Here is a 46,982-nt window from a genome sequence, read left to right as displayed (position 1 = left end):
TTCCAAGAAATCTCGCTTTGATCGTCTCCGTGGTGACCAGAAGACCATCTTTTAAAAGGCTATCATAGGTTTTATAAAGTTGTGCTTTGGTTTCATCAATTTTTTTATTGATCTGCCGGCTTTCAGCACTACTACCGGTAAGTTTACTTGCAGATTGGTTCCACTTGTCCACCGGAATAGTTCGTTTTAAACTAATTTCCAGGGATTTGCCGTTAACGGTAATTCGGGCATAGAGGAGGGCTAATTCTGGTTGTTTTTTCTTTTTGCGAATGAAAAAAGAAATGGAAAAGGTTTGACTGGTACGCATAGTTTTGTTGTTTAAATGAAACAATTAATTAAGGCGAAAGTCAAACTACCAATACATAATTATGGAGTACCGGTAAGCTAAAAATACAAAAAAATAACTCACGATAAACTCACAAATTCACCGTGAACTCACGATAAACTCACATAAAATTTAACACTATTTGTTAAATTTTGAGCACAAAAAGAAAGGGTAACTATATGAAAACCATATAATTACCCTTTTTTTATGTTAAAATATAACTTGTAAAAGTCGGGGTGGCAGGATTCGAACCTGCGGCCTCCTGCTCCCAAAGCAGGCGCGATAACCGGGCTACGCTACACCCCGAGGTGTATTTTAAGATCTTTCGATCTTTCTATTTCAATAATTCAAGAACTTAAGCCTTTAGTTCTAAGGTCGACCAACATAATACCTAGAACGTTTATCGCTAAAAAGAATGTAAACAACCATTCTCTAAATTTAGCACATTTTTTCGAAGCTGCGAGCCTTCCCACCATAGCGGGACGCGATAACCGGGCGGAATTTATGCCATCCTTGCACCAGGATTAAATCTCGTTGCAACTAAACTCAAAATCTTATAAAAGAACTTCCGCATTTAAGCGGCTGCAAATATAATAATTCCTTTGGGATAGCAACAAGAACTTTATATTTTTTATATCTTAGTTAATTCAATTTGCCGGAAAAAAGCAAATTGTCTAATCACCAAAACTATTGATATGAAACGAGTATTATTATCCCTAAGTATGATCCTTGCCCTCTCGGCTTGCGGCGAGAATCAAAAATCTTCGGAAGAGGCTAAAACCACAGAAACTGAAGACCAAGAAATCTCAACCCGGGAAGGTCTTGAGGAACAACCGGAAGCCGAGGCCCCTGAAACAGATTACGAGCACGAAGTAGTGGTTTCCGGACTAAATATTCCCTGGAGTTTTACCTTCCTGCCTGATAAAAGTATGCTGATTACCGAAAAAAGCGGAGAGCTTTTTCATTTTAAAGATGGTAAGAAGCAATCTATTTCAGGTGTTCCTGCTGTTTATAGCCGGGGGCAAGGCGGATTGCTGGATGTAGCTCTTCATCCCGAATATAAATCAACCGGCTGGATCTACCTTACTTTTTCTTCCGAAGAAGGAGAAGGCGATGGTGGAAATACCAAATTGGTTAGAGCTAAACTCAATAACAATCAGCTCACTGATATAGAAGATCTTTATAAGGCCGAACCTAATACCACTAAAGGACAGCATTTTGGTTCAAGAATTGTATTTGACGAGGCCGGTCACCTGTACTTCACTATTGGGGATCGTGGAAACCGCGATGAAAATCCGCAGGATATTACCCGCGATGGCGGGAAAGTTTACCGCTTAAATCTTGATGGTAGTATTCCTGAAGACAATCCTTTTGTTGGAGAAGAAAACGCCAAGGAAGCGATCTACTCCTACGGACACCGGAATGCACAAGGAATGATCTATCACCCTGAAACCGGGGAAGTTTGGCTGCACGAGCACGGTCCACAAGGTGGCGATGAGATCAATATTGTCAAAAAAGGCCTGAACTACGGTTGGCCAGAGGTAACCTACGGTATTAACTATGACGATTCAATTATCACAGAACAAACCGGCGGACCTGAATTTGAAGATCCTATGTTCTACTGGATTCCATCTATCGCTCCAAGCGGGTTCGTTTATGTAACCTCAGATAAATATCCTGATTTAAAAGGTGATTTATTGGTTGGTTCCTTAAAATTTCAGTACCTCGAACACCTTGAGTTAGATGGAACAGAAATAGGCAAAAGAACCAAGTTGTTAGATGGAGTAGGAAGACTTCGTGATGTGCGCGAGGGACCAGATGGCTTTATCTATGCTGCTATAGAAGGCACCGGTATCGTTAAATTACTACCGCAGGAAGAAGAAGCTTCAAATTAGAAAATGAAACAGCTTTTTTTAAGCTTAAAATGCTTGTAATATTTTCCTTCTGGAAATCTCTGATAAGGAAAAGGAACGGCAAAGACTATAATTATCTAATAACGCCAATTGACCTAAATAATAAAAATAGAAAAGATAGTTATAAATAGACATTTAAAGAATTTCAGGGTTTGGGGCAAATAGTTAAATTTGCCCCAAATTATTTTAGATGCTAATCATAGGAATCGCCGGAGGTACAGGAAGTGGTAAAACCACCGTAGTAAACCAGATCACAGAAGAATTAAAAAATGAAGAAGTAGATGTGATCTCCCAGGACCATTACTACCAGGACCTTAGCCACCTTAGCATGGAAGAAAGGGTGAAGACCAATTTTGATCACCCTAAGTCCATAGATTTTGATTTACTTGTAAAACATCTCCAGGAACTAAAAGAAGGTAAAACAATTCATCAGCCGGTTTATTCTTTTAAAGAACATAACCGCACCAGCGAAACGGTAAAAACAGAGCCCCGGAAGGTGGTTATTGTTGAAGGGATCTTAATTCTTACCAACCCAGAGATCAGGAAAATGTTTGATATAAAGATCTATGTACATGCCGACAGTGATGAGCGCCTTATCCGTAGGTTGAAACGCGACATCAACGAGCGCAACAGGGATCTGGATGAAGTCCTTTGGCGTTACCAGACTACCCTGAAGCCTATGCACCAGCAATTTATTGAACCAACCAAGGAATTCGCAGATATCATCATCCCCACCAACCGTTACAATACCGTAGCTGTTGATATTGTGCAAACCATAATCAAGGACCGCTTGGCCTAATTTTGTATCTTTATCCTGTATGAAATTAAAAGAATTGCGAAAAAAACCATGGTTTAGATTTCTAGGCAATAAATATGTGCTGTTGAGCCTTATTTTTGCCGGTTGGATGATCTTTCTGGATAGCAATTCCTGGTTTATTCATAATGAACTAAATCAGGAGCTTAATGAATTGGAAGATAATAAAAACTACTACCGTAACGAGATCGACAAGGATAAAGCCGTGATCGAAAAACTTCAGGACTCGGTAGAACTCGAAAAATTCGCACGCCAAAAATACTTTATGAAACGTGCCGATGAGGATATTTATATCATCGAATACGACACGATAGATTAAGGCGACCGCAACCAAAAATCTTTAAAATGAAAGAATCATTATTTCAGGAATTCGAAGAGGTTTCTGCAAAGCAATGGAAACAAAAAATACAATTCGACCTAAAAGGAGCCGATTATAACGAAAAACTCATCTACAATTCCCTGGATGGGATAGCGATAAAGCCTTTTTATACTGCTGAAGACATAGGTGAGCCTGTGCATCTGGAATCTCCTATCCATTGGAATATTTGTGAAAAAATCTATGTAATATCTTCGGAAGTTGCTAACGAAAAAGCCCTGAATGCTTTAAAAAAAGGTGCTGAAAGCCTCTGGTTTGAATTACCAACAGAAGAAATTTCCATTGAAGAGTTACTGGAAGAAATTGACCTGAAATCAACTCCTGTTTACCTAAAACCTGAATTCTTATCTGAAGATTTTTTCAATCGTTTGCGAAAATTTCTGAAGGGCAAAAAAAACCAGGTTTACCTGCAAACAGATATTATCGGGAAACTGGCCCGCTCTGGAAACTGGTTCTTCAATCTGAAAGAAGATCATAGAATTTTAGGTGAAATCCTTTCTAAATCTGAAGATTTTTCTTCGGTTATAAGCATAAACACCGACTTGTATCAAAATGCCGGAGCCAATATTCCACAGCAACTGGCCTATTCCCTGGCCCACGCCAACGAATACCTAAACCATATAGATCAGTCTTCAGCATTAAAAAATATTAAACCGCAGTTTCTGCCTCAGTTCGTGGTGGCTTCAGGTCCAAATTATTTCTTTGAAATTGCCAAAATAAGAGCGCTTCGCTGGTTATATTCAAGTCTGGCAAAAGAATATGGTTTTCCTGAAGATGGTCACATCATCGCTCAACCCACCAAACGAAACAAGACACTTTACGATTATAACGTGAACTTGTTGCGCACCACTACCGAAAGTATGAGTGCTGTGCTTGGCGGGGCCAACACTGTATACAATTCACCATACGACACTATTTATCACAAAAACAACGATTTTGGCGACCGAATTGCCCGCAACCAGTTATTGATAATGAAGCACGAAGCTTATTTGGATAAGGTGAGCAATGCAGCCGAAGGCACTTATTATATTGAAAGTCTAACCCGGCAATTTGCTGATAAGGCCCTTGAAATCTTCAAAGAGATCGAAATGGGCGGCGGATTTCTTAAACAATTGAAAGCCGGCATCATTCAGAAGAAAATAAAGGAAAGTGCTAAAAAAGAGCAGCAGCGATTTGATGAGGGGGAGTTGATACTTATCGGGACTAATAAATTCGAAAATCTTCAGGACAGAATGAAAGAGGAACTGGAATTATTTCCATTTCTGAAGAAAAACAAACGTAAAACCCTCCTGGAACCCATTTTAGAGCGCCGACTGAGTGAAAAATCTGAGCAGGAAAGACTGGAAAAGGAATCTGCAGAAAATTAAAACCCACCGGAAATGTCAAGAAAAGAGCTTCAACATATAAAATTAACAGCGCCAAAAAAGGAAGAAATTCAGGAAACAAAAGCCTTTAAAACTCCGGAAGGCATAAAGCTGAAACCCACCTATTCCAAAGAGGATCTGGAAAAAGCAGAACATCTCAATTTTGCCGCCGGAATTCCGCCATATTTGCGGGGACCTTACAGCACGATGTATGTCTCCCGCCCCTGGACCATCAGGCAGTACGCCGGTTTTTCTACTGCGGAAGAGAGTAATGCCTTTTACCGCAGAAATCTTGCCGCCGGACAAAAAGGCTTATCTGTAGCATTTGATCTTCCCACCCATCGCGGTTACGACAGCGATCACGAGCGGGTATTAGGAGATGTGGGAAAAGCCGGAGTCGCCATCGATTCGGTAGAGGATATGAAAATTCTTTTCGATCAGATCCCGCTGGATAAGATGTCGGTTTCTATGACGATGAACGGGGCTGTTTTACCCATTATGGCTTTTTATATTGTTGCGGCGGAAGAACAGGGAGTAAAACCCGAACAGCTTTCAGGAACCATTCAGAACGACATTCTAAAGGAGTTCATGGTGCGTAACACCTACATCTACCCTCCTGCTCCGTCGATGAAGATCATTTCTGATATTTTTGAATATTCTTCGAAGAATATGCCCAGGTTCAACAGCATCAGCATCTCCGGATATCATATGCAGGAAGCCGGAGCAACCAATGATATTGAGTTAGCATATACCCTGGCAGACGGACTGGAATACATCAGGGAAGGATTAAAAGCCGGGATGGAAATAGACACTTTTGCCCCACGCCTATCTTTTTTCTGGGCGGTTGGGATGAACCATTTTATGGAAATCGCAAAGATGCGGGCAGGAAGAATGCTTTGGGCAAAACTGGTTAAGCAATTCAATCCAAAAGATCCAAAATCACTTTCATTAAGAACTCATAGTCAAACCAGTGGTTGGAGTCTAACAGAACAAGATCCGTTCAATAATGTAGCGCGCACCTGTATTGAAGCAGCTGCCGCAGCCTTTGGAGGAACCCAGAGCTTGCATACCAATGCCCTGGACGAGGCAATAGCATTACCTACAGATTTTTCTGCCAGAATAGCGAGAAATACCCAATTACATCTTCAGGAAGAAACCGGGATTACTAAAACCGTAGATCCTTGGGCAGGTAGTTTTTATGTGGAAAAGCTTACGGAAGAGATCGCGCAAAAAGCCTGGAAACTCATCGAAGAGGTTGAAGAGCTTGGCGGAATGACCAAAGCCATTGAAGCCGGGATTCCCAAAATGAGAATTGAGCAAGCAGCAGCCAAAAAACAAGCCAGGATAGACAGTGGCACCGACATAATTGTAGGTGTAAACAAATACCGAAGAGAGAAAGAAGATGAGTTGGTTACTCTTGAAGTTGATAACCAAACGGTAAGAAAACAGCAAATCGAAAGGCTGGAAAGAATAAAAGCTGAACGAAACACCGAAAAAGTGAAGACTTCTCTCCAAGAACTTACTAAATCGGCCAAAGATGAAAGCGGAAATTTATTAGCTTTAGCCGTAGAAGCGGCCAGAAACCGGGCTACCCTGGGCGAAATAAGCGACGCACTGGAAGAAGTTTACGGTCGCTACAAAGCAAAAATTCAATCCTTTAGCGGGGTTTATTCCAAAGAAATGAAAGACGACGCTTCCTTTAAAAAAGCCAGGGAAATGGCCGATAAATTCGCAGAACAGGATGGGCGCCGTCCACGAATTATGATCGCAAAGATGGGGCAGGATGGGCACGACCGTGGTGCAAAGGTTGTAGCTACCGGCTACGCCGATCTTGGTTTTGATGTAGATATAGGCCCCTTATTTCAAACGCCCCGGGAAGCGGCAAAGCAAGCTGTAGAGAACGATGTTCACATTCTGGGAATATCCTCCCAGGCAGCAGGACACAAAACCCTGGTTCCACAGGTGATCGAAGAACTTAAAGACCTTGGCCGCGATGATATTATGGTGATCGTTGGCGGGGTAATTCCGTCGCAGGATTATCAGTTCCTATTTGACGCCGGCGCCGTAGCGGTTTTTGGTCCAGGCACCAAAATTAGCGAGGCGGCTATTAAGCTGTTGGAGATTTTGATTGACTAGTAAACAAGAGGCAAGAATCAGGAGGCAAGAGACAAGAGAAAAGAGAGAACATAAAATATTCGTGGCTAAGCACCACAGAAGCGGAAAATATAAAACCGAGAACCAACTAAAGACTAAAAAATGGACTATACACAAAAAATGCTTCGCGATGATGCCTTGAAAGGAAAAAGCATTGTGGTCACAGGCGGCGGTAGCGGCCTGGGAAAAGCGATGACCAGATATTTTATGGAACTAGGAGCAAAAGTAGCAATCACTTCCCGAAACTTGGAGAAGCTTCAGAATACGGCGAAAGAACTGGAAGAAGAAACCGGTGGAAAATGTATTGCCGTGCAATGCGATGTAAGAAATTATGATGAAGTTGAAGCAATGCGAGATGCTGTAATTGACCAGTTTGGAAGCGTTGATGTTTTATTAAATAATGCGGCCGGGAACTTCATCTCTCCTACCGAGCGACTTAGTGCCAATGCCTTCGATACCATAATTGATATCGTATTAAAGGGAAGTAAAAACTGCACCCTTGCTTTCGGAAAGCACTGGATAGACAAAAAAGAAAAAGACAAAACCGTTTTAAATATCGTAACCACCTATGCCTGGACGGGTTCGGCATATGTAGTACCCAGCGCCACCGCAAAAGCAGGAGTTTTAGCAATGACACGTTCCCTGGCTGTAGAATGGGCTAAATACGGGATTAGATCCAACGCCATAGCCCCGGGACCTTTTCCTACAAAAGGTGCCTGGGATCGTTTATTACCGGGAGATCTAAAGGACAAGTTTGACCTCTCTAAAAAGGTTCCTCTAAAAAGAGTTGGGGAGCACCAGGAACTTGCAAACCTTGCCGCATATCTGGTTTCCGATTTTTCAGCCTATGTTAACGGGGAAGTGATAACCATAGACGGCGGCGAATGGCTTAAAGGCGCGGGACAATTCAACCTTTTGGAAGCAATTCCTGAAGAATTATGGGACCAATTGGAAGCGATGATCAAAGCGAAGAAAGGCAGCTAAGCTAAAATCTCATAATATTCTAAAATGTTTGAAAACCGAGGGAAATCTTTTGGTTTTTTTATTTATCCAGATCTTAACATTTTAGATGATTCCCTGCGGAAAAATTCAGCAAAAAGCCTTGAACCTTCAGTCTTTATTATATGTACAAGCTGTTAACAAAATGATTTCATAAACCTATAATAAATTGTATTTTTACTTTTTAAAAATTGAACGTAATTAATGGGTAAGATCATTGCTATTGCCAATCAGAAAGGCGGCGTGGGTAAAACCACAACTTCGGTGAACCTTGCGGCCTCACTTGGAGTACTTGAAAAGAAAGTTTTACTGATAGACGCCGATCCGCAGGCGAATGCTACCTCGGGACTCGGAATTGATGTGGAAGAAGTGGAATTTGGCACCTACCAATTGTTGGAGCATTCTATTTCTCCGGAAGAGGCCATTCTGCAAACCAGCTCTCCAAACCTGGATATTATTCCTGCCCATATAGACCTGGTAGCGATAGAAATTGAGCTGGTAGACCAGGAAAACAGGGAGTCTATGCTTAAAAAAGCTATAACTCCGCTAAAGGAAAAATACGATTATATCCTGATCGATTGTGCCCCTTCCCTTGGTTTATTAACCCTGAACGCCTTAACCGCGGCCGATTCTGTAGTGATCCCGATCCAGTGTGAATATTTTGCCCTGGAAGGTCTCGGAAAACTGCTAAATACCATAAAAAGCGTTCAAAAGATCCACAACAATAAACTGGATATTGAAGGCCTTTTGCTTACGATGTACGATTCCAGATTGAGGTTATCAAACCAGGTGGTAGAAGAGGTTCAGAAGCATTTTGGGGAAATGGTTTTCGATACAATCATTCAAAGAAATGTTCGTTTAAGTGAAGCCCCCAGTTACGGAGAAAGCATTATTAATTATGATGCAGGCAGTAAAGGAGCCAGCAATTATTTGAGCCTGGCACATGAAATTATAAAGAAAAACTCATAGAAGATGGCGAAGGCTACCAAGAAACAAGCTTTAGGAAGAGGACTTTCAGCTTTGCTAAAAGATCCGCAAAACGATATTCAATCTGCAGAAGACAAGAACGCTGATAAACTGGTAGGCCATATTGTTGAACTTGAACTGGAGGCCATTGAGGTGAATCCTTTTCAGCCCCGTACCAGTTTCAATGAAGATGCTTTAAAGGAACTCGCCTCCTCCATCAATGAATTAGGGGTGATCCAGCCAATCACAGTTAGAAAGCTGGATTTCAATAAATATCAGCTTGTTTCCGGAGAACGCCGATTCAGAGCCTCAAAAATTGTTGGATTAAAAACCATCCCGGCATATATCAGGATCGCCAACGACCAGGAATCCCTGGAAATGGCTTTGGTTGAAAATATTCAGCGACAGGATCTGGACCCTATCGAGATCTCGCTTTCCTATCAGCGACTTATCGATGAGATCAATCTTACCCAGGAACAACTTAGTGAGAGAGTTGGGAAAAAACGCTCTACTATTGCGAACTACCTGCGATTATTGAAACTTGATCCCATCATACAAACAGGAATTCGGGACGGCTTCTTAAGTATGGGCCACGGTCGTGCGCTCATCAATATTGAAGATCCTCAGCAGCAGCTGGATATTTATGAAAAGATACTTCAGAAATCGCTCTCGGTAAGAGAAACAGAACAGTTGGTACGCGAGATCAACACCGGAAGTCAAGAGAAAAAAGGCAATAAGGCATCTACTACAGTGCCTAAAACCTATAAAAAAGGAATTAAAGAATTTTCAGAATACCTGGGAACAAAAGTAGATGTGAAACTAACCAAAAAAGGAAGCGGGAAACTAAGCATACCTTTTAAATCGGAAGAAGACTTCAATAGAATCAAAAAACTGATCCAGGGTGAAGAGTAAATATCTTTTCACAGCAGTAATGCTGGTTTTTTTTTCTTTCCAGGGGTTTTCCCAGGATAGTCTGTTGGTAGATACCCCTACTGCCGGGGAACTGCCGGTGGCCGAAAAAGAAAAAGAGCAGGACTACAAACCCTACGATGCCCTTGCTCCTTCCCGGGCTGCTTTTTATTCGGCTATTTTACCGGGGCTTGGACAGGCTTTCAACGGCAGCTATTGGAAAATTCCCATCGCTTATGGAGGGCTTGGGATTGGGGTTTATTTTTATATAAACAACGATAATGAATTCAATCGTTACCGGGATGCCTATAAAGACAGGCTGGCGGGAAGAATTGATGAGTTTACTGTGAATGGCCAGGAAAGAGTTACAGATGACGGTTTAATAAGAGCCCAACGTTTTTACCGCCGAAATAAAGAAATTTCGATTCTGGTAATTGCCGGGATTTATGCACTGAATATTATTGACGCCAATGTAGAGGCCCACCTGCAACAATTTAATGTTAGCGAGGATCTTACGCTTCGGCCAAATATGAATTTTGATGAATTTTCTGGAAAGACACGCTACGGACTTTCCTTAAATTATAATTTTTGATTATGAAAATAGCGCTGTTAGGCTACGGAAAAATGGGCAAAACAATTGAAGAAATTGCCCTGGATCGAGGCCACAAGATCACTTTAAAGGTAGATGAAGATATAGAAAGCTACGATCTCACCAATCTTGATGCTGATGTAGCCATAGATTTTAGCGTCCCCAAAGCCGCTTTTAAAAATATCACCACCTGTTTCGAACTGGGTATTCCAGTTGTGAGTGGGACTACAGGTTGGCTAGACCATTATGACAAGGCCGTGGAAGTTTGTGAAAAACACGACACAGCTTTTCTGTATGCTTCCAATTTCAGCATAGGGGTTAATTTGTTTTTCGAACTCAATGAAAAACTGGCTGAGATGATGAAAAACCTCGAAGAATATTCCGTAGAGGTTGAAGAAATACATCACGTACAGAAGCTTGATTCTCCAAGTGGTACTGCTATTAGCCTGGCTCAGCAAATTATTGCTAACAATCCTAACAAGATCGCATGGCAACTTGACCACGCTGAAAATGATGAAATTCCAATCTACGCCAGGCGTGAGGCCGAAGTACCCGGAACCCATACCGTTTCTTATAAATCTGAAATAGATTCAATTGAGATAAAGCACACCGCTCATTCCAGGCAGGGTTTTGCAAAAGGTGCGGTAATTGCCGCAGAATGGATAAAAGGTAAAGAAGGCATCTACAGAATGCAGGATGTTCTAGCCGAAATTTTAAAATAATGTAACACTTTAGGCCCAGGAGGCTCTAATAATGTAAAATACTTCCTTATGACATTTACGCAATGGTTTTTGTTTTTCCTGCTCGTCCAGGTAATCCATTTTTTAGGAACCTGGAAATTATATAAAAAAGCAGGAAGGCAACCATGGGAAGCTGCAATTCCAGTTTATAATGCAGTTATCCTAATGAAAATCATCAACCGGCCCTGGTGGTGGGTTATTCTGCTTTTTATTCCTATTGTTAACCTTATAATGTTCCCGGTAATCTGGGTAGAAACCATAAGAAGCTTTGGACGCCATAGCACCACAGATACGTTCCTGGTGATCCTAACACTGGGATTTTACATTTACTACATCAATTATGCTACTGATGTAAAATACATTGAGGACCGTAGCCTGAAACCTAGAACTGGTATAGGCGAATGGGTGAGTTCCATTTTGTTCGCGGTAATTGCCGCTACCATCGTGCACGCTTATATAATGCAGCCTTTTACAATCCCTACCTCTTCCCTTGAAAAAACTTTGCTGGTGGGCGATTTTCTTTTTGTAAGTAAATTTCATTACGGGGCACGCTTACCACAAACGGCGATAGCCTTCCCTATGGTGCATGATACCATCCCGATACTTGGAACAAAATCATATCTCAATAAACCACAAATTCCTTATACCCGTTTGCCCGGTTTTCAGGAGATAGAGCGAAATGATATTGTGGTCTTCAACTGGCCGGTAGATACGGTCAAACAATTTTTTGACCGTTCAGGAGAACGTTATGACAAGCCGATAGATAAAAAATCAAACTATGTAAAACGAGCAGTTGGAATTCCCGGGGATTCCCTTAGAATAGAGAATGGGGAACTTATCGTGAACAATGAAATCCTGGAATTACCGGTTCGTGCCAGAACCCAGTTTTCTTATTCAGGGAAAACCAAAGGCCAGGGTTTTGATCCCCGATTCTTATATGAAGAATATGATGTTACCGACGGCTTTTATTACAATCCCAATAACAACGAATTTTTCTTCAGGGCGCTGACTGAGAAAACCTATAACCGCCTGCGGAATCATCCTAATGTAGATTTTATCCAACGCTATATTGATACCTCCAGCACAGCATCAAAAGGGATCTTTCCGAACAACGGAAAATTACCGTGGAACAATGACAATTTTGGACCGATCTATATTCCGAAAAAAGGTGATAAGGTAGAATTAACCGCCCAGTCTATGCCCTTTTACAAGCAAATAATTGAGACCTACGAAGGTTTGGAAATGGGCGAGCCAAAAAGTTTAAGCCTCAACGGAACCCAAGTCTTAATTAACGGTTCTCCGGTGGATTCCTACACCTTTAAACAGGATTATTACTGGATGATGGGAGACAATCGCCATAACAGTGAAGATAGCCGTTCCTGGGGTTATGTGCCGGAAAATCATGTAGTGGGCAAGCCGGTATTCATCTGGATGAGTTGGGATGCCAATGCAAATGGAATAATGAATAAAATACGCTGGGACCGGGTTTTTACTACCGTTAAAGGTGATGGTACTCCGATTTCCTACCTGCCTTATTTTCTGATCCTGTTGGTAATAATCTTCGCTTTTAATTACTTTAAAAAACGAAGAGAAAATTCTTAAAATGAAGGATGTATTATTGCACCCTGCCTATTTCGGGCCAGTTTCACAGTTTGTCGCATTAGCGAAAGCTGAAAAGGTGATTTTTGAGAACGAGGACAATTACCAGAAGCAAACTTTCAGGAACCGGATGTATATCTACGATTCCAACGGTAAATTGCTGCTGAATATTCCCATAAAACATCGGTCAGCTCTTACGGGAGAACCGAAAATGGCCGGAAAACATCAGCTTTACAAAGAAGTACGTATAGAGAATGAATTTGAGTGGCAGAAACAACACTGGCGGGCCCTAAAATCTTCCTATCAAACCTCGCCTTTCTTTGAGTTTTACGAAGATGAATTACACCCACTCTATCACAAGCACTTCAAATTCCTGATCGATTTCAATTACGCCTGCCTGGAGTTTATTACCGAATCTATTCAGCTGGAACTTGATATCAGCAAAACTTCAGAATATATCAAAAGACCCAATAATATTACCGATCTCCGTCCCATGATAAATGCTAAGCAGAAAGTTGAATTTCAGCATATTGCATATACCCAGGTATTTGAAAATAAACACGGTTTCATCCCAAATCTAAGCATACTTGACCTGTTGTTTAATGAAGGCCCTAACAGTCTCCAGTATCTGGAGAATCAGGATTTTAAAGCCGAAGCCTGGTCATAATCGGGTAATGATCTGAATACTTTACCTTAAATCGCTCGTAAGACTGAACCTCCATAGAATCCTCGATGAGTAAAAAGTCTATTCTAAGCGGGAAGTAACTCAATTTAAAAGTTTCGCCAAAGCCCGAACCGGCTTCAAGAAAAGCGTCCTGAAATCGTTTCTCAGGGTTTATTTTCTCGTAGATATAAGAAAAAATTGTATTGTTAAAATCCCCTATGATAAGCGTTTTATAGGGTGAGTTATTTACTTCTGCCATCACCATTTCGGCCTGGTCCTGCTGCATAGCAAATCCGGCACCAATTCTGCCAAAGAGTTTTCTGGAATCTTCTTTTTGAAGTTCATCTATTTCAGGTTTAATGTTCAACGATTGGAAGTGAACGTTAAAAACCCGAAGTGTATCTTCCTCTACAACAATATCCACATAAGTGGCATTGTTGTTTCCCTGCTGCGGAAAATCGAGGGAATACTTATTAACGATGGGGTATTTCGAAAAAATTGCAGAACCAAACTCATCGTTTTTATTTTTAAGCTTGATATAATGATAGGGATAATCGCGGCGTATCCCAGATGCACCAATATAATATTCCTGCATTGCCAGGATATCGGGCGATTGATCATTTACAAAACCCGTGATCTTACCGGGAATATCATCGGCATCTACCCAGTTGTAGGCATTGAACATGCGCACATTATAACTCATCACCGATAGCTGGTTATCATCCCGCTGATTGTCCTTTGCTGAAAACTGATATAATCCGGTTACATAATGGAACCCAAGAAGCAGAACAATTAAGGAAAGCAAAAACTGTCTTTTAAATTTAATAATCCAGTAAACAAGAAATATAAGATTGAGAATAATTAACACCGGCACTCCAAGGCTAAGCACCGACAGCAGCGGAAAAGACTTTGGCGGGATAAAGGCAAGCAAATACGACAACAACAAAGCTGTGGCCGCCAGGGAATTCAGAAGAAAGACAATTTTATCTAAAAAACCGAGTTTTTTCATCAATCTTCTTTTCCGGCTTTAAACAAAAAGTCTTTCTCTTCTTTGCTAAGGCTGTCATAGCCACTTTTACTTATCTTATCGAGTATGTTATCAATACGTTTTTGTTTCTCGTTCTTGTTCATCCTCGCAGACGCAGTGGTGCGTTTGTTGCTAGCTGAAGTATCTTTTCCTTTCCGGTAAACGGTTTTCATTTTTGCTTTTTTGGGAGTAGAAGTAAACATGGAAGCAAAACCATCCATAATCTTTTCAAACCAGGCACCAATATCATTTCCTTTCTGAAGTTGAGTAGTATAGAAATATCCCAGTAAGGCGCCGCCCAGATGCGCCAGGTGACCTCCAGCATTTCCCATTGGAATTTGAATAACATCCAGCAAAACAAGGAATCCTGCGATATACCAAAATTTTATACTTCCCAATAACACCAATCTTACACGCATATTAGGAATATAGGTTGCAATCCCTACCAAAACAGCCATAACGCCTGCAGAAGCACCCAGAAGATAAGACCTTCCCGTAGCCGCGAATGCAGGAAAGAGGTTATAGCTAAGCATATACACCAAAGCGCCCACAATTACACCCAAAAAGAAATAATTGAGAAGACGTTTAGGAGAAAAGTAATTCAGGAAATAAATTCCGGAGAAATAAAGTATAAGCATGTTTGAGAGGATATGCCAAATCCCACTGTGCAAAAACGCATAGGTAACAATACTCCAGGGTTTAAAAATAAACTCCCCGGGTTCTTTTGGAAAGACAAACCACTCCATAAAAAAGTTGGAAGGGAACTGGAACAAGAAAGCTATGGTCTTAAAAAGGTACAGCAATACAAACACCAGTATATTTATAGCGATAAGCTTTTCAACAACCGTGGCGGTTTGCAGTTTATATTTTAATTTATCTGAAGCTTTCATTAATCCCAGCGATTTTGATTAAACCGGTTTTTCTTCCAGTACCACATCATTATAAATCCGAAAAGGGCACCACCTACGTGTGCAAAATGCGCAATTCCCCCACCAAATATGGAATATCCGGTAAATCCAGAGAAAAGATCAATCCCAATTAATGCCGGAATAAAATATTTAGCTTTAATCGGCACGGGGACAAAGAGCAGGAATAATTGCACATTAGGGAACATCATTCCAAAAGCAACGAGAATTCCATAGATAGCTCCGGAGGCTCCCACCGCCGGTGTATTAAAGCTCATATAAAGATCCTGAAGCGTTTCTTTGGAAACCGATTCCAGGATCGCGGTAGAATATTCTCCGGTTTGCAACATCCTTTCTACCTCTCCCATCGTCATTCCGGCGTCAAGAAGGGCATTATATCCCGTCTGGTATTCAAAGTAATTCACTAAGGTATGCAATAAAGCGGCTCCCAGCCCAGCTGAAAAGTAAAAGAAAAGAAATTTTTTCTGTCCCAGCATTTGCTCTATAGGACCTCCAAAAGCCCAGAGCGCATACATATTAAATAGAATATGGGTAAGCCCCCCGTGCATAAACATATGAGACAAAATCTGCCAGACCCTGAAGTTTTCATTTTCAACAAACCATAAGGAGAAAAGCTGATAGGCGAAATTTCCCAAAAACTGACTTCCAACAAAAAATATAATATTGATAATTAAAAGTACCTTAACCGTATCTGTAATTCTTCCCATTTACATAAATTTTTTGTCCAGTTCATCCACCGTAAGAGTCACAAAAACCGACCTGTTAGATGGGCTCAGGCTTGGTTCCTTGCAGGCAAACAAACGGTTAACGATGTGTTGTTGCTCCGTATTGTTCAACAGCATCCCCGATTTTACCGCCATTCCTTTCGCCAGCGATCTTGCCAGTAAATCGGTTTGAGAAAAGCCATTATTGGGTACTTCGTTTTCCAAATCTGAAAGCAGTTGTTCCAGCAACATCTCTACTTCACTCTCAGAGATCAAAGTAGGTATCCCCGATATTTCTACGGAATCTCTTTCCAGAGACGAAAATACAAATCCGGTTTGTTCCAGCGATTCCTTTATTTCCCCGAGCATTTCCATCTCGTGGGAAGAAAACTGAAGTTTCAGCGGAAATAATAATTGCTGGCTCACCGCGGCTGAAACCGTAATGTTTTTCAGCAATTCCTCATACAGGATTCTGGTATGTGCCCGATGCTGATCAATAACCAAAATACCGCTTTTTAAAGTGCTTACAATATATTTTTTCTGAAGCTGAAAGGTTGATTTTTCAGCTTCTGATTCCGAAGAATTAAACAAACTTCCTGTAACCTCTTCGCTTTCAAATTCGATATGCCTTACTTCTTCCTTATCCAGGGTCTCATCTTGTATTCCTGAATACAGACTTTCCCACCCTGCAGCTGGCTCTTTTCTGAAACTGCCGGAATTACTTCTTCCCGGATTACTTTCCTGCTGGAAAGGATTAAAATCCCTGTCTACTTCCACCCCGGGAACGTTGGCTTCCCTGTTTTTATATTCGTAGGGTGTGTCTAAGTTTGCATCTCTTTCAAAATCAAGTACCGGTGCTACATTGAACTGGCCGAGGCTGTGTTTAATAGCACTTCTCAAAATGGCATAAAGTGCATGCTCATCATCAAACTTGATCTCGGTTTTGGTAGGATGGATATTGATATCGATACTTCGGGGATCAACCTTGAGGTATAAAAAATAACTGGGATAAGACTTCTCCTTGAGCAAACCATCAAAAGCAGCGGTTACCGCATGATTGAGGTAAGGACTTTTGATAAAACGGTTATTTACAAAGAAGAATTGCTCGCCCCGACTTTTCTTGGCAAATTCCGGTTTACCAACAAAACCCGAAATCTCCACGAGTTCAGTTTCCTCGGTTACCGGAACAAGTTTTTCGTTGGTTTTGCCCCCGAAAATATTGGTGATTCGTTGTCTGAAATTGGTTTCGGGCAACTGAAATAACTCATTGCCATTATGAAAAAGATCGAAAGCTATTTGTGGATGAGCCAAGGCTACCCGCTGAAATTCATCAATGATATGCCGGGTTTCCACCGCATCAGATTTCAGGAAATTACGCCTGGCCGGAATATTATAAAACAGGTTTTTTACGCTAATGGAAGTCCCCTGAAGAGTCACACAGGCTTCCTGAGATGTAACTTCACTACCTTCAATTTTAATAATGGTTCCTACTTCGCTTTCGTCATCTTTGGTCTTTAACTCTACCTGGGCTATAGCAGCAATAGAAGCGAGGGCCTCACCTCTGAAACCCTTTGTAGTAAGACTAAAAAGATCTTCTGCCGATTTAATTTTAGAGGTCGCGTGGCGTTCAAAGCTCATTCTCGCGTCGGTAAGGCTCATCCCCATTCCGTTATCTACAATCTGAATCTGGGTTTTACCAGCATCCTTAATTACCACCTGAATTCTCGTGGCTTGCGCATCAATGGCATTTTCCAGCAGTTCTTTGATTACAGAAGCCGGCCTTTGCACTACCTCCCCGGCCGCGATCTGGTTAGCTACATGGTCTGGTAAAAGTTGAATTACATCACTCATTTAGGGAGCATTCGAAAAGATGGACAAATCAAAATCTATTATCCACAGGAAGATAAGCAGCAGGATTGCTATGATGATCAATACCCGGGTGTTGATTTCACGATTTCCGCGGTTACGGCTGGATTTACGCGCATCGGCCCAGTGGGAACCAAAATCTATGGCGTTGGTGGTATCTTTATATTTATGAAACTTAGAATCAAATTTATAAATATTACCGGTATCCTTGCCTTTATAATAACGGGGAGTGTAATTATAACGGGTATTCTTTTTTATTTTATTTAATCCAATCTTCAAAACAGGCTGCTTTATAATATAAAAATCAAATTTACTCAAAAAGCTCCGAAATTCCGAAGCCCTGCGTCTTAAAGATTATCACAATAATGGTGCCGACCAAAAAATTGTCCCGGCAAAATAAAGAGAATTCTAGAACCTGGAGTCTTTGCGAAGTTGTGCCATCTTGATGGCAGCTACGGCAGCTTCTGTACCTTTATTCCCGTGTTTACCACCGCTACGGTCTATAGATTGCTGCATATTGTCATCGGTGAGCACACAGAAAATTATTGGAGTATCATTTTGCACATTCAGGTCTTTTATGCCTTGCGTGACACCCTGGCATACAAAATCGAAATGTTTTGTTTCCCCTTGAATTACACTACCTATAGCGATAATTGCATCCAACATATCGAAGCTTTCCTGCATTTTTTTACAGCCGTACACAAGTTCAAAACTACCGGGTACATTCCAACGTGCGATCTTTTTAGGATCTACGCCATTCTCAATTAGCGCTTGGTATGCTCCATCATAAAGAGCTTCGGTGATATTATCATTCCATTCTGAAACAACAATCCCAAACCGGAAGTCTTCCGCGTTTGGGATTGTATTTTTATCGTAAGTTGAAAGATTCTTTCCTTCAGTTGCCATATAATTAGTTATTAGCCTGAGCCTGTCCTAAATAGACCGGTACCTGTTCGGCCTCCGGGCTTTCTGGATATTCATCTCTTAATTTAGTAAGATAATCTTCTGCTTCATTATTTTCCCCCACCTCAAGCGCGGTTATGGAAGCTTTCAGTAAAAATTTAGGAGTAGTAAATTCATTAGAACGCATAGAAGCTGCTTTATCATAATAATCTAAAGCCTCTTCGGGTTGCTCGAGTTGCATAAAAGCATCGCCAATCCCTCCTACAGCCAAAGCTGCAAGAATCTCGTCATCGCTTTTAAAATCTTCAAGGTGATTAATAGCTTCCTGGTAATTTCCAGTGTGTAAATATGCAAATCCCGCATTGTATCTTGCAAGATTAGCAGCATCTGTACCGCCGTAGTTTTCTATAATATCAAGAAACCCATATTTTCCTTCACCTCCGTTAAGAGACATGGTGTATAGTGAATCGCGCTCTGCTCCTGCGCTGTTCATAGCATTTGCAAAATAATTCTGAGCCTGAGCCATTTCGTTTGCTGCTTCAGTCTCTTTTGGTTCCTGGATGAAACGTTGCCACCCCAGATAACCTAAAACAGCCACAATAGCTACACCTACAATAATATAGATATACTTTTGATTATCGGCCACCCAGGTCTCAGCCTTCGAGGCACCTTCATCAAGGGTATTAAATACTTCTGCGGTTGTAGATTCCTCTTCAACCTTTTTCTTTCGTTCTTCCTTAGTAGATGGTTTATTTCCCCTTTTCTTGTAAGTTGCCATAAAATCTGTTTAATGCGTCGCAAAAATAGGATTTTTATTGAAAATTAAAAGGGAAAATATTTGTATTTTTTTAATATTTTCGGGTCTTTCGCTTAGTTTTGTAAAGAAAACTTTAACAAAAATTACCTGTCTGAACCTCAGAGTTTTATGCATCTAAAACATCTTAATCTACTTCATTATAAGAACTTCGATTCAGCTACATTTGAGTTCGATCAAAAAATTAATTGCCTTGTTGGCCATAATGGGGTTGGAAAAACCAACGTTTTAGACAGTATTTACCATCTTGCCTTCGGAAAAAGCTATTTCAACCCAATTACCAGCCAGAACATTAATCACGATGCCGACTTTTTTGTAATAGAGGGAGAATTTGAAAAGAAACACAAAACCGAACAGATAGTCGTAAGTGCCAAGCGCGGCCAAAAAAAGTTGATTAAAAGGAACAATAAACCTTACGAGAAATTTAGTGACCACATAGGTTTTATTCCTGCTGTGATCATTTCCCCTGCCGACCGTGATCTTATAATTGAAGGAAGTGAAACGCGTAGGAAATTTATAGACGGGGTGATTTCCCAAAGCGACCAGCTTTACCTCAACAAGTTAATTCAGTATGGAAAAATTCTTGCCCAACGTAATTCCCTGCTGAAGTATTTTGGAGCAAATCATAGTTTTGATCGGGACACCCTGGAAGTTTATAATCTACAATTAAGTGAGCTCGGGCAATATCTATTCGAAAAACGACAAAAATTCCTGGAAGAGTTTATTCCTATTTTCAATAAACGATATAATGACATTACCGCAAATAAGGAGAAAGTAGATATTAGTTATAGGAGTCAGCTTTTTGAAAAGCCTTTATCCAGCCTTCTGGAAGAAAACCTTCAGAAGGATATGGCGCTGCAATACACCAGCGTAGGCACTCACAAAGACGATCTCAATTTTGAAATAGAAGGCCATCCCATCAAGAAATTTGGCTCTCAGGGCCAACAAAAATCATTTCTGGTTGCTCTAAAACTGGCGCAATTTGATTTCATAAAATCTTTAAGCAAAGTGAATCCCATTTTACTGCTGGATGATATTTTTGACAAACTGGATGAACAACGCGTTGCACATATTGTGGCACTGGTGGCAACCAACGAATTAGGTCAGATCTTTATTAGCGACACCCACGCCGACCGTACCGAGAAAGTAGTACAGAACAGTAACCAAACCTATAAAATCTTCAAATTGTGAATAAATTAATTCTTTATTCTCTTATCGGAATCGTACTTTTAAGCTGTAGTAAGCAGGATCCCAAAGAGCAGATAAAATACATAGATGGCTACTGGGAAATCGATAAAGTTGAACTCCCGGGCGATTCGGTAATGGAATATTCTATAAATGAAAATATTGACTATTTCGAAATTAAGGATAGCATCGGATTTAGAAAAAAATTACAGCCTCAGTTTGACGGAAGCTATAAGACCAATGATGACGCCGAAGAGCTTAGAATAAAAATTGAAAACGATAGCCTGCGCCTTTATTACAAGACCCCTTTCGACGAATGGAAAGAAACGCTGCTACAGGCAGACGAAGAAAAGATGAGCATCCTGAATAAGGATGGGATCATTTACCATTATAAAAAATTCACCCCATTATTTGCTGAAGAAAATGAAAAAGAATAACCGAAGAAATAATGAGAATTTGAGTATAGGCGATGTGCTAAAAGACTTTGTAGACAAGAATAAACTACAGTCAGGACTCGATAAGGTTAACGTAAGAGATGTCTGGAACCGGGAAATGGGTCCGGCGATCGAGAAATATACCACTAACATAAAACTGCAAAACGAAACTTTATACGTGCAGTTAAGTTCTTCAGTTTTGCGGGAAGAGTTAAGCTACGGAAAAGCGAGGATCATCAAAATGCTTAATGAAGAGCTTGGCCGGGAGCTGGTTAAAAAACTTGTTCTACGCTAAACTTCACCGCTTTGCACAGTTACTTTAAGATTTACAAACCATACGGATACCTCAGCCAGTTCATCACCAACGAACGGCCAAGAAAAAAGAAAAAGCTCTTAGGCGATCTGCATGATTTCCCTGAAGGCACTATGTCTGTGGGTCGTTTGGACCAGGATTCAGAGGGACTTTTACTTCTCACAACCTGCGGAAAAACCAGTGCCTCGATTAGAAGTAAGAAAGTTGAAAAAGAATATTATGTGCAGGTTGATGGTGAAATCACCGAAGTAGCTATAGAACAGTTGAGTGAGGGGGTAGAGATAAGTATTAATGGCAGGAATTATCAAAGTCTGCCCTGTAAAGCTTTCAAATTAGAGCAAAAACCTGTTTTCCCTCCACGTGCTAAAAAGATCAGGGATGAGCGCCACGGCGCCACCAGCTGGGTTTCTATAAGCCTTACGGAAGGGAAATTCCGGCAGGTAAAAAAAATGACAGCGGCTGTAGGCTTCCCCACTTTAAGGCTTGTTAGGGTACGTGTGGGGAACGAACATCTTTCAGATATGGAGGCCGGGCAGGTGATAGAACTAAATCAATTCGATTATTAAGGTCTCCTGAGAACCTTTCCATTTCTTCCTTCTGAAAATTCAGACTCTTTCTTTGCAATTTCTCCATTTACATAAACATATTTGAAACCCTCTGCAAGTTTATGCGGTTCCTCATAGGTTGCCATTTCCTTTATTTCTGAAGGATCAAAAAGCAGGAGGTCGGCTTTATATCCAACTTTTATGAGTCCGCGATCCTCTATTCCTAAAATTTCTGCGGACACTCCGGTCATTTTATGAATGGCTTCTTCCAGGGAGAACTTCCCCTCACCTATCACAAAAGTTTCGATCATTTTAGCAAAACTGCCATATCCCCTAGGATGTCTCATTGTTGGACTCCCATCGCTACAAATATTCACGAGCTGGTGTTGCATCAGCTTTTCCTGTAATTCATCATCCATAATAAAATAGGCTCCTCCGGCGCCATAAGGCCCAATATCTTCGATAAGCACATCCTCAAAAGGCTTGTTAAGCTCCAGCGAGATCTTTTCAAGCGTTTTCCCTTTAAATTTACCTGAACCAATCAATGTCGATTCCGGCCCGTTGCGTTCTGCAATTTTATTCCGAAGAAATTCCTGTAGTTCAGCTTTACGGGTTTTTAGAACGATTTCATAATCATTCGGTTTTTTGGCCCAATCAGGGAATACAATGGCAATTCCGGTGTAACTCGCAGAATACGGGTAAAGATCGGCTGTTACCTTAATCCCTTCAGCCCTGGCATTTTCGAGCAGGCTGAGTATTTCTTTGGCGCGCTGATCTCCTTTTCCATAAACCGATTTAATATGGGAGATATGAACAGGGCAATATTTCCCCTGAGCCAGCAACTCTTTTATGGAGTTTTCAAGCTCACTATCGTCTTCATTCCGCATATGACTCATAATTATGCCTCCGTTTTTTCCAACTATCTTTGCTAACCTTTGGAGCTCTATGGCCCTGGAGAAATTTCCGGGATTATATTCCAGGCCGGTGGTCATTCCAAAAGCTCCGGCATCCATCGCTTTTTGAAGAAGTTTTTCCATATCCACGAGTCCCTTTTCCCCGGGCAAAGTATCGTAATTAACCCCTGATAATTGCCTTAGGGTATTATGCCCAACGAACATGGCGATATTCGTTGCAGGTTGGATCTTTTGTACCTTATCCATCCAATGGCTAAGTTCTTCCTCATTCGGGCTGTAACCATCCTGGCCAAGCGTGATGGTGGTCACTCCCATGGCAAGAAAATTTTCAAAGCCCGGGGTTTCCAGGGGATCCCCGTGAGAATGAGTGTCTATAAAACCCGGACTTAAAACGAGTCCATCAGCATCAATTATTTTTTCTGCTTTAAATTCCAGGCTGGTATCCCTTTCAATCTGAACGATTTCGTTATTGCTTACAAGAACATGAGCTGTAAATTTATCCTTTCCTGAACCATCTATTATGGTTGCGTTACGGATCAATAAATCGTAGAATATTGTATTGTTTTGGCTTAGGAGAATACCCGGCGCAAAGAGCAACAGAAGAACAAGATGTTTCATCAGGGATTAATTTGGCTTAAATATAATAAAAATGGCGGCCCATTGTGAACCGCCTTATAAGTCTGATAAATCGAAAAAAATTAAGCGTTCAATTTCCCGGCTATTTCTACCATTCTCTTTACCTGGTGAGAAACAGCATTTTTAATTTTATCATCAAGTTTATCCTTTCCGGCAGTTACGCTAAGTCCATAAGGGTTTCCACCAGATTCAAATAAGCTTGGATCGGTATAACCGGGAGCAACTATTATGGCTCCCCAGTGAATCATTGTTTTATATAAAGACATTAAGGTTGTTTCCTGACCTCCGTGCGGATTACTTGCGCTGGTCATTCCGCAAGCGATTTTATTGGCCAGCTTTCCTTTTGACCAAAGTCCACCGGTGGTATCGATGAACTGTTGCACCTGCGAAGGCAAATTCCCATAACGGGTGGGAATGCTGAAGATAATGGCATCTGCCCACTCCAAATCGTCTAAGCTAACTTCGGTTACATCCTTTGCTGCCTCAACATGTTTCTCCCAGTCTTTATTCTGGGCGATTGCTTCTTTAGGAGCGGTCTCCTTAATCTTACGAAATCTTACTTCTCCGGCACCGGAGTTTTTTCCGGCTTCCTCCGCCCATTTGGCGAGTTGGTGGTTTGTTCCTGTCGCACTGTAATATATCACAGCTAAATTCACTTTACTCATAGCTTTATCTTTTTTGGTTAATTCTTCCCATCAAGATAAAACATTCAAGCACCAATTATTTTAATATTATTATAAATTTCAGGAGGGTGATCAAACCAAAAAGCCACGTATTACTTCGTGGCCTTTAAGTCTTTCTCTTTTTGAAAAGTTTAGTGTCCCACAGCCCTGGAATCATAACTGCGGGAATCGGCTGCACCGTAGATTACGCCTTCTTCCTCATCTATATAAATCCCCATAGCCTGTCCCTGGTTGGTTCTATACCTAACTTTATGTCCCATTTCCTCATAAAGCTTTTTGGTATCAGGCGAGATGCCGTAGCGCTCAAAAGAGGTGGTATTCGGAAGCCATTGGTGATGGATCCTGGGTGCTTCAATGGCCCGGGCAATATTCATTTCATGGTCTATCACATTCACAATAACTTGAAATACTGTATTAATAATGGTACGACCACCGGGGCTCCCAATAACCAAAAGAGGTTTTCCATCTTTTGCCACAATAGTTGGAGTCATACTGGAAAGCATCCTTTTTTCGGGTGCAGCGAGATTGGGGTTGGTCCCTATTAATCCTTTAGTATCGGTGTACCCGGGAATGGGATTAAAATCCCCCATTTCATTATTCAATAAAAAACCAGCACCTTCCACGGTAATCCTGGAGCCATAGCTATGTTCCAAAGTATAGGTTAAGGAAACTGCATTCCCTTCTTTATCTACTATGGAAATATGAGTGGTTTGCGGACTTTCATATTTTAAATGCGCAGCTGAAAAATTAGCAGAATCACTCACCGAAGCTCTATCGGGCTCGATAGTTTCCCGCAATCTGGCAGCATAGTCCTTTGATGTAATCTCGTCCACAGGCATTCCGGGATTAAAATTTGGGTCCCCAAGGTGCAAGGCCCTGTCAGAAAATGCCCGTCTCATTGCTTCGGTTAGCACGTGAAGGGAAGCTGCCGAATTATGCCCCATTTCTTTAATATCAAAACCTTCAACTATATTGAGCATTTCTACAAGAGCAACTCCACCCGAACTTGGTGGTGGCATAGCTACAATTTCATGGTCGCGGTAAGTGCCTGTTACCGGCTCCAGTTCTTCGGCTTCATAACGGGCGAGATCTTTTTGGGTGATCAGTCCGCCGTGTTTTTTCATATAGTTTTCAATAAGCCTGGCGGTTTTTCCTTTATAAAACCCATCGGCACCATTCTTTTGGATTCGTTTTAGGGTTTCAGCTAAATCGGGTTGTTTCCAGATTTCTCCCGGCTCATAAATTTCTTCCCCGTTCTTTAAAAAAGACTTAGCCGTGGCTTTATAAATCTCTTCATCTTTATGCTCCTTCGCCCAGTTAAGGAACCAGTTCATATTATAGGTGGAGGAAAAACCTTCCTCAGCAAGCTTTACCGCAGGAGCTACAAGGTCTTCCCAGGGAAGACTGCCCATTTTTTGATGTGCTTTGTATAATCCGGCTACTGTACCCGGCACACCGACAGAAAGCATCCCTTCGTGGTTGGAATTATCTTTCACCTTACCATCTACACCCAGAAACATCTCTGCTGATGCTGCCAAAGGCGCCTTTTCCCTGAAATTAAAAGTAGTTTTATGTCCGTCATTCCCGTAGTAAACCAGAAAGCCGCCGCCTCCAATATTTCCGGCTGAGGGTAAAGTAACCGCCAGGGCAAAAGCTGTAGCTACACTTGCGTCAATCGCGTTTCCACCCTGTTCGAGAATATCATTCCCTACCTGTGAAGCGAGGTGATGGCTGGTAACCACCATACCATTTTCGGCACGTACAGGAATGCGGCCACTTTGGGCGAAAAAACTGAAGTTAATACCAAAGGCCAGGAATAAACAAACCAATCCCTGAAGATTTTTTGTGATCATAATGGGCATTTATAATTTTAAGAATGGTAAACCTAAGTAAAACGCCTAAATGAAACAAGGCAGGAAAGTTACTTTGGGAATTTTAAACTTCTTTCAATTCCAATTTAAATACCTCTGCAAAAAACTTAAAAGTCTCCTGTGCTTTTTGCGCCGTAATGTGCTTTTCTTCTTCTGAAAATTCTGAATTACGGAGACCTTTTAGAAAAATGTTCCAGCCTTCCATTGATTTTCTTTCAGGAGTGAAAAAATGAGGTTTTTCTATCTCTGACAGGTTTTGACAATAAGGTAGTTCCTTTGAAATCTGCATCCCACCAAGAGCCGAGCCTTCTACCACATAGGTCGCGCCTATAGCTTCCGTTTTATTTTTTATGCTAAACCGGTTTTTAAAATCTCCTAAAACCGAGGTATCAACATTCAGGGAATCGAGATCTTTTTTCAACCGAAGGGATTTATCAGATTTCCAGTTATCCAGGTGATTACTGATCTGTTCTTCGGTAATTTTGTAGGCAATATAATTCTGAAGTAAAAGAAGTTTATATTCCTCAAGACTTATCTCGTGAGACATGATCTTAGCGGCAAGATTATCCTGTTCTATTTCCTCATGTAATTGTTTTGTGGCTTCTCTAAGAGTTGTTAGCATCGTCTTTCCCTGATTTTTAGTTTTCTATATTCTTCCTGATCTTGTTTATGTTTCCATGTTGTTCCTCATTATCATTACGAAGGTTGTCAAGGTAATTATAAATCTGGTTTACAACGATCTTATTTTTCCTTATTCGCTCCCATAGATCATCATGAGCCACTATATTGTAAACAATTGCTTTTCAATTATTCGTTTAACCACGGCCAAACCAATTCCGCTACCGGAATAATCTTCTCCGGCCACACGCTTAAAGGCTTTGAAGACTTGCTCTTCATCCTTGAAATCAATACCTATCCCATTATCTCTAACGAAATATCAATTCAAAAAATAATCAATTATTTCTTTTATAAGCAGGTTATCCGATCAATATTTCGCATTTATCTCAATTTCTTCATAGAATTTTAAGATGGGATTATATCATGTTTGCCTGAAATGGATCTGTGGATTATCTGTACTTGAAATAATCTCTTTTAGAACCGCAAAATCTAAACTGACCAAAATCATAAAAAATTTCGCCTTTCTATTGTAACTTTAAAGTGCAAAGTATTTATATGGACGGCAATTATAGTTTTAGAAAAAACCTTTCCGCTTTCTTTATAGAGATTGGAGAACTAACTGGTTTCGCCGGAAGATTTTTCCAGGAGTTATTCTCACGGCCATTTGAATTCAGGGAGTTTCTGCGCCAGAGTTACAATATGGGCAACAAGTCTATGCTTCTGGTTGGTGTTACCGGTTTCATATTGGGCCTGGTTTTTACACTTCAGTCCAGGCCTACTTTAATGGAATTTGGGGCGGTTTCCTGGATGCCATCTATGATAAGTATATCTATTGTAAGGGAGATCGGCCCGGTAGTAATTGCTCTAATACTTGCAGGACGTATTGGCTCCGGAATAGGTGCCGAATTAGGGTCTATGAAAGTAACAGAGCAAATAGACGCGATGGAAGTTTCAGGGACCAATCCCTTTAAATTTCTGGTAGTAACCCGTATTCTTGCCACTACCCTTATGATCCCGATTTTAGTGATTTTGGGAGATTTTATAGCCCTCCTTGGTTCTGCACTGGTTGAAAATTTAAAAGGCAATGTTTCTTTTACCCTTTATTTTAACCAGGTTTTTAATACCCTGGAGTTTAGTGATCTTTTTCCGGCTACTATAAAAACCTTCTTTTTTGGTTTTGCCATTGGCCTGGTTGGATGTTTTAAGGGTTACAATAGTAAGAAAGGAACCGCCGGGGTAGGAAAAGCCTCAAATTCGGCGGTTGTTTTCACTTCTATGCTCTTGTTTATTATAGATTTTATAGCCGTTTTTATAACCGATATTTTTTACCCCTAATTGTCGTGAAGGAAGAAACTAAAAATACGGTGATTAACATTCAGGATCTCCACAAAGGCTTTGGAGAGAACAAAGTCCTTAACGGCTTTAACCTGCAGCTATTAGAAGGGGAAAACCTGGTGCTTATGGGAAAATCGGGCTCTGGAAAATCGGTTATGATCAAATGTCTGGTAGGTCTTATGGAACCCGATAGCGGAAAAGTGGAAGTGTTGGGGAGAGAAATCTCAACAATGAAACGACAGGAACTGGATGAACTAAGGGCCGATATTGGTTTCCTTTTTCAGGGAAGCGCCCTGTATGATTCAATGACGGTTAGAGAGAACCTGGAGTTTCCTCTGCGAAGACACACCCATAAATTCGACCTTGAGAATACCGATGAACTGGTTCTAGAAGCCCTGAATAACGTAGGACTTCCTCATACCATAAATATGATGCCTGCCGAGCTTTCCGGTGGAATGCAACGCCGTGTTGCCCTGGCACGTGCCCTCATTCTTAAACCCAAAATCATTTTTTATGATGAACCAACCACCGGTTTGGATCCTATTACCGCAAAGGAAATTATTTTGCTTATGCTGGATATACAGAAGAAATATAAGACCTCATCCCTGATAATTACGCACGATGTAGATTGTGCAAGGGTAATTTCAAACCGGATGATCCTGTTACTCGATGGAATTAATTATGCAGAAGGTAGCTTTGAAGAATTATCGGCCTCGAAAGATCCAAAAGTTATGGCCTTTTTTAAATAGAAAAATTATGAAAATACAATCATCAAAATATCTGCGCCTTGGGCTTTTCGTAATTAGCGGATTAATCATTTTCACCCTGGCGATTTTCTTTATAGGTAACCGCCAACATCTTTTTGGGGAAAGCCTTAAGGTTACTTCGGTATTTAAAAATGTAAATGGTTTGCAGGTGGGAAATAACGTAAGATTTGCCGGGCTGGATGTGGGAACAGTAAAAGAGATTGTTATGGTAAACGACACCAGTATCGCTGTAAATATGTTTCTGGATATAGAAACTGCAAATCAAATGAAAAAAAATGCCATGGCAACCATCAATTCAGATGGATTGGTAGGAAGTATGGTAGTAAATATAATACCAGGAGAAGGCCCAAGATCCAGTGCACTACAGCAGGGAGACACGTTGGAATCCATTAGCCAGGTAGCTACTGCCGATATGCTTTCTACCTTAAACCGAACCAATGAAAATGCGGCAATGCTTACCTCCGATTTACTAAAAATCACCAATTCTATTAACAGTGGAGAAGGCGTTGCCGGAGCTTTGCTTAAAGATAATGAGATGGCTGAAGACCTCAAACACAGCATCAGCAATTTAAGACAAAGTACAAGATCGGCAATTACCAGTGTCAACCGGTTTAATAACTTATTGTCCCAGGTGAACTTTGACGAAAGCCTCGCCGGACTTATGCTGAATGATAGTCTTTCTGCTCAGAAATTCGCGGCGACCCTTTCCAACCTGGATTCCTCGGCAGTTGAGATCAACAAGATCACCAATGACATCAGTGCCTTTTCTTCTGAAATTAAAACCGGAAAAGGGGTGATAAACTTTATGCTTACAGATACTTCTTTCGTGAACCACCTGGACAGTAGTCTTCAGAATATAGAGGAAGCCACTCATAAATTCGATCAAAATATGGAAGCTCTCAAGCATAACTTCTTTTTCCGTGGATACTTCCGAAGACTGGAAAGGCAAAAAGCAAGAGAGGCCGAAGCAAACGAACCTTAATTAAGCTGAGGAATATCATTATTTATGTAAATATCTGGTCTTAAATTTATTGTAAACTTATTATGAGATGAAAAAGATTGTTTACACCACAGACTTTTCTGAAAATTCGGTAGCTGCACTGAAATATGCCATGGCTTTAGGTGAAGTCTTCAATACCGATGTGATCGCCTTACACGTTGCCACACCTTCAGAACTGAAAGTGACCAAAAAAAATAACGAAAAAGAAGCCCGGGTTGCACTAAAGGCTAAACTGAAAGAATTTTGTAGCGAACATTTAGAAGAGGACCTTTCAGATTTAAACCTTACGGTAGCTGTCACGGTAGCTTCTTCAGTGACAAAAGGTATCATGGATTTCACCCGGGATATGCAAATAAGAATACTTATAATGGGAGCTTGTGGCTCGGGCAACTTCAAAGATTTTTTTCTGGGAAGTTCTACAAAAGATATGCTGGAATTCTCCCCCCACCCATTACTGGCTGTGCCACCAAATTATGTGTTCACCGAACTTAAAAACGTGGTTTACACCACAGATTTTGAGCAAAAAGATATAATTAATATAAAAGAGTTACTCGGCCTTCTGGATCCCGTACAACCAAAGTTAATCATTTTGCATGTGAGCGATCAGGATGAAACAATGACAAAGAATTTACTGGAATGGTTCAAAAAGAATCTGGCTGAAAAAGTTGAGTACTCAGATATCGAGTTTAAAATAATTTTCTCAGATAATATCCTGAAGTCTCTGAAAGAAAATATTGAAAATCTGGATACTGATATGGTAGTTATGCTGGAACGAAAACCCGATACCAAAAAAAGCAGTTTGCTTCACAGAGACTTGGTTAAACGTATGCAATCCTGTATTGAAGTACCATTATTAAGCTTCAATGAGAAATTTTAAAATGTTCTGAAATGAAAATTGAACATCTTGAGGAACGCATAAACGAATATAAGACCTCCATCCACACCCTTTTAAACAAACGCATACTATGGGAAACTGAAGTAAAAGACCTTATCAATAAAGTTTTAAGCGAAGCAGAGGAAAAATATGAAATCGGGTGGAAAGTGCAGCGATTAAGTTGGATACATACAAACGAAGCCATTAACATAAGCTTCGATTCCTTTCCGCAGGAATTAATGGTGAAAACAAATCAAATTCCCACATACCGGTTTCTGCAGGGAGGAGCTTTAGTGTTTTCCCAAATGTATAATGGAGATATAGAGATTTTCACCGTCTTTCCTCTTCCGGAAAACTGGATGCCTGTAGAAAATGATATGGTGGAGATGGGTATTTATCCCCCCTCAGCTATTACAGAGAAACTGGTGGTAGAAAAAATAGATGAATTTTTAAAAGAAATGATAAAATGGGAAGTTCCAATCGCGAAAAGCAAGGTGGGGTTTAAGAATATTAATCCTTAAATATTCTCCATTCGCCAACGCTTAAGCTCAGGTAGTTTCCTAATGATTTGCTGTGCTTCCTCCAGGGAAATCCCGTTATGTACTTCAGCCATCTCCAGGAGTTGAATTTCCAACTGATGTAGCGTTAAATGAGGATTTGTAAATTCACCATCCTTAAAACATTTAATGCAATAATCATTATTGAAAGATTTATCCCTATTGGTACCACGCATTTCTTTGGTAAAGGGCATTCCACAACTTTGGCAGGTATAAGGAACCATCGGTTTAATGTTTTAGGAGTGATTTTAGTTTGGAGAGCAGGATTAGCTCAGATTTATTTTTTCCTGCATAAGAAGCAGCAATGGCATCGGCTGTTTTCCAAACCATTTGTTTCACTTTTGGCGTAAATAAACGCTGATGTTCTTTATAATAATCTTCGAAATCTGAATAAGCCTCTCCCGGCTCCGGATCATTTTCATCCAACCAGTCAAAAAATATCTCAATCTGGTATGCGGCATCGGTCCCAAATTCATCCTCGAATTCATCGTATTTAAGCCATTGTTTTTCTACGATCTCCTTGAGAGTCTTTACTTCCTGTTCCCTTACCACCTTATCGGCCGCGGCAATGGCATAGAACAATTTTCCCAAATGAATATAAAAAGAATCGGCGGTATAGCTATGGATATCTCTTCCCATGTTTTACGGTGTTTGTACCTATTAAATTTACGAAAAGCTTTTGATTCAGGAAGGCAGCTTAATTAAAATAATTCTATATTAGTTAGCCTTAAAATCTATAAAAATACTGCGCTAGGTTTATCTAAAAAATGATAAAAATCAGGACTGGCCTGAGTTTCCAAAGCATTTAAAATTGAATTTCCGTTAAACCCAACAATAGCTTAAGTTCAACTGATGGAATCGCTCAACAGAAATTTTTAATTTCTACGAAATTTTATAACATTTTCTGTGTATATTTATGTGCAGGTTATACTCTGAGGCTCAGAACATTTAGTATAACCTGGTTTTTCGCCCCCCCTACCGGATTTCACCCCCGGACTTATGTTTAGGCATGCACCTAATAATATTTTTTGTGATGAAACAAATTCTAATAATAGAAGACGACAAGATTCTGCGGGAAAACATCCGGGAACTCCTGGAAATGGAAAACTACCGTGTTTTCACTGCCGAAAATGGGAAAGAAGGGATGGAAGCAGCGATACGCCTTAAACCCGATCTCATAATCAGTGATATATTGATGCCGGTTATGGATGGTTATCAACTTCTAAAAAGTTTATACCAGAATGGAGAAACCCGGGAGATACCTTTCATTTTTTTATCGGCTAAATCTGAAGCAGAAGATATAAGAATAGGGATGAATATGGGAGCCGATGATTATCTCACCAAGCCTTTCCTCGAAAAGGACCTATTGCGCGCAATAAAGACCCGCTTATCAAAACATGAAAAATCACAAAAAAAGAAAACCGAAACTCCGCAAAATCATCAGATTAATACTTTAGATGAATTAAAGACCTATTTTGAACATGCGGGAGAGAGTCTGGAAATTGAGAAGAATGGGGAAGTTTACCGGGAAGCTAAAAATGCAAATTATATATACCTTATTAAATATGGTTTAATAAAAACTCACCGAATGGATGAGTATGGCAAGGAGCTTATTACCGGGCTTTATAAAAATTCAGATGTTTTTGGAGTTTATTATTTCATGGATACTTCTTTTTATCCGGAGACGGCCACAGCACTGGAAAACAGTTATTTTTACAGACTATCGAGCCTTAAATTTCAGGAAATCCTGAATTCCAGTCAGCATTTAACCATGGAGGTTGCCCAGTTGTTATCTGATAATATTTCCATTTTAAAAAGTCATCTTCTTGAAATGGCCTATGCTTCGGTCTTAAGAAAAACTACCAGCACTATAAGACAGTTTGCCGAACTTATGCCCGAGAGCGCCCGGGAAGGCATCAGAATTTCCAGAACCGATCTTGCCAGTGTAGCAGGTATTTCTACAGAAAGTTTTATTCGTAGTTTATCAAGTCTTCGGAAAAGCGGGATAATAGATATTGAAGGGAGAAACATTAAGATCCTGAATATGCAGAAACTGAACAGTATTAAGTAGAACAACCAGATTATTAATTATTTGTTAAACAATCTTAAGATGACAATTGTCATTTTTCCCGGCTCAGAGATTTGGTAATTTAGACCTTATAAAGCAGTAATTAACTGTCGTTCATAATGAAATATAAGCATTTGGTTTTTAAGTACTTTATTGGAGTTAAAAATCAAATTGAGAAGGTATCAAAGGATATTTTCAACTAGATACATAAATTTTACTTCGTGTAAGATCACTGGTATCGATCAAAAAGTTAGAAGATACATTTAATACCTTCTTAGGAAACAGGAGACTTTGTTCTCCTGTTTCTATTTAAACGAATTACCCCGGGATTAATATGTGCTTGCTAATAGTTTGTTAAAAATCAAGTACCTGACAAATGTCATTTTTTACGCATCCCAAAATTGGTAATTTAGACCTTAGAAAGCAGCAATTAACTGCCGATCTAAATAATAAATATGAAATTTGATTTTTAAGTACTTGATTGATGTTAAAAATCAAAATGAGAAGGTATCAGGAATATTATCTAATCGATACACAAATTTTACTTCGCGTAAGATCACTGGTATCACACATGAATTAGAAATAATTTTAATACCTTCTTAAAGAAACAGGAGACTTTGGTCTCCTGTTTCTGTTTTTACTAGATTATCATCTTTCCAGCTAATCTACAAGGAATCATCACTTCAAATGATTAACTTTAGTACAATAGCTTTTAAAAAGTGAAAAAAGCTTAGCGATGTACGAAAATTTTTCTCCGATAATTATATTAGGGGTTCTGCTTAGTGTTGGATCTCTCGCCGGACTTCTTGCTGAAAAAGTGAATCTCCCAAGAGTAGTAGCTTACATTCTTATTGGGGCCATTTTTTCTCCAAGCATTCTGGGAGACATACTCCATTTTTCCACTGCGAGTTGGTCGCCTTTTCTCACAAATATTGCATTGGCGATCATTGCCTATATTATTGGATCTGAGGTTGATATTCAAAGCCTGAAAAAACAAAAGAATACAATAATGGCAGCTGTCCTGGGACAGTCCTTAGGAGCCATCATCTTTGTTGCTCTGGGACTTTGGATTCTTGGTTCGGCCTTTGGTTTTCTCAAGGAGATCGATTTTACCCTGGCATTGATAATTGGTACAATAGCCACCGCAACAGCCCCTGCCGCCAGTCTTGGCATTATAGAAGAATATGGAGCTAAAGGTAAAATGACCAATACTTTGCTGGGTGTAATAGCTATTGATGATGCTATTGGAGTAATTCTTTTTACCCTTGTTTTAGGAACGGTGACCGAAGGAGGTTTTTCCAGTAGCCTCATGGAAGGGCTAAAAGAAATAGGTGGCGCACTCTTATTGGGAAGTATCTTTGGTGTTTTACTGGGGTACCTGGGAAATAGATTAAAGAAAGAAGAGCTTCGATTGGTAACTATTTTAGGATTTATACTCTTGGTATTGGGTTTATCTGAATTGTTTGCATTTTCTATGCTCCTAAGCTGTATGAGCCTTGGTTTTGTTTCCGTCATGTTTTATCCAAAAAAACATGCAGAATGGATACTCCCTCTTAAACATATTGAAGAATTGGTCTTTATTTTTTTCTTCACACTTGCCGGAACCCACTTTGAGCTGCAAATAATGTTTTCATCGGCTCTTTTAGTCTTTACCTACGTCATCTTAAGAATTGCCGGAAAGTATACGGGCAGTTATATAGGAATGCTGGTTGGTGGGGCAGCAGAACAGCCGCGGAGGCTATTAGGTCTTTGTTTGTTTCCGCAGGCTGGCGTAGCTATTGGCCTTGCCATCAGGGCTTCAGATCAACCAGGGATGCAGGAAATAGCACCGCTCCTGCTCAATATCATCCTGGGTTCCACCATTATTTTTGAACTTACCGCACCTTTTTTCACCAGGTTCGCGCTTAAGAAGGCGGGCGAAATAGAGGGAAATAAATAGATGAGTGCCGTTTTTAACGGTTTAAACTTAATTGTTGTGGACCAAGCAAAAAATTGAGACCCGGAATTTAGAAAAAATGTTAAATTTAATTAGATGAGAAATATCATTTATTTTTAATTACAAGTCTGTTATCTTAGTACTAATCAAAATATAAGTTTGGTTTTGAGTATTTGTAGGGCAAAAAAAAAGATCAAATTTCTGGAGTTGATATTTCACAGTTTAATCGCGGATTTAACGATTTATAGAGGATTAAATTATCCTTAATGATTACGTAAGTGGACAAAGTACTCCAATAAAAAGCAGGAAATTTTTAGTTTTCTGCTTTTTATTTTTTCACCCATGGAGGAGTATTATCCATTTTAATATAAATCTCAATATTTTTTTAAAATTGATATTTATCATTCCCCAACAAGTTGTTCTTAAATACCTTAGGAAGGTAATTTATTAACTCTAAAATTTTAATATTATGTCATTAATTAAATCCAACAAACGCCGAAGCCCAATGTGGGGCACCTCCTTATTTACCGATGATCCGTTTTTTTCTGAATTGATGGACACCAGGAAACTGAATAATTTAAACCGCATTTTTAATGGGGAAGATTTCGATTTCAGCCCTGCTGTGAATATCAAGGATAACGAAAAAGATTATGAAATCGAATTGGCCGCCCCCGGCCTTGAAAAAGATGATTTCAAAATAACAATGGAAAATGGAATCCTGTCAATCTCTGCAGAGAGAGAAGAGAAATCTGAAGAAGAGAAAGAAGGATTTGTACGAAAAGAATTTAATTATAACAGCTTTTCCCGTTCTATGAGTCTACCAGATAGTATTGATGAGGAAAAAGATGTGAAGGCCAGTTACAAAGACGGAATTCTTAAAATGAACCTTCAGAAAAAAGAAGAAACCGAAACTTCTAAAAAACAAAAGACCATTAAGGTTTCTTAGACCAAAATGGACAGAAAAAAGGGGTGAAAATTTTCGCCCCTTTTTTTTTAATGTGTAAATAATTCCCAGCTTTTATCAGGTCCCCGAACACTTATTAGGTTGTCTGTGAGGATCCTGGCCGTAATTGGAGGCGCTTCCCGGAGGTTCCTCTTAGAAACCGAAACGGGAAATGGTCCCGATAAATATTGTAAAACTTCTCCATCCTTATCAATAAATACTACGTCGTATTTATAAGAAATCATTCTTTTTCCCAGTACTGGATTTTTCCCCAATTCTTCTTCTGCAAGTTTCAGGGCCAGGGCCTTCCCATCATTGAATAAAGACACATTTAGAAATTCAGGTTCTATTACCACCTTTCCGGTTTCATCTATAAACCCATAGTAATTTACCCCATCGATATTTTTTTTAATTATGGCTCTGTTCTCCTGCATTACCGGCACTTTTTGAGTAGCAACCCCCAGATCACGGGCCGTCGAGACTTTTTCGTTTTCAATAAGATCATTTCTGAAGTCAACCACTAATTCTCCTGAGGCATCAATAAAACCCCACTGGTTATTCTTTTTTACCGGAGCATATCCCTCATGGAGAGATCCAACATAACTAAGGTCTTTTAATTCCTGGGCTTCCATAAAAAATGGCACCAGCAGGATAAGAAATAGGCGAATAGGTTTCATCGTTTCAGTTTTATGAATTAATAATTAAAGATACCTAACAGCCTGAAATAAAAAAATGATAAACATCATCTAAATACCGCTATCCTTTTCATAATGATTTTATAAACAGGGGGTTTTACTGATTTTCGTCATAGTTTCCAAGGCTTAATTCTGTTAAATTTGAGTATATACAAATTAAGGAAAAGATGAGAAAAATAGTATTTCCAACCGATTTTTCAGAAAATGCTTTCAATGCGCTTAAATACGCAGTAGAGTTGCTGAAATATGAAACCTGTGAATTTTTTCTCCTTCACGCCTATGCCGATGAGGTTTATAACGATGAAACTATTTTAAGCCGAAGCCTTATGGATGAGCTTAAAGAAAAAGTTTTAAACCACGCCGAAGTAAAACTAGAAGAAACCCTTGAAAAAATTAGGGAAATAGCTCCTAATCCTCATCATACTTTTCATAAAGTTGCTTCATTTGGTGCCCTGGTAGACGAGGTGAATGATCTTGTAGATTCAGAAAACGCTGATTTGTGTATAATGGGTACCCGGGGAAAATCAGACGACCGAAATATAAGTTTTGGCACCAATACCCTACTGGTGATGAAGTACGTACAGTGCCCGGTTCTTAGTATTCCTGCGGGTTATCAATACAATACTCCAGAGAATATCCTCTTCCTCACCAATTTCCTGGTTCCTTACCAAAAAAGGGAACTAAAACTCGTGAGCGAAATTGCCCGGGTATTCGGTTCTGAAATTCACTCCTTATATATCTCTAAATATCCGGTAGAATCCTTCAGGCAGAAAGATAATCTTAACTTCCTGAAAGAGCAGTTTGTTAATATAAAATTCCAAACACACCAGGTAGACGGTATAGATAAAGTGCCTACTATCATGGATTTTATTGAAAAGCACAAAATAGATATCCTGGTGATGGTTAACTCCAGGCATAGCGAACTGGAAAATATACTGTTTGAAGGAACATTAGACAAGATAAGTTTGAATCCTAAAATTCCTTTACTGGTTCTGCAGAATTTTAACCGGGAATGTGTTTAACTCCTAAAACCTAATGCGATGAAAAAAATATTAATGCCCACCGATTTTTCAACAAACTCCATTAATGCCCTGAAATATGCGGTGAGTTTGTTCAAGGATGAAGAATGCACCTTCTATCTGTTAAATACCTTTACTCCGGTTTTATATGACACGGAATATATTTTGTATAGCACAACCCAACCCGGATTGGAAGAAATTTACCGGGAAAATTCAGTAAAAGGGCTGCAAAAGGTAAAAAAACGCATTACTTCAAAAGACAAGAACCCAAAACATCACTTTGAATTAATCTCTGCTTTCAATCTTTTGATCGAGGAAATAAAAGACCAGGTAAAAGAAAAAAACATAGATCTCGTGGTAATGGGAACACAAGGCGCTACCGGGGCCCAGGAGGTTTTGATGGGAACCAATACCGTGCAGGCTATAAAGAAAGTAAAATGTCCTATTCTGGCCATCCCTTCAGAATATGAATATACCAACCCAGACAACATTCTCTTCCCTACAGACTATGAGCTGGATTACAGTAGCCAGCAACTTCAGCTCTTAAAAGATATAATTAAAAATTATGATTCCAGGCTTAATATCCTTCATGTGTTGACTAAAGAAGAATTATCTCCGGAAAAAGAACAGAATAAGAAAAAGCTGGCTACCCAAATGGACTCGGTTAAGCATCAATTTTACAGCAAAGAAAAACAAGCGCTTACCGAAGCTATTTATGATTTTCAGAATGAGCACCCTACAGATATGCTGGTGATGATAAACAACAAACATTCATTCTTTGAAAACCTGCTTTTTAGGCCTGTGATCAATAAAATAGGATTTCATATAAAAGTTCCATTTCTGGTAATTCCTTCAGGGAAATATTCTTCTTAACTATGAAAAATGTCCTTGTCCCCACCGATTTCTCCAAAAACGCATGGAAGGCTCTGGAGTATAGCATTCATTTGTTTGAGAAAGATGTTTGCACCTTTTACCTGCTGAATGCTTTTCAGACAGATTATTTTACCACTACCAGCATAATGGTTCCAGAACCTGGTGAACCGGCCTACGATCTTGCCCATGAACAGTCTAAAAATGGTCTGGAAAAACTTATAGATGGCCTTAGCCTTATGAATGAAAATCCAAATCACCATTTCAAGATTATTTCCATGTATAATAGCGTTACCGAAGCTATTAAATGGGCTATAGAAAAGTATAATATCAACCTGGTGGTAATGGGCACCAAAGGTTCCGGAGATCCTGAAAATCGTATTTTTGGAAGCAACACCATTCACGTTTCAGATAATTGTAATACCTGCCCTGTTTTAATTGTTCCGGAAAATGCCCTCTTTGTTCCCGACATTAAAAAGGAGGTGGTATTTGCCACTAATTTTCGCTACAAATGTTCCCAGGCGGGGGTAAATTACGTTAGCGAAATTGCCAACAGGTTTTCTGCAGTGGTAAGGGTTTTATACATTCAGGAGCACGAACAATTAGATGAAGAGCAGGAAACCAATAGAGATCATCTGCAGGATCTTTTTCGGAATATCTCGCACAGTTTCCATACCTTAACCAATATTTCGGTCACCAAAGGTATCATTACCTTTATCGAAAGTCGTGGCAGCCAATTATTGATACTGAATAGGGAGAAACCCGGTTTCTTCAAAAAGATATTCTCCAGGTCAATCTTACATGAGATTTCAAAAAAACCGAAGGTTCCAATTTTGGTGCTTCCGGAAACCAGATATTTGCCGCGCTTATTCTAATTTTTGTAAATTAAATGCCGGATTCCCAACCTATGGATTCTTCCGAATTAAAAATAATAAAAGCCTCCGGGCAGAAAGCATTTTTTTCTGAAGAAAAGGTTGCCGCATCTCTTGGTCGCGCCGGTGCCAGCCAGGAAGTGATTGAAAAGATCCTTTCTAAGCTCAGGAAGGAACTCTATCAGGGAATTTCAACCAAAGAGATCTATAATCGGGCTTTCAAATTATTAAAAAATAAGGATCACCTTCTTGCTTCCCGCTATAAATTAAAAAATGCTATTTATGAGCTTGGTCCAACCGGTTTCCCTTTTGAGAAATTTGTAGGAGCGGTGCTAAAATATAGTGGTTACGATGTGGAAGTCAGCGATATTTTTCAAGGCGCCTGTGTAACGCACGAAGTAGATGTTATCGCCACCCAGGAGAAAGAAACTTTACTAATGGAGTGTAAATTTCACGGTACGCCTGGAAAAAGCTGTGATGTGAAGGTTCCACTTTATATACATTCCCGGTTTCGGGATATTGAAAACTTCAATAAGGACAAAAAGAATCATCCATTTTTCTTTTCTGAGGGCTGGGTAGTGACCAATACCAGGTTTACCAAAGACGCCACCAGATATGCCAAATGTGTAGGCTTAAAACTATTAAGTTGGGATTATCCTAAAGGAAATAGCTTAAAAGAACGTATAGATAAATCCGGTTTATATCCCATCACCGTATCTGTTCTTCTGAATAAACGTGAAAAACAATTCCTGCTTAGTCGGGATGTGGTGCTGTGTCGTGAACTGGTGAACGATGATTTTTACCTCGATCACCTGGGAATTTCTTCCACCCGCAAAAAGCACATCTTAGAGGAAATGCAAAGTTTATGTAAAACCTGAATATGAGCAATAAAGTCAAGATCAGTTTTTATGGTGCAGCGGGAACAGTTACCGGCTCAAAATTCCTGTTGGAAACCCAGGAGTATAACATCCTGATAGATGCCGGGATGTTCCAGGGACTTAAGGAATTAAGAAAACTAAATTGGAAAGATTTTCCTTTTCCCCCAAAGGATATTGATACAGTTCTTCTCACTCACGGACATTTAGATCATTCGGGGTATTTACCCCGTTTGGTTATGCAGGGATTTAATGGGCCGATCTTAGGAACTTCACCTAGCCTGGCAATCGCCTCAATTATTTTACGGGACAGCGCCAAAATTCAGGAGGAAAATGCTGAAAAGGCCAATAAAGAAGATTTTAGCAGCCATTCTCCCGCCCTGCCTTTTTATAATATCGAACAGGCCGAAAAAGCGATCACTTTATTCGAAAAAGTAGAACCCGAAGATTGGATAACGCTTTCAGAAAACATAAAGGCCAGGTTTATAAAAAACGGTCATATTCTTGGAGCTACCTTCATAGAATTAGATATTTTTGGGAAATTATGGGTTTTTTCGGGTGATATTGGGAGGGAACAAGATCTTTTGCTTGAACCTCCCGGGCGGCCTCAATGGGCAGATTATCTAATCATGGAAAGCACTTATGGCGACCGCCGGCATCCTGTGGAGGATGTAGATGAAATTTTAAGTTCAGAAATTGAAAATGTAATTAACACCAACGGTAGTCTTATCATTCCCAGTTTCGCGGTTGAACGTCTCCAGAGCCTGATGTTTAAACTATGGCAGCTTTATAAAAAGAATAAAATTCCCAATATTCCGATCTTTATTGACAGCCCTATGGGAAATGAGGTGCTGGACGTTTTTGAACGCTTCCCACAATGGCATAAACTGGATTTAAATGAATTCCGGGAGATGAAGAAGCATTTTAAAATAATCACCTCTTATAAAGATACCTGGAAAACCATAGACTATAACCGCCCTAAAGTTGTAATTGCCGGAAGCGGAATGGTTACAGGTGGCCGGGTGCTTACCTACTTGAGATATTACCTCGAAAAACCTGAAACCACCGTGCTGCTCGTAGGCTTTCAGGCTGAAGGCACAAGGGGACGACAGCTTCTTGAAGGCAGCCAGGAGATTAAGATTTTTGGCAAATACTGCCAGGTAAATGCTAAAATAAAACATATAGACAGTCTTTCTGCTCACGCCGACCAGGTGGGACTTCTGGCATGGACTAGCGAAATCAAAAATATACCAGAGCAGGTTTTTCTGGTTCATGGCGAACCACACTCCAGGGATGCCTTAAGAGTTAAATTAAAGGATGTGTATAAATGGAATACTTCAAGTCCAGAACTTCATGAAAGTTTTTCTGCTTCCTAAAAGTTTATAATCTTTTGATAATTATCATTTTATGGGGCTCTTTTTTGTTGTAAATTTAGGAGTATCTAATTTTAAATCTTATGGCAACTTCTCTTAAATACCGATACAACGACAGAAATGAAAGTACAGAGGAATTGCAAAAGGAAACCGATGCCTGGCTACACGAAATCTTCAATACGACAGAGCACATCCGTTTTCTTACAAAATTCCTGCTTGCCGATATTTTTGAGGCCAGCCAGCCCAATATGTATGAAATGTTCGAAAATTTTAAAAAAAAGCTGGAGACCTATCGTACCGGGATTTTCATATTAAACCAGGAGGTCCACAATCACAAATACGACCTTGATGGCATGAGGGAATGCGATGATATTAGTTGTGAGGGTTTTTACCGCAGGCAACATTCAGAGTTGAAGGAAAAATTCACAAAATTCATTACCGGTTTTAAAGATTTGCAGTCGCAGATATTCAATTACACCGGAAACCTATTGATCACAAAAGAGTAATTATTCACATAATTTTTAAAGTCATGAAGGATCAAAAAAATTTCAGGTACATCGAATGGAAGAGTCCTGAAGAAATGCACTATAGTGCACAACAATGGAGTTCAAGCCTTGCTTTTTACGAAGATGAACATCTTTTTTTTGAAGATATGCTGAGGGAATACACCTTACCTATTATTGAATCTAATTTAATCACAGAGGTCAATGCCCTGATTGACCGGCTAACGAAATCGAAAAAGGAGATGAAGAACTTAACTGAGAAGGTTTCAAAACATACAAACGGGCTGGATATATTAGTAGATGGAATAAACCAACCGGAAGAAGAAAAGAAATATAAGGAAGAACATAGAGCCCTTCTCAAGGAAATAAACACCTTTTCAGAATCCTACGAGCAATTAAAGAAAGATATTTTTGAAAATGTTTCCGGTGCCCTGAAAAAACAAAAGCAGAAAAGGCTCTTGAAATAGAGATGATTATATTTTCGTAATTTTAATAAGTCAAAAAAACTAGATGAGATATTTTCTTTGGTTCCTCTATGTTGTTTTATTCACAGCCTGTAGTACAGCGCGCCTGGTGGAATCGCATTCCCCATATCGAGCCGAAAAACCTAAAATTGAGAAAATATTGGTAATAGGGATGACTCCGCTTACAGAATTCCGGGAATCCTTTGAGACCAGACTTCAGAAAGAATTTAAAAAACACGATGTGGAAGCGGTGACTAGTATTTCAGTATTAAATGGAAAACTTACACCGGGAGAAAATACTGAACAACAGTTAAACAACCTGGAAAAATATTTACTGGAAGAAGGTTACAATACTGTTTTATTAAGTAAAATAGTCCAGGTTGAATCACATAAAGATTTACGCAACAGTCTATATAGTTTAAGAGGGAGTTATCGAAGTTTCAAGAGCGATTACTATGCTAACCAGGGAATTTTCCAAGGAGATGATATCAACAGTGATACAAAGGTTTACCATACTGAAACTTCGATTTATACTCTTCCTGAAAACCGCCAAAGGGAACTTTTATGGCAGGGAGAAATCGACCTAAAAAACCCGAAAAGGGTAAAGAGAACCATTAAACAATATGTAGATTTGTTGATTTCCAGTCTAAAATGGGATGGCGTCCTTCCCTGATGAACCTAAAATACGAAAACCTTTTCGTGACTAATCAGGCAATCTCACTCTGCCATTATTGCAGGTTTTAAATTTTAAATAAATTTTATCTATGCCTCATCAATTAACTCAATAATGCCATCCAATTACAAAATGGGTTTTCTATATAACACATTTACTTCAGTAAATTACTCCAAAAACCCAAATCCAGGCTCCTTTCCAAAGCTTTACTATCCTTGCGTTTAGCAGGGTGTTTTTATATTGTACCTCCGATTATATTTCTAAATTTAAATCAGATTTAACTTTTCTTCAGGAATAAAAGCGCTCAAAATACTTTAAATTACTATCAGGAATGCTTTCAAAGACTATAAAATATAAAAGCTTGCATGGTCTTTGTGCCAAGCATGACAGTTTTAAATAATAACGGGCTGAAAAGCCACTTTAAAAATTAACCAAAAAAACAATACATGAAAGTATTACTTATTGGAGCCGGAAATATGGGACTAACTTATGCCGAAGGAATGGCAAAGTCTAGTTTATTAAACCGCAGAAACTTAATGATCTTTGATAAATCTGCTGATATAATTACCAGCTTAAGCAAATTAGACCATTTTGATGTATACGACGATATCGAGGAATGTCTACCCGATGCCGATGTCGTTTTCTTAGCGGTAAAACCATATCACTGCGACAGTCTTTTTGAGGAAATACGGCCAATGGTAAATGATGAACAAATTTTTGTTTCTCTTATGGCAGGAGTTACTATTTCTAAGATCCAGGAAGGCCTGGGAGTTAAGAAAGTGGTAAGATCTATGCCTAATCTTCCTGCACAGGTAGGAAAAGGAGTGACTTCTTACACCGAATCTCCGGAAGTTTCCCGTGTAGAATTACTTATGGTAAGGAACCTGTTGGATACTACTGGAGAGTCTATTCACGTAGAAACTGAAAACTTTATTGATGCCTCCACAGGTATTTCAGGAAGTGGGCCGGCATATGTATTCTATTTCATGCAATCTATGCTTGAAGCAGCTCTGAAAATGGGCTTCTCTAAAAATGATTCCAAAGTACTGGTTAGCCAAACCTTTGAAGGAGCGGTTAAGCTATTTAATGAATCTGATCTATCTCCGGAAACCTGGATGGAACGCGTAGCCTCAAAAGGAGGTACAACCCGGGCCGCCCTGGATTCCATGGAAGACAACAACGTTAAAGAGCTTATTAAAGATGCTGCCTATGCCGCCTTTGACAGAGCTGTTGAACTGGGAAAGGAGTAAGAATAAATTTTATTTCAAAATTATAGAAATGGAAAAAAAGAGAATAGTTGTAAAAGTTGGAACTAATGTAATGACCAACAAAGACAATAGAATTTTACAACCTATATTAAAAAATCTTGTAGAACAAATCGCCACCTTATATGAAGAAGATATTTTAGTGGTACTTGTATCCTCAGGTTCTGCCATTGCGGGGAAAGAAATCCTGGGAGATGTAAAGATTACCGATCCCTCAAAAAGAAGACAGGTTTTCTCCTCAGTAGGACAGCCACGAATGATGCGTCATTACTATAGTATATTCCACGATTTTGGAATGCGTTGTGCGCAGGTGCTCGCTACTAAAAGAGATTTTAGTCCGGGAATTCACCGTGAAAATATGATAAACTGCTATGAATCACTACTATCAGAGGGAATTATCCCTATTGCCAATGAAGATGATGCGGTTTCTGTAACTATGTCTATGTTTTCTGATAACGACGAACTCGCAAGTCTTGTTGCAGAATTAATTCAGGCAGATGCCCTTATCATCCTTAGTGATACCGAAGGTCTTTATACTGGTCACCCTGATCATGAAGATTCAGAAAAACTGAACAAGGTTCAAATCGACCAGGATGTAGAAAAATACGTTCAGGAATCTGATAAAGGTGAAGGTGAAGGCCGGGGCGGAATGGAATCCAAGATTAAAATCGCTAAAGGAACGGCCGCTAAGAATATCACTACTTATATCGCTAATGGAAAACGTCCTAATGTAATACTCGATATAATGGCCGGAAAACCTGTGGGAACAAAGTTTACCGCATAATTTCCCGGTTACTAAAGAAATAATAAAATTTAAAAATTTCAATATGAAGTTGATAGACACAAAAACTAAAAATAATGTGCTGCAATCCATGATGACAATATTGGATAAAAAGCGTAAAGAAATAATTGAAGCTAATAAGAAAGATCTTGAAGCCTTCGGAAAAAGCGATCAGGCTATGTACGACAGGCTTATCGTAGACGAGAAAAAGGTTGATTCTATGATCCAATCTGTCAAGGAGGTGATGGACCAGGAAGATCCTGTGGGTAAAACCATAGAACATCGACGCCTGGATACAGGGCTGGATATAACCAATAAAACAGCTCCTTTTGGTACCATAATGATTATTTATGAATCAAGACCCGATGTAACTATTGAAGCTGCGATGCTGGCTTTTAAAGCAAACAATAAGATCTATTTAAAAGGAGGAAAAGAAGCATTTCACAGCAATAAGATCCTTGAACAATGTTGGCACGAAGCTCTGCAGGAAAACGGTTTGGATAAAAGCTGGATCGAAATGCTGAAATTAGACCGCAAAGCAACCCAGGAATTTCTTAAAAACCCACCGGAACACATAGACCTCATTGTTCCCCGTGGTGGCGAACGATTGATCGCCTTCGTAAAAGAACACGCCAAAGGAGCTGTACTTGTTAGTGGTCGTGGAAACAATTTCCTTTATGTTTCAAAAAATGCCGATTTCGAGACCGCCAAAAAGGTTATGCTTAACGCCAAAATCGATAAGATTTCCGGCTGTAATGCTCTCGATAAGGTACTAATCGATAGGAACATTCCCGGATACGAAGATAAACTGAAAGAGCTTCAGGAAATGTTCAGGGAAAATGAAGTTTCCATTCTTGTAGACGAGGAAGTTTCTAAAGTCTTATCCGACGAGGAAAAAGTTCCATCCGAAGATACCTGGTATGAAGAATTCCTTGCAATGAAGATCGTACTCGGTAGTATTGACGGATTAGACAAGGCTATTGACAAGATTAATAAATATTCGGGAGGTCACTCGGCCGTAATCATCACTACCGATAAGGAAGAAGCCAAAATTTTTATGGAACAGGTAGATAGTGCCGCTGTATACCATAACGCCTCTACCCGCTTCACCGATGGTGGACAAATGGGTGTGGGCGCAGAACTGGCAATTAGCACCGATAAACTTCACCACCGTGGTCCCCTTGGATTAAAACAACTGGTGACTAATAAATATTATGTTTTAGGCGAAGGCCATATAAGAGAATAATCGCATTTTAATATT

The 46,982-nt window shown here is 39.8% G+C and carries 50 protein-coding genes, 1 tRNA gene and 1 pseudogene; 35 read left to right on the top strand and 17 right to left on the bottom strand.

Going from position 1 to position 46,982, the window contains the following annotated elements; translation table 11 throughout:
- Both BM266_RS12210 and BM266_RS12205 read right to left on the bottom strand, forming a co-directional pair.
- Nucleotides 1–307 (bottom strand): Arm DNA-binding domain-containing protein (locus BM266_RS12210; RefSeq protein ID WP_245760394.1); only part of this gene is annotated, 307 nt, incomplete at its 3' end.
- Between the two features lie 249 nt (nt 308–556).
- Nucleotides 557–631 (bottom strand) — tRNA-Pro (locus BM266_RS12205).
- A 389-nt stretch (nt 632–1,020) separates the two neighbouring features.
- On the opposite strand from BM266_RS12205, the gene BM266_RS12200 reads away from it, so the two are divergent.
- From BM266_RS12200 to BM266_RS12145, 12 genes are all read left to right on the top strand, one after another.
- Nucleotides 1,021–2,220 (top strand): PQQ-dependent sugar dehydrogenase, encoded by a 1,200-nt coding sequence (locus BM266_RS12200; protein WP_093410107.1) that lies wholly within the window; start codon nt 1,021–1,023, stop codon nt 2,218–2,220.
- Nucleotides 2,221–2,428: 208 nt separating this feature from the next.
- Complete coding sequence (udk, locus tag BM266_RS12195; protein ID WP_093410104.1) at nt 2,429–3,037, top strand: uridine kinase; 609 nt, start codon at nt 2,429–2,431, stop codon at nt 3,035–3,037.
- A 19-nt stretch (nt 3,038–3,056) separates the two neighbouring features.
- Nucleotides 3,057–3,371, top strand: a complete 315-nt coding sequence (locus BM266_RS12190; RefSeq protein ID WP_093410102.1) for an FtsB family cell division protein — start codon at nt 3,057–3,059, stop codon at nt 3,369–3,371.
- Nucleotides 3,372–3,397: 26 nt separating this feature from the next.
- On the top strand, nt 3,398–4,795 hold the full coding sequence (locus BM266_RS12185; RefSeq protein ID WP_093410100.1) for a methylmalonyl-CoA mutase subunit beta: 1,398 nt from the start codon (nt 3,398–3,400) through the stop codon (nt 4,793–4,795).
- Nucleotides 4,796–4,807: 12 nt separating this feature from the next.
- The gene (gene scpA / locus BM266_RS12180; protein WP_093410098.1) at nt 4,808–6,928 is read left to right on the top strand and encodes a methylmalonyl-CoA mutase; all 2,121 of its coding nucleotides are present in this window, start codon (nt 4,808–4,810) and stop codon (nt 6,926–6,928) included.
- Nucleotides 6,929–7,048: 120 nt separating this feature from the next.
- The gene (locus BM266_RS12175) at nt 7,049–7,930 is read left to right on the top strand and encodes an SDR family oxidoreductase (protein ID WP_093410095.1); all 882 of its coding nucleotides are present in this window, start codon (nt 7,049–7,051) and stop codon (nt 7,928–7,930) included.
- Between the two features lie 219 nt (nt 7,931–8,149).
- A complete protein-coding gene (locus BM266_RS12170) occupies nt 8,150–8,914 on the top strand; it encodes a ParA family protein (RefSeq protein ID WP_093410093.1) in 765 nt (254 codons plus the stop codon).
- A gap of 3 nt (nt 8,915–8,917) precedes the next feature.
- Nucleotides 8,918–9,823: a ParB/RepB/Spo0J family partition protein gene (locus BM266_RS12165; RefSeq protein ID WP_093410090.1), complete on the top strand. Its 906-nt coding sequence runs from the start codon at nt 8,918–8,920 to the stop codon at nt 9,821–9,823.
- Entirely contained in the window at nt 9,813–10,412 is a 600-nt protein-coding gene (locus BM266_RS12160; RefSeq protein WP_245760438.1) for a DUF5683 domain-containing protein, read from the top strand. Before BM266_RS12165 ends, BM266_RS12160 begins: the two co-directional genes overlap by 11 nt.
- A gap of 2 nt (nt 10,413–10,414) precedes the next feature.
- Nucleotides 10,415–11,131 carry a 4-hydroxy-tetrahydrodipicolinate reductase gene (gene dapB, locus BM266_RS12155; protein WP_093410085.1) on the top strand — a complete coding sequence of 239 codons (717 nt, stop codon included), beginning with the start codon at nt 10,415–10,417 and terminating at the stop codon, nt 11,129–11,131.
- A gap of 48 nt (nt 11,132–11,179) precedes the next feature.
- Nucleotides 11,180–12,751 carry a signal peptidase I gene (lepB, locus tag BM266_RS12150; RefSeq protein ID WP_093410083.1) on the top strand — a complete coding sequence of 524 codons (1,572 nt, stop codon included), beginning with the start codon at nt 11,180–11,182 and terminating at the stop codon, nt 12,749–12,751.
- Between the two features lies 1 nt (nt 12,752).
- Nucleotides 12,753–13,415, top strand: a complete 663-nt coding sequence (locus BM266_RS12145) for a WbqC family protein (protein WP_093410080.1) — start codon at nt 12,753–12,755, stop codon at nt 13,413–13,415.
- Here BM266_RS12145 and BM266_RS12140 read toward each other — a convergent pair.
- The 7 genes from BM266_RS12140 to BM266_RS12110 form a co-directional block, all read right to left on the bottom strand.
- Complete coding sequence (locus BM266_RS12140) at nt 13,393–14,421, bottom strand: endonuclease/exonuclease/phosphatase family protein (protein ID WP_093410078.1); 1,029 nt, start codon at nt 14,419–14,421, stop codon at nt 13,393–13,395. The genes BM266_RS12145 and BM266_RS12140 overlap by 23 nt on opposite strands.
- Nucleotides 14,421–15,329 carry a rhomboid family intramembrane serine protease gene (locus tag BM266_RS12135; RefSeq protein WP_093410076.1) on the bottom strand — a complete coding sequence of 303 codons (909 nt, stop codon included), beginning with the start codon at nt 15,327–15,329 and terminating at the stop codon, nt 14,421–14,423. The genes BM266_RS12140 and BM266_RS12135 overlap by 1 nt, the downstream gene beginning before the upstream one ends.
- Nucleotides 15,329–16,072: a rhomboid family intramembrane serine protease gene (locus tag BM266_RS12130; RefSeq protein WP_093410073.1), complete on the bottom strand. Its 744-nt coding sequence runs from the start codon at nt 16,070–16,072 to the stop codon at nt 15,329–15,331. Before BM266_RS12130 ends, BM266_RS12135 begins: the two co-directional genes overlap by 1 nt.
- Nucleotides 16,073–17,920: a DNA mismatch repair endonuclease MutL gene (gene mutL / locus BM266_RS12125; RefSeq protein WP_093410070.1), complete on the bottom strand. Its 1,848-nt coding sequence runs from the start codon at nt 17,918–17,920 to the stop codon at nt 16,073–16,075. It abuts the gene before it with no gap.
- Nucleotides 17,921–18,214: a hypothetical protein gene (locus tag BM266_RS12120; RefSeq protein ID WP_093410131.1), complete on the bottom strand. Its 294-nt coding sequence runs from the start codon at nt 18,212–18,214 to the stop codon at nt 17,921–17,923.
- Nucleotides 18,215–18,343: 129 nt separating this feature from the next.
- Nucleotides 18,344–18,841 (bottom strand): 6,7-dimethyl-8-ribityllumazine synthase, encoded by a 498-nt coding sequence (ribH, locus tag BM266_RS12115; protein ID WP_093410068.1) that lies wholly within the window; start codon nt 18,839–18,841, stop codon nt 18,344–18,346.
- Nucleotides 18,842–18,845: 4 nt separating this feature from the next.
- Nucleotides 18,846–19,616 (bottom strand): tetratricopeptide repeat protein, encoded by a 771-nt coding sequence (locus BM266_RS12110; protein ID WP_093410065.1) that lies wholly within the window; start codon nt 19,614–19,616, stop codon nt 18,846–18,848.
- Between the two features lie 147 nt (nt 19,617–19,763).
- Between BM266_RS12110 and recF the strand changes: the two genes are divergently transcribed.
- From recF to BM266_RS12090, 4 genes are read left to right on the top strand one after another with little or no spacing between them, the layout of a single operon-like run.
- Nucleotides 19,764–20,843, top strand: a complete 1,080-nt coding sequence (gene recF / locus BM266_RS12105) for a DNA replication/repair protein RecF (RefSeq protein ID WP_093410062.1) — start codon at nt 19,764–19,766, stop codon at nt 20,841–20,843.
- A complete protein-coding gene (locus tag BM266_RS12100) occupies nt 20,840–21,274 on the top strand; it encodes a lipocalin family protein (RefSeq protein WP_093410060.1) in 435 nt (144 codons plus the stop codon). The genes recF and BM266_RS12100 overlap by 4 nt, the downstream gene beginning before the upstream one ends.
- Nucleotides 21,261–21,566 (top strand): DciA family protein, encoded by a 306-nt coding sequence (locus BM266_RS12095; RefSeq protein WP_093410056.1) that lies wholly within the window; start codon nt 21,261–21,263, stop codon nt 21,564–21,566. The genes BM266_RS12100 and BM266_RS12095 overlap by 14 nt, the downstream gene beginning before the upstream one ends.
- 11 nt (nt 21,567–21,577) lie before the next feature.
- Nucleotides 21,578–22,150, top strand: a complete 573-nt coding sequence (locus tag BM266_RS12090) for a pseudouridine synthase (RefSeq protein WP_093410054.1) — start codon at nt 21,578–21,580, stop codon at nt 22,148–22,150.
- On the opposite strand, the gene BM266_RS12085 is transcribed toward BM266_RS12090, so the two are convergent.
- The 5 genes and pseudogenes from BM266_RS12085 to BM266_RS17600 all read right to left on the bottom strand — a co-directional run.
- Nucleotides 22,147–23,661: an N-acyl-D-amino-acid deacylase family protein gene (locus tag BM266_RS12085; protein WP_217648159.1), complete on the bottom strand. Its 1,515-nt coding sequence runs from the start codon at nt 23,659–23,661 to the stop codon at nt 22,147–22,149. The genes BM266_RS12090 and BM266_RS12085 overlap by 4 nt on opposite strands.
- An 80-nt stretch (nt 23,662–23,741) precedes the next feature.
- Nucleotides 23,742–24,344, bottom strand: coding sequence for an NAD(P)H:quinone oxidoreductase (gene wrbA / locus BM266_RS12080; protein ID WP_093410051.1), 603 nt, complete (start codon nt 24,342–24,344; stop codon nt 23,742–23,744).
- Between the two features lie 149 nt (nt 24,345–24,493).
- Complete coding sequence (ggt, locus tag BM266_RS12075; RefSeq protein ID WP_093410126.1) at nt 24,494–26,215, bottom strand: gamma-glutamyltransferase; 1,722 nt, start codon at nt 26,213–26,215, stop codon at nt 24,494–24,496.
- An 82-nt stretch (nt 26,216–26,297) separates the two neighbouring features.
- Entirely contained in the window at nt 26,298–26,855 is a 558-nt protein-coding gene (locus BM266_RS12070; RefSeq protein WP_093410049.1) for a biliverdin-producing heme oxygenase, read from the bottom strand.
- A 159-nt stretch (nt 26,856–27,014) separates the two neighbouring features.
- Nucleotides 27,015–27,152 (bottom strand): annotated as a pseudogene (locus tag BM266_RS17600) (hypothetical protein); the annotation flags it as partial.
- Nucleotides 27,153–27,406: 254 nt separating this feature from the next.
- Here BM266_RS17600 and BM266_RS12060 point away from each other — a divergent pair.
- The 5 genes from BM266_RS12060 (at nt 27,407) to BM266_RS12040 (ending at nt 31,348) form a co-directional block, all read left to right on the top strand.
- Nucleotides 27,407–28,186 carry an MlaE family ABC transporter permease gene (locus BM266_RS12060; RefSeq protein WP_093410044.1) on the top strand — a complete coding sequence of 260 codons (780 nt, stop codon included), beginning with the start codon at nt 27,407–27,409 and terminating at the stop codon, nt 28,184–28,186.
- A 5-nt stretch (nt 28,187–28,191) separates the two neighbouring features.
- Nucleotides 28,192–28,935 (top strand): ABC transporter ATP-binding protein, encoded by a 744-nt coding sequence (locus BM266_RS12055; protein WP_245760437.1) that lies wholly within the window; start codon nt 28,192–28,194, stop codon nt 28,933–28,935.
- Between the two features lie 7 nt (nt 28,936–28,942).
- Nucleotides 28,943–29,935 (top strand): MlaD family protein, encoded by a 993-nt coding sequence (locus tag BM266_RS12050; RefSeq protein WP_093410041.1) that lies wholly within the window; start codon nt 28,943–28,945, stop codon nt 29,933–29,935.
- Nucleotides 29,936–30,002: 67 nt separating this feature from the next.
- Nucleotides 30,003–30,830: a universal stress protein gene (locus tag BM266_RS12045; RefSeq protein WP_093410038.1), complete on the top strand. Its 828-nt coding sequence runs from the start codon at nt 30,003–30,005 to the stop codon at nt 30,828–30,830.
- Nucleotides 30,831–30,841: 11 nt separating this feature from the next.
- A complete protein-coding gene (locus BM266_RS12040; RefSeq protein WP_093410036.1) occupies nt 30,842–31,348 on the top strand; it encodes a hypothetical protein in 507 nt (168 codons plus the stop codon).
- Here BM266_RS12040 and BM266_RS12035 read toward each other — a convergent pair.
- Nucleotides 31,345–31,608: a zinc ribbon domain-containing protein gene (locus tag BM266_RS12035; RefSeq protein ID WP_093410033.1), complete on the bottom strand. Its 264-nt coding sequence runs from the start codon at nt 31,606–31,608 to the stop codon at nt 31,345–31,347. The genes BM266_RS12040 and BM266_RS12035 overlap by 4 nt on opposite strands.
- Nucleotides 31,609–31,612: 4 nt before the next feature.
- The gene (locus tag BM266_RS12030; RefSeq protein WP_093410031.1) at nt 31,613–32,023 is read right to left on the bottom strand and encodes a hypothetical protein; all 411 of its coding nucleotides are present in this window, start codon (nt 32,021–32,023) and stop codon (nt 31,613–31,615) included.
- Nucleotides 32,024–32,417: 394 nt separating this feature from the next.
- On the opposite strand from BM266_RS12030, the gene BM266_RS12025 reads away from it, so the two are divergent.
- The 3 genes from BM266_RS12025 (at nt 32,418) to BM266_RS12015 (ending at nt 36,334) form a co-directional block, all read left to right on the top strand.
- On the top strand, nt 32,418–33,455 hold the full coding sequence (locus tag BM266_RS12025; protein ID WP_093410028.1) for a response regulator: 1,038 nt from the start codon (nt 32,418–32,420) through the stop codon (nt 33,453–33,455).
- 733 nt (nt 33,456–34,188) lie between these two features.
- Nucleotides 34,189–35,391: a cation:proton antiporter gene (locus BM266_RS12020; protein WP_093410026.1), complete on the top strand. Its 1,203-nt coding sequence runs from the start codon at nt 34,189–34,191 to the stop codon at nt 35,389–35,391.
- A 466-nt stretch (nt 35,392–35,857) separates the two neighbouring features.
- Nucleotides 35,858–36,334, top strand: a complete 477-nt coding sequence (locus BM266_RS12015; RefSeq protein WP_093410023.1) for an Hsp20/alpha crystallin family protein — start codon at nt 35,858–35,860, stop codon at nt 36,332–36,334.
- A gap of 47 nt (nt 36,335–36,381) precedes the next feature.
- On the opposite strand, the gene BM266_RS12010 is transcribed toward BM266_RS12015, so the two are convergent.
- Nucleotides 36,382–37,008 carry a WG repeat-containing protein gene (locus BM266_RS12010; RefSeq protein WP_093410021.1) on the bottom strand — a complete coding sequence of 209 codons (627 nt, stop codon included), beginning with the start codon at nt 37,006–37,008 and terminating at the stop codon, nt 36,382–36,384.
- 185 nt (nt 37,009–37,193) lie between these two features.
- Between BM266_RS12010 and BM266_RS12005 the strand changes: the two genes are divergently transcribed.
- The 11 genes from BM266_RS12005 to BM266_RS11955 all read left to right on the top strand — a co-directional run bounded on the left by BM266_RS12005 (nt 37,194) and on the right by BM266_RS11955 (nt 46,967).
- Nucleotides 37,194–38,048 carry a universal stress protein gene (locus BM266_RS12005; RefSeq protein WP_093410018.1) on the top strand — a complete coding sequence of 285 codons (855 nt, stop codon included), beginning with the start codon at nt 37,194–37,196 and terminating at the stop codon, nt 38,046–38,048.
- An 18-nt stretch (nt 38,049–38,066) separates the two neighbouring features.
- Complete coding sequence (locus tag BM266_RS12000) at nt 38,067–38,918, top strand: universal stress protein (RefSeq protein WP_093410016.1); 852 nt, start codon at nt 38,067–38,069, stop codon at nt 38,916–38,918.
- A gap of 2 nt (nt 38,919–38,920) precedes the next feature.
- Nucleotides 38,921–39,790, top strand: a complete 870-nt coding sequence (locus tag BM266_RS11995; RefSeq protein WP_093410013.1) for a universal stress protein — start codon at nt 38,921–38,923, stop codon at nt 39,788–39,790.
- Nucleotides 39,791–39,822: 32 nt separating this feature from the next.
- Nucleotides 39,823–40,665, top strand: a complete 843-nt coding sequence (locus BM266_RS11990) for an ATP cone domain-containing protein (RefSeq protein ID WP_093410121.1) — start codon at nt 39,823–39,825, stop codon at nt 40,663–40,665.
- Between the two features lie 2 nt (nt 40,666–40,667).
- On the top strand, nt 40,668–42,038 hold the full coding sequence (locus tag BM266_RS11985) for an MBL fold metallo-hydrolase RNA specificity domain-containing protein (protein ID WP_093410011.1): 1,371 nt from the start codon (nt 40,668–40,670) through the stop codon (nt 42,036–42,038).
- A gap of 80 nt (nt 42,039–42,118) precedes the next feature.
- On the top strand, nt 42,119–42,541 hold the full coding sequence (locus tag BM266_RS11980) for a hypothetical protein (protein WP_093410009.1): 423 nt from the start codon (nt 42,119–42,121) through the stop codon (nt 42,539–42,541).
- A 23-nt stretch (nt 42,542–42,564) separates the two neighbouring features.
- Nucleotides 42,565–43,005, top strand: a complete 441-nt coding sequence (locus BM266_RS11975; protein WP_093410006.1) for a hypothetical protein — start codon at nt 42,565–42,567, stop codon at nt 43,003–43,005.
- A gap of 43 nt (nt 43,006–43,048) precedes the next feature.
- Complete coding sequence (locus BM266_RS11970; RefSeq protein WP_093410003.1) at nt 43,049–43,675, top strand: hypothetical protein; 627 nt, start codon at nt 43,049–43,051, stop codon at nt 43,673–43,675.
- Between the two features lie 446 nt (nt 43,676–44,121).
- Nucleotides 44,122–44,925: a pyrroline-5-carboxylate reductase gene (gene proC, locus BM266_RS11965; RefSeq protein WP_093410001.1), complete on the top strand. Its 804-nt coding sequence runs from the start codon at nt 44,122–44,124 to the stop codon at nt 44,923–44,925.
- Nucleotides 44,926–44,953: 28 nt separating this feature from the next.
- Nucleotides 44,954–45,724 carry a glutamate 5-kinase gene (gene proB / locus BM266_RS11960; RefSeq protein ID WP_093410119.1) on the top strand — a complete coding sequence of 257 codons (771 nt, stop codon included), beginning with the start codon at nt 44,954–44,956 and terminating at the stop codon, nt 45,722–45,724.
- Between the two features lie 43 nt (nt 45,725–45,767).
- Entirely contained in the window at nt 45,768–46,967 is a 1,200-nt protein-coding gene (locus BM266_RS11955) for a glutamate-5-semialdehyde dehydrogenase (protein ID WP_093409998.1), read from the top strand.
- The last annotated feature ends 15 nt before the right edge of the window (nt 46,968–46,982 follow it).

Origin of the sequence: Salegentibacter flavus (assembly GCF_900115145.1) — a bacterium.
GTDB lineage: Bacteria > Bacteroidota > Bacteroidia > Flavobacteriales > Flavobacteriaceae > Salegentibacter > Salegentibacter flavus.
This window is presented reverse-complemented; position numbering and strand designations above follow the sequence as displayed.

Excerpts from the sequence above, each read along its gene's own strand:
- BM266_RS11985 (WP_093410011.1), top strand. The coding sequence starts at position 40,668 with ATGAGCAATAAAGTCAAGATCAGTTTTTATGGTGCAGCGGGAACAGTT.
- BM266_RS12050 (WP_093410041.1), top strand. The coding sequence starts at position 28,943 with ATGAAAATACAATCATCAAAATATCTGCGCCTTGGGCTTTTCGTAATT.
- BM266_RS11995 (WP_093410013.1), top strand. The coding sequence starts at position 38,921 with ATGAAAAATGTCCTTGTCCCCACCGATTTCTCCAAAAACGCATGGAAG.
- lepB (WP_093410083.1), top strand. The coding sequence starts at position 11,180 with ATGACATTTACGCAATGGTTTTTGTTTTTCCTGCTCGTCCAGGTAATC.
- BM266_RS12005 (WP_093410018.1), top strand. The coding sequence starts at position 37,194 with ATGAGAAAAATAGTATTTCCAACCGATTTTTCAGAAAATGCTTTCAAT.
- ribH (WP_093410068.1), bottom strand. The coding sequence starts at position 18,841 with ATGGCAACTGAAGGAAAGAATCTTTCAACTTACGATAAAAATACAATC.
- wrbA (WP_093410051.1), bottom strand. The coding sequence starts at position 24,344 with ATGAGTAAAGTGAATTTAGCTGTGATATATTACAGTGCGACAGGAACA.
- BM266_RS11955 (WP_093409998.1), top strand. The coding sequence starts at position 45,768 with ATGAAGTTGATAGACACAAAAACTAAAAATAATGTGCTGCAATCCATG.
- BM266_RS12165 (WP_093410090.1), top strand. The coding sequence starts at position 8,918 with ATGGCGAAGGCTACCAAGAAACAAGCTTTAGGAAGAGGACTTTCAGCT.
- BM266_RS12185 (WP_093410100.1), top strand. The coding sequence starts at position 3,398 with ATGAAAGAATCATTATTTCAGGAATTCGAAGAGGTTTCTGCAAAGCAA.
- BM266_RS12130 (WP_093410073.1), bottom strand. The coding sequence starts at position 16,072 with ATGGGAAGAATTACAGATACGGTTAAGGTACTTTTAATTATCAATATT.
- proB (WP_093410119.1), top strand. The coding sequence starts at position 44,954 with ATGGAAAAAAAGAGAATAGTTGTAAAAGTTGGAACTAATGTAATGACC.
- BM266_RS12020 (WP_093410026.1), top strand. The coding sequence starts at position 34,189 with ATGTACGAAAATTTTTCTCCGATAATTATATTAGGGGTTCTGCTTAGT.
- recF (WP_093410062.1), top strand. The coding sequence starts at position 19,764 with ATGCATCTAAAACATCTTAATCTACTTCATTATAAGAACTTCGATTCA.
- BM266_RS12035 (WP_093410033.1), bottom strand. The coding sequence starts at position 31,608 with ATGGTTCCTTATACCTGCCAAAGTTGTGGAATGCCCTTTACCAAAGAA.
- BM266_RS12070 (WP_093410049.1), bottom strand. The coding sequence starts at position 26,855 with ATGCTAACAACTCTTAGAGAAGCCACAAAACAATTACATGAGGAAATA.
- BM266_RS12110 (WP_093410065.1), bottom strand. The coding sequence starts at position 19,616 with ATGGCAACTTACAAGAAAAGGGGAAATAAACCATCTACTAAGGAAGAA.
- BM266_RS11970 (WP_093410003.1), top strand. The coding sequence starts at position 43,049 with ATGAGATATTTTCTTTGGTTCCTCTATGTTGTTTTATTCACAGCCTGT.
- scpA (WP_093410098.1), top strand. The coding sequence starts at position 4,808 with ATGTCAAGAAAAGAGCTTCAACATATAAAATTAACAGCGCCAAAAAAG.
- BM266_RS11990 (WP_093410121.1), top strand. The coding sequence starts at position 39,823 with ATGGATTCTTCCGAATTAAAAATAATAAAAGCCTCCGGGCAGAAAGCA.
- BM266_RS12140 (WP_093410078.1), bottom strand. The coding sequence starts at position 14,421 with ATGAAAAAACTCGGTTTTTTAGATAAAATTGTCTTTCTTCTGAATTCC.
- BM266_RS12030 (WP_093410031.1), bottom strand. The coding sequence starts at position 32,023 with ATGGGAAGAGATATCCATAGCTATACCGCCGATTCTTTTTATATTCAT.
- BM266_RS12085 (WP_217648159.1), bottom strand. The coding sequence starts at position 23,661 with ATGAAACATCTTGTTCTTCTGTTGCTCTTTGCGCCGGGTATTCTCCTA.
- BM266_RS12095 (WP_093410056.1), top strand. The coding sequence starts at position 21,261 with ATGAAAAAGAATAACCGAAGAAATAATGAGAATTTGAGTATAGGCGAT.
- BM266_RS11975 (WP_093410006.1), top strand. The coding sequence starts at position 42,565 with ATGAAGGATCAAAAAAATTTCAGGTACATCGAATGGAAGAGTCCTGAA.
- BM266_RS12000 (WP_093410016.1), top strand. The coding sequence starts at position 38,067 with ATGAAAAAAATATTAATGCCCACCGATTTTTCAACAAACTCCATTAAT.
- proC (WP_093410001.1), top strand. The coding sequence starts at position 44,122 with ATGAAAGTATTACTTATTGGAGCCGGAAATATGGGACTAACTTATGCC.
- dapB (WP_093410085.1), top strand. The coding sequence starts at position 10,415 with ATGAAAATAGCGCTGTTAGGCTACGGAAAAATGGGCAAAACAATTGAA.
- BM266_RS12145 (WP_093410080.1), top strand. The coding sequence starts at position 12,753 with ATGAAGGATGTATTATTGCACCCTGCCTATTTCGGGCCAGTTTCACAG.
- BM266_RS12025 (WP_093410028.1), top strand. The coding sequence starts at position 32,418 with ATGAAACAAATTCTAATAATAGAAGACGACAAGATTCTGCGGGAAAAC.
- BM266_RS12190 (WP_093410102.1), top strand. The coding sequence starts at position 3,057 with ATGAAATTAAAAGAATTGCGAAAAAAACCATGGTTTAGATTTCTAGGC.
- BM266_RS11980 (WP_093410009.1), top strand. The coding sequence starts at position 42,119 with ATGGCAACTTCTCTTAAATACCGATACAACGACAGAAATGAAAGTACA.
- BM266_RS12010 (WP_093410021.1), bottom strand. The coding sequence starts at position 37,008 with ATGAAACCTATTCGCCTATTTCTTATCCTGCTGGTGCCATTTTTTATG.
- BM266_RS12060 (WP_093410044.1), top strand. The coding sequence starts at position 27,407 with ATGGACGGCAATTATAGTTTTAGAAAAAACCTTTCCGCTTTCTTTATA.
- BM266_RS12175 (WP_093410095.1), top strand. The coding sequence starts at position 7,049 with ATGGACTATACACAAAAAATGCTTCGCGATGATGCCTTGAAAGGAAAA.
- BM266_RS12200 (WP_093410107.1), top strand. The coding sequence starts at position 1,021 with ATGAAACGAGTATTATTATCCCTAAGTATGATCCTTGCCCTCTCGGCT.
- mutL (WP_093410070.1), bottom strand. The coding sequence starts at position 17,920 with ATGAGTGATGTAATTCAACTTTTACCAGACCATGTAGCTAACCAGATC.
- BM266_RS12135 (WP_093410076.1), bottom strand. The coding sequence starts at position 15,329 with ATGAAAGCTTCAGATAAATTAAAATATAAACTGCAAACCGCCACGGTT.
- ggt (WP_093410126.1), bottom strand. The coding sequence starts at position 26,215 with ATGATCACAAAAAATCTTCAGGGATTGGTTTGTTTATTCCTGGCCTTT.
- BM266_RS12045 (WP_093410038.1), top strand. The coding sequence starts at position 30,003 with ATGAAAAAGATTGTTTACACCACAGACTTTTCTGAAAATTCGGTAGCT.
- udk (WP_093410104.1), top strand. The coding sequence starts at position 2,429 with ATGCTAATCATAGGAATCGCCGGAGGTACAGGAAGTGGTAAAACCACC.
- BM266_RS12015 (WP_093410023.1), top strand. The coding sequence starts at position 35,858 with ATGTCATTAATTAAATCCAACAAACGCCGAAGCCCAATGTGGGGCACC.
- BM266_RS12170 (WP_093410093.1), top strand. The coding sequence starts at position 8,150 with ATGGGTAAGATCATTGCTATTGCCAATCAGAAAGGCGGCGTGGGTAAA.
- BM266_RS12040 (WP_093410036.1), top strand. The coding sequence starts at position 30,842 with ATGAAAATTGAACATCTTGAGGAACGCATAAACGAATATAAGACCTCC.